51 protein-coding genes and 1 pseudogene (2 of these 52 cut by a window edge) are annotated in these 57,671 nt (G+C 40.0%); 22 read left to right on the plus strand and 30 right to left on the minus strand.

Annotated elements, in window-relative coordinates; translation table 11 throughout:
- The 5 genes from xylA to H5087_RS11970 all read left to right on the plus strand — a co-directional run.
- Nucleotides 1-638 carry the end of a xylose isomerase gene (gene xylA / locus H5087_RS11950; protein WP_182672173.1) on the plus strand. The gene continues 682 nt to the left of window position 1, outside the view, so 638 of the gene's 1,320 nt are visible here — the last part of the coding sequence; its start codon lies beyond the left edge, outside the window; the stop codon is at nt 636-638.
- 39 nt (nt 639-677) lie between these two features.
- The gene (gene tal / locus H5087_RS11955) at nt 678-1,616 is read left to right on the plus strand and encodes a transaldolase (protein ID WP_182672174.1); all 939 of its coding nucleotides are present in this window, start codon (nt 678-680) and stop codon (nt 1,614-1,616) included.
- Nucleotides 1,617-1,674: 58 nt separating this feature from the next.
- Nucleotides 1,675-3,693 carry a transketolase gene (tkt, locus tag H5087_RS11960; RefSeq protein ID WP_182672175.1) on the plus strand — a complete coding sequence of 673 codons (2,019 nt, stop codon included), beginning with the start codon at nt 1,675-1,677 and terminating at the stop codon, nt 3,691-3,693.
- 105 nt (nt 3,694-3,798) lie between these two features.
- A complete protein-coding gene (locus tag H5087_RS11965; protein WP_182672176.1) occupies nt 3,799-4,182 on the plus strand; it encodes a hypothetical protein in 384 nt (127 codons plus the stop codon).
- Between the two features lie 13 nt (nt 4,183-4,195).
- Complete coding sequence (locus H5087_RS11970) at nt 4,196-5,173, plus strand: aldose epimerase family protein (RefSeq protein WP_182672177.1); 978 nt, start codon at nt 4,196-4,198, stop codon at nt 5,171-5,173.
- 68 nt (nt 5,174-5,241) lie between these two features.
- Here H5087_RS11970 and H5087_RS11975 read toward each other — a convergent pair whose 3' ends face one another.
- Nucleotides 5,242-6,381, minus strand: a complete 1,140-nt coding sequence (locus H5087_RS11975; protein WP_182672178.1) for an endo-1,4-beta-xylanase — start codon at nt 6,379-6,381, stop codon at nt 5,242-5,244.
- A gap of 156 nt (nt 6,382-6,537) precedes the next feature.
- Between H5087_RS11975 and H5087_RS11980 the strand changes: the two genes are divergently transcribed.
- The 3 genes from H5087_RS11980 to H5087_RS11990 all read left to right on the plus strand — a co-directional run bounded on the left by H5087_RS11980 (nt 6,538) and on the right by H5087_RS11990 (nt 10,612).
- Complete coding sequence (locus H5087_RS11980) at nt 6,538-8,385, plus strand: DUF5060 domain-containing protein (protein ID WP_182672179.1); 1,848 nt, start codon at nt 6,538-6,540, stop codon at nt 8,383-8,385.
- 14 nt (nt 8,386-8,399) lie between these two features.
- Complete coding sequence (locus H5087_RS11985) at nt 8,400-8,837, plus strand: cupin domain-containing protein (protein WP_182672180.1); 438 nt, start codon at nt 8,400-8,402, stop codon at nt 8,835-8,837.
- 269 nt (nt 8,838-9,106) lie between these two features.
- Entirely contained in the window at nt 9,107-10,612 is a 1,506-nt protein-coding gene (locus tag H5087_RS11990; protein ID WP_182672181.1) for a hypothetical protein, read from the plus strand.
- Nucleotides 10,613-10,704: 92 nt separating this feature from the next.
- On the opposite strand, the gene H5087_RS11995 is transcribed toward H5087_RS11990, so the two are convergent.
- Nucleotides 10,705-11,838, minus strand: a complete 1,134-nt coding sequence (locus H5087_RS11995; protein ID WP_182672182.1) for an endo-1,4-beta-xylanase — start codon at nt 11,836-11,838, stop codon at nt 10,705-10,707.
- Nucleotides 11,839-11,953: 115 nt separating this feature from the next.
- Between H5087_RS11995 and H5087_RS12000 the strand changes: the two genes are divergently transcribed.
- Entirely contained in the window at nt 11,954-12,928 is a 975-nt protein-coding gene (locus H5087_RS12000; RefSeq protein ID WP_182672183.1) for an SMP-30/gluconolactonase/LRE family protein, read from the plus strand.
- Between the two features lie 123 nt (nt 12,929-13,051).
- On the opposite strand, the gene H5087_RS12005 is transcribed toward H5087_RS12000, so the two are convergent.
- The 9 genes from H5087_RS12005 to H5087_RS12045 all read right to left on the minus strand — a co-directional run bounded on the left by H5087_RS12005 (nt 13,052) and on the right by H5087_RS12045 (nt 25,449).
- Nucleotides 13,052-14,332, minus strand: coding sequence for a glycosyl hydrolase family 8 (locus H5087_RS12005; protein ID WP_182672184.1), 1,281 nt, complete (start codon nt 14,330-14,332; stop codon nt 13,052-13,054).
- Nucleotides 14,333-14,551: 219 nt separating this feature from the next.
- Complete coding sequence (locus H5087_RS12010) at nt 14,552-15,373, minus strand: ThuA domain-containing protein (RefSeq protein WP_182672185.1); 822 nt, start codon at nt 15,371-15,373, stop codon at nt 14,552-14,554.
- Nucleotides 15,374-15,380: 7 nt separating this feature from the next.
- Nucleotides 15,381-16,091: a DUF6445 family protein gene (locus H5087_RS12015; protein ID WP_182672186.1), complete on the minus strand. Its 711-nt coding sequence runs from the start codon at nt 16,089-16,091 to the stop codon at nt 15,381-15,383.
- Nucleotides 16,092-16,096: 5 nt separating this feature from the next.
- Nucleotides 16,097-17,581 carry a tryptophan halogenase family protein gene (locus H5087_RS12020; RefSeq protein ID WP_182672187.1) on the minus strand — a complete coding sequence of 495 codons (1,485 nt, stop codon included), beginning with the start codon at nt 17,579-17,581 and terminating at the stop codon, nt 16,097-16,099.
- Nucleotides 17,582-17,603: 22 nt separating this feature from the next.
- Nucleotides 17,604-18,614 carry a cupin-like domain-containing protein gene (locus H5087_RS12025; RefSeq protein ID WP_182672188.1) on the minus strand — a complete coding sequence of 337 codons (1,011 nt, stop codon included), beginning with the start codon at nt 18,612-18,614 and terminating at the stop codon, nt 17,604-17,606.
- A 10-nt stretch (nt 18,615-18,624) separates the two neighbouring features.
- Nucleotides 18,625-19,368: a SapC family protein gene (locus H5087_RS12030; RefSeq protein WP_101163887.1), complete on the minus strand. Its 744-nt coding sequence runs from the start codon at nt 19,366-19,368 to the stop codon at nt 18,625-18,627.
- Between the two features lie 177 nt (nt 19,369-19,545).
- Nucleotides 19,546-22,575 carry a TonB-dependent receptor gene (locus H5087_RS12035; protein ID WP_182672189.1) on the minus strand — a complete coding sequence of 1,010 codons (3,030 nt, stop codon included), beginning with the start codon at nt 22,573-22,575 and terminating at the stop codon, nt 19,546-19,548.
- A gap of 387 nt (nt 22,576-22,962) precedes the next feature.
- On the minus strand, nt 22,963-24,030 hold the full coding sequence (locus H5087_RS12040) for a glycoside hydrolase family 43 protein (protein WP_182672190.1): 1,068 nt from the start codon (nt 24,028-24,030) through the stop codon (nt 22,963-22,965).
- 63 nt (nt 24,031-24,093) lie between these two features.
- The gene (locus tag H5087_RS12045; protein ID WP_182672191.1) at nt 24,094-25,449 is read right to left on the minus strand and encodes an MFS transporter; all 1,356 of its coding nucleotides are present in this window, start codon (nt 25,447-25,449) and stop codon (nt 24,094-24,096) included.
- A 364-nt stretch (nt 25,450-25,813) separates the two neighbouring features.
- On the opposite strand from H5087_RS12045, the gene H5087_RS12050 reads away from it, so the two are divergent.
- The 3 genes from H5087_RS12050 to H5087_RS12060 all read left to right on the plus strand — a co-directional run bounded on the left by H5087_RS12050 (nt 25,814) and on the right by H5087_RS12060 (nt 29,166).
- Nucleotides 25,814-26,542, plus strand: a complete 729-nt coding sequence (locus H5087_RS12050; protein WP_182672192.1) for an NrtR DNA-binding winged helix domain-containing protein — start codon at nt 25,814-25,816, stop codon at nt 26,540-26,542.
- Nucleotides 26,543-26,813: 271 nt separating this feature from the next.
- Nucleotides 26,814-28,304, plus strand: a complete 1,491-nt coding sequence (locus H5087_RS12055) for a SulP family inorganic anion transporter (RefSeq protein ID WP_182672193.1) — start codon at nt 26,814-26,816, stop codon at nt 28,302-28,304.
- A gap of 10 nt (nt 28,305-28,314) precedes the next feature.
- On the plus strand, nt 28,315-29,166 hold the full coding sequence (locus H5087_RS12060; RefSeq protein WP_182672194.1) for a universal stress protein: 852 nt from the start codon (nt 28,315-28,317) through the stop codon (nt 29,164-29,166).
- Nucleotides 29,167-29,210: 44 nt separating this feature from the next.
- Here the strand turns inward: H5087_RS12060 and H5087_RS12065 are convergent, their stop codons facing one another.
- On the minus strand, nt 29,211-29,444 hold the full coding sequence (locus tag H5087_RS12065) for a hypothetical protein (RefSeq protein ID WP_182672224.1): 234 nt from the start codon (nt 29,442-29,444) through the stop codon (nt 29,211-29,213).
- A 394-nt stretch (nt 29,445-29,838) separates the two neighbouring features.
- Here H5087_RS12065 and nirB point away from each other — a divergent pair, with 394 nt between their 5' ends.
- The 5 genes from nirB to H5087_RS12090 all read left to right on the plus strand — a co-directional run bounded on the left by nirB (nt 29,839) and on the right by H5087_RS12090 (nt 35,931).
- Nucleotides 29,839-32,412 (plus strand): nitrite reductase large subunit NirB, encoded by a 2,574-nt coding sequence (gene nirB, locus H5087_RS12070; protein WP_182672195.1) that lies wholly within the window; start codon nt 29,839-29,841, stop codon nt 32,410-32,412.
- Nucleotides 32,399-32,752: a nitrite reductase small subunit NirD gene (nirD, locus tag H5087_RS12075; protein WP_002959861.1), complete on the plus strand. Its 354-nt coding sequence runs from the start codon at nt 32,399-32,401 to the stop codon at nt 32,750-32,752. Before nirB ends, nirD begins: the two co-directional genes overlap by 14 nt.
- A gap of 9 nt (nt 32,753-32,761) precedes the next feature.
- Nucleotides 32,762-33,625, plus strand: a complete 864-nt coding sequence (gene cobA / locus H5087_RS12080; RefSeq protein WP_182672196.1) for a uroporphyrinogen-III C-methyltransferase — start codon at nt 32,762-32,764, stop codon at nt 33,623-33,625.
- A 273-nt stretch (nt 33,626-33,898) separates the two neighbouring features.
- Entirely contained in the window at nt 33,899-35,161 is a 1,263-nt protein-coding gene (locus H5087_RS12085; protein WP_024597977.1) for a nitrate- and nitrite sensing domain-containing protein, read from the plus strand.
- A gap of 275 nt (nt 35,162-35,436) precedes the next feature.
- The gene (locus tag H5087_RS12090) at nt 35,437-35,931 is read left to right on the plus strand and encodes a hypothetical protein (protein ID WP_259397768.1); all 495 of its coding nucleotides are present in this window, start codon (nt 35,437-35,439) and stop codon (nt 35,929-35,931) included.
- Here the strand turns inward: H5087_RS12090 and H5087_RS20330 are convergent.
- The 13 genes and pseudogenes from H5087_RS20330 to H5087_RS12150 form a co-directional block, all read right to left on the minus strand.
- A pseudogene (locus H5087_RS20330) lies at nt 35,868-36,194 on the minus strand (sensor histidine kinase); the annotation flags it as partial. The gene H5087_RS12090 and the pseudogene H5087_RS20330 sit on opposite strands and share 64 nt — an antisense overlap.
- A 129-nt stretch (nt 36,195-36,323) precedes the next feature.
- Nucleotides 36,324-36,983 (minus strand): MOSC domain-containing protein, encoded by a 660-nt coding sequence (locus H5087_RS12095; RefSeq protein ID WP_182672197.1) that lies wholly within the window; start codon nt 36,981-36,983, stop codon nt 36,324-36,326.
- The gene (moaE, locus tag H5087_RS12100) at nt 36,983-37,441 is read right to left on the minus strand and encodes a molybdopterin synthase catalytic subunit MoaE (RefSeq protein ID WP_182672198.1); all 459 of its coding nucleotides are present in this window, start codon (nt 37,439-37,441) and stop codon (nt 36,983-36,985) included. Before moaE ends, H5087_RS12095 begins: the two co-directional genes overlap by 1 nt.
- On the minus strand, nt 37,441-37,740 hold the full coding sequence (locus H5087_RS12105; protein ID WP_182672199.1) for a MoaD/ThiS family protein: 300 nt from the start codon (nt 37,738-37,740) through the stop codon (nt 37,441-37,443). Before H5087_RS12105 ends, moaE begins: the two co-directional genes overlap by 1 nt.
- Nucleotides 37,718-38,188 carry a cyclic pyranopterin monophosphate synthase MoaC gene (gene moaC, locus H5087_RS12110; RefSeq protein WP_149606408.1) on the minus strand — a complete coding sequence of 157 codons (471 nt, stop codon included), beginning with the start codon at nt 38,186-38,188 and terminating at the stop codon, nt 37,718-37,720. The genes H5087_RS12105 and moaC overlap by 23 nt, the downstream gene beginning before the upstream one ends.
- Nucleotide 38,189: 1 nt before the next feature.
- The gene (gene moaB / locus H5087_RS12115) at nt 38,190-38,729 is read right to left on the minus strand and encodes a molybdenum cofactor biosynthesis protein B (RefSeq protein ID WP_182672200.1); all 540 of its coding nucleotides are present in this window, start codon (nt 38,727-38,729) and stop codon (nt 38,190-38,192) included.
- Complete coding sequence (locus H5087_RS12120; protein WP_182672201.1) at nt 38,726-39,406, minus strand: molybdenum cofactor guanylyltransferase; 681 nt, start codon at nt 39,404-39,406, stop codon at nt 38,726-38,728. The genes moaB and H5087_RS12120 overlap by 4 nt, the downstream gene beginning before the upstream one ends.
- Before the next feature lies 1 nt (nt 39,407).
- On the minus strand, nt 39,408-40,379 hold the full coding sequence (moaA, locus tag H5087_RS12125) for a GTP 3',8-cyclase MoaA (protein ID WP_182672202.1): 972 nt from the start codon (nt 40,377-40,379) through the stop codon (nt 39,408-39,410).
- 16 nt (nt 40,380-40,395) lie between these two features.
- Nucleotides 40,396-43,092, minus strand: a complete 2,697-nt coding sequence (locus H5087_RS12130; protein WP_182672203.1) for a nitrate reductase — start codon at nt 43,090-43,092, stop codon at nt 40,396-40,398.
- Nucleotides 43,093-43,132: 40 nt separating this feature from the next.
- On the minus strand, nt 43,133-44,656 hold the full coding sequence (locus H5087_RS12135) for an FAD-dependent oxidoreductase (protein WP_182672204.1): 1,524 nt from the start codon (nt 44,654-44,656) through the stop codon (nt 43,133-43,135).
- Nucleotides 44,657-44,883: 227 nt separating this feature from the next.
- A complete protein-coding gene (locus H5087_RS12140; RefSeq protein ID WP_182672205.1) occupies nt 44,884-46,077 on the minus strand; it encodes an alginate export family protein in 1,194 nt (397 codons plus the stop codon).
- A gap of 9 nt (nt 46,078-46,086) precedes the next feature.
- Complete coding sequence (locus tag H5087_RS12145) at nt 46,087-47,829, minus strand: bifunctional protein-serine/threonine kinase/phosphatase (RefSeq protein WP_182672206.1); 1,743 nt, start codon at nt 47,827-47,829, stop codon at nt 46,087-46,089.
- A 13-nt stretch (nt 47,830-47,842) separates the two neighbouring features.
- Nucleotides 47,843-49,312 (minus strand): NarK family nitrate/nitrite MFS transporter, encoded by a 1,470-nt coding sequence (locus tag H5087_RS12150; protein WP_149592127.1) that lies wholly within the window; start codon nt 49,310-49,312, stop codon nt 47,843-47,845.
- Nucleotides 49,313-49,600: 288 nt separating this feature from the next.
- On the opposite strand from H5087_RS12150, the gene moeB reads away from it, so the two are divergent.
- Nucleotides 49,601-50,359 (plus strand): molybdopterin-synthase adenylyltransferase MoeB, encoded by a 759-nt coding sequence (gene moeB / locus H5087_RS12155; RefSeq protein ID WP_182672207.1) that lies wholly within the window; start codon nt 49,601-49,603, stop codon nt 50,357-50,359.
- Here the strand turns inward: moeB and H5087_RS12160 are convergent, their stop codons facing one another.
- The 3 genes from H5087_RS12160 to modA are packed head-to-tail and all read right to left on the minus strand — an operon-like array spanning nt 50,360 to nt 52,755.
- Nucleotides 50,360-51,388, minus strand: coding sequence for an ATP-binding cassette domain-containing protein (locus H5087_RS12160; protein WP_182672208.1), 1,029 nt, complete (start codon nt 51,386-51,388; stop codon nt 50,360-50,362). It lies immediately after the preceding gene.
- A 1-nt stretch (nt 51,389) separates the two neighbouring features.
- A complete protein-coding gene (gene modB / locus H5087_RS12165) occupies nt 51,390-52,067 on the minus strand; it encodes a molybdate ABC transporter permease subunit (protein WP_007375247.1) in 678 nt (225 codons plus the stop codon).
- A complete protein-coding gene (gene modA / locus H5087_RS12170; RefSeq protein ID WP_259397769.1) occupies nt 52,054-52,755 on the minus strand; it encodes a molybdate ABC transporter substrate-binding protein in 702 nt (233 codons plus the stop codon). Before modA ends, modB begins: the two co-directional genes overlap by 14 nt.
- A 96-nt stretch (nt 52,756-52,851) precedes the next feature.
- Here modA and glp point away from each other — a divergent pair, with 96 nt between their 5' ends.
- Nucleotides 52,852-54,069: a gephyrin-like molybdotransferase Glp gene (gene glp / locus H5087_RS12175; protein ID WP_182672210.1), complete on the plus strand. Its 1,218-nt coding sequence runs from the start codon at nt 52,852-52,854 to the stop codon at nt 54,067-54,069.
- Between the two features lie 51 nt (nt 54,070-54,120).
- Here glp and H5087_RS12180 read toward each other — a convergent pair whose 3' ends face one another.
- A complete protein-coding gene (locus tag H5087_RS12180; protein ID WP_182672211.1) occupies nt 54,121-54,573 on the minus strand; it encodes a hypothetical protein in 453 nt (150 codons plus the stop codon).
- Between the two features lie 112 nt (nt 54,574-54,685).
- The gene (locus H5087_RS12185) at nt 54,686-56,110 is read right to left on the minus strand and encodes a sodium-dependent transporter (protein ID WP_182672212.1); all 1,425 of its coding nucleotides are present in this window, start codon (nt 56,108-56,110) and stop codon (nt 54,686-54,688) included.
- A 189-nt stretch (nt 56,111-56,299) separates the two neighbouring features.
- Here H5087_RS12185 and H5087_RS12190 point away from each other — a divergent pair, with 189 nt between their 5' ends.
- From H5087_RS12190 to H5087_RS12200, 3 genes are all read left to right on the plus strand, one after another.
- Nucleotides 56,300-56,602 carry a YciI family protein gene (locus H5087_RS12190; protein ID WP_039488129.1) on the plus strand — a complete coding sequence of 101 codons (303 nt, stop codon included), beginning with the start codon at nt 56,300-56,302 and terminating at the stop codon, nt 56,600-56,602.
- A 162-nt stretch (nt 56,603-56,764) separates the two neighbouring features.
- Nucleotides 56,765-57,022, plus strand: a complete 258-nt coding sequence (locus tag H5087_RS12195) for a PepSY domain-containing protein (protein WP_002959808.1) — start codon at nt 56,765-56,767, stop codon at nt 57,020-57,022.
- A gap of 3 nt (nt 57,023-57,025) precedes the next feature.
- Nucleotides 57,026-57,671 carry the 5' portion of a response regulator transcription factor gene (locus H5087_RS12200; protein ID WP_002959806.1) on the plus strand. It continues 29 nt past the right edge of the window, so the window shows 646 of its 675 coding nt (coding positions 1-646); the start codon lies at nt 57,026-57,028; its stop codon lies beyond the right edge, outside the window.

Consider the following 57,671-nt stretch of genomic DNA (forward strand, 5'->3'; position numbering starts at 1 on the left):
AAGGCACATTATTAATTGAGCCAAAACCACAAGAGCCAACTAAGCACCAGTACGATTACGATACAGCAACGGTTGCAGGCTTTTTACACAAGCACGGCTTACAAGACGAAATTAAAGTAAACATTGAAGCAAACCACGCAACACTTGCAGGTCATAGCTTCCACCACGAAATTGCCGTTGCTTGCGCTGAAGGTATTATGGGTAGTATTGATGCTAACCGTGGTGATATGCAAAACGGATGGGATACAGATCAATTCCCTAACGATGTAGCTGAGTGCACACTTGTCGTTTACGAAATTTTAAAGAATGGCGGTTTTACAACCGGTGGCTTCAACTTTGATACTAAACTTCGTCGTCAATCGTGTGAGCGTGATGATTTATTCATCGGTCACATTGGTGGTATGGATACGATGGCAAAAGCATTACTCAATGCAGCAGCAATGATTGAAGGCGGCGAGCTGACTGATTTTGTTGAAAAACGTTACGCTGGTTGGAAAGAAGACCTAGGCCAAAGCATTTTAAAAGGTGAACAATCACTTGAGAGCCTTGCTGCGTTAGTACACGAAAACAACATCGATCCTAAGCAAGTTTCGGGCCGACAAGAGCTGCTTGAGAATATTGTTAACCGCTACGTATAAGGACATCGCCTCGGTTTTAAAGCCGAGGCGTACATCATTATGAACTTGTTAGAACAACTCAAAAAAGTAACCACGGTCGTTGCCGACAGTGGCGATGTAGAGTCAATCAAGGCCCTACAACCGGTTGATGCAACAACCAACCCCTCATTAATTTTACAAGCTGCAAAATTACCTCAATATAAACATTTAATTGAAGACGCTATACAAAAAGCAGGAAGCGACGTTGATGCTGTTTGCGACCAACTTATTGTTAACTTTGGCTGTGAAATACTAAAAGTAATACCTGGGCGTATATCGAGCGAAGTAGATGCGCGTTTGTCGTTTGATACCCCAGCAAGTATTGCCAAAGGGCGTAAGCTTATTTCACTTTACGAGCAAGCGGGTATTTCAAAAGACCGCGTACTTATTAAACTCGCTTCTACATGGGAAGGCATTAAAGCCGCCGAACAATTAGAAAAAGAAGGCATTAAGTGTAATCTAACACTGCTTTTTTCGATGGCTCAAGCCATTGCGTGCGCACAAGCTAACGTAACGCTTATATCTCCGTTTGTTGGTCGTATTCTTGATTGGTACAAAGCCCGCGATAATAAAGAATACACCCCAAGCGAAGATCCTGGTGTGCAGTCGGTTACAGGTATTTATCAGTACTATAAAAAGTACGATTATAAAACCGTGGTAATGGGCGCAAGCTTTAGAAACATTCAGGAAATAATCGAACTTGCTGGCTGCGATTTACTGACTATCTCGCCATCATTACTCAATGATTTACAAAGCCAAGAAGGTGAACTGGTTACAAAGCTTAACGCTGCAAACATTGCCAAAGCACCGCAAAGCGACATAACCCCACTCACCCACGAGCAATTTTTATGGCAGCACAACGAAGATCCAATGGCCAGCGAAAAGCTCGGTGAAGGTATTCGTAACTTTGCCAAAGATCAGCGTATTTTGGCTAAATTGGTTGAAGACTTACTAAACTAATTTCCCTCAAGCCTGCCACATAACGTGCGGGCTTTTTTAATTTTATTTGAGGTAATACATGACTCAACTTTCTTCTCGTGCGCCTTTTGCTAATGCCATTCGCGCACTCAGTATGGATGCGGTACAGCAAGCAAACTCAGGGCATCCGGGCGCACCTATGGGTATGGCCGATATAGCCGAAGTACTGTGGAACGATTTTTTAAACCACAATCCAACCGATCCAAATTGGCCAAACCGAGACCGCTTTGTACTTAGTAACGGTCACGGCTCTATGCTTATTTATTCTTTATTGCATTTAAGCGGGTACGAGTTACCACTTAGTGAGCTTAAACAATTTAGGCAAATGCATTCAAAAACCCCAGGTCACCCTGAATACGGCTATACCCCAGGTGTTGAAACAACCACAGGTCCGCTTGGCGCAGGTTTATCAAATGCCGTAGGCATGGCCATTGCCGAAAAAGCCCTAGCAGCACAATTTAACAAAGAGAGTTTTGATATTGTTGATCATTACACTTACTGTTTTATGGGCGATGGCTGTTTAATGGAAGGCATATCGCACGAAGCATGTTCGCTTGCAGGCACATTAGGCCTGGGTAAACTTATTGCTTTTTGGGATGATAACGGCATATCTATCGACGGACACGTTGAGGGCTGGTTTACCGACGACACCGCTAAACGCTTTGAAGCGTACGGTTGGCATGTAATAAAAGATATAGACGGTCACGACCCAGAACAAATTGCCAACGCCATTGCACAAGCAAAACAAGTGAGCGATAAACCTACTCTACTTTGTTGTAAAACCGTGATTGGTTTTGGCTCGCCAAATAAATCAGGCTCGCACGACTGCCATGGCTCGCCATTAGGTAATGACGAAATAACTGCGGCGCGCAAATTTTTAAACCTACCAAATGAAGCATTTAGTATCAGTGATGATATTTACGCCCATTGGGACGCTAAACAAAGCGGTGATAAAAAACAAAAACAATGGCAGCAACTGTTTAGCGACTACACCAAAAGCCACCCAGAGCTTGGCAAAGAATTTGAGCGACGCGTAATTAAACGCACCCTTCCTGACAACTTCGAAGCTATTGCAAACAACTATATTGCACAGTGCAACAATGACGCCGCTAATATTGCCAGCCGAAAAGCCTCGCAAAACACCATTGAAGCCTTTGCCCCGCATTTACCAGAGTTACTGGGTGGCTCTGCCGATTTAGCCGGTTCTAACTTAACGCTGTGGTCTGGCTCTAAAGGCATAAGCGCAGATGACGCCAGCGGTAATTACCTGTTTTATGGCGTGCGCGAGTTTGGTATGAGCGGCATTATGAATGGCATATCACTGCACAGTGGTTTTATTAATTACGGTGCTACATTTTTAATGTTTATGGAATACGCCCGTAACGCAGTAAGAATGTCGGCACTTATGGGTATTCAAAATATATTTGTGTATACCCACGACTCTATTGGCCAAGGTGAAGACGGTCCAACTCACCAACCTATTGAGCAACTAGCCAACCTACGTATGACGCCAAACCTAGTCACATGGCGCCCATGTGACGCAGTAGAAACTGCAGTGTCGTGGAAAAACGCGATACAAAATCAGCAGCAACCTACGGCGCTTATTTTTAGTCGCCAAGGGCTCAACCACCAGCCACGTACCGCTCAGCAAATTAGCGACATAGAAAAAGGCGGCTATATTCTTAGCGAAAGCAATAAAGCGCCTGAGCTTATTTTAATAGCAACGGGGTCTGAAGTTGATTTAGCAATGCAAGCCGCAAAAGAGCTGACAGCACAATGCGTTGCAGTGCGTGTGGTATCAATGCCAAGCACCACATTGTTTGATCTACAATCAGACGATTACAAGCAAAGTGTATTGCCAAACTCGGTAGCAAACCGTATTGCGATTGAAACATCACACCAAGATTACTGGCTTAAATATGTTGGCTTACAAGGCAAAGTAATTGGTATGAGCACTTTTGGTGAGTCGGCGCCAGGTAACGTGTTATTAGAGCATTTTGGCTTTACCACCAAAAATGTAGTGAGCACCGCGCAAGCGTTAATTAAAGCGAACGCTTAATATTTAGTACGCGTAATGCGCTAAATAATCCAAACTTTATCCAATTAATGCGCTAAGCCTTTCAAAGCTCGGCGCATTTTTATAATTAACTAACAAAGGTGAACTATGAAATATTTACTATTAATTATACTTTTTAGTGCAAGTACTAGTTTTAACGCATGGGCAAGTGACGAGCAAAATGATGAACTAATGCTAACGATTTTTTTAAAGCACGACCAATCAAAAAACCTCTCTGAAATAAAAGAAATACTCAACAACGCTAACTTTTACAAACACTTCCCACCAGAGGGCGCAACGATAGAATCTTGGAAAGTAATGATGGGTATAGGGCAAGTAGTTACCTTGCGCTTTCCGGCAGCGTTATTACCAAAAGTAAATTTATCGATTGAACGTTATGGCTGGAAAGCCTACAGCACTGAGTTTTATCCAACATACGATCTGTACCCAATCGTAAAAGAAGAAATTAAAAAAGCCAGAACGAACAATTAAAAGAGTAACCAACATGACAACTTCAATTGTTCAATACACACTAAGTAATGAAGCAAACGACACTATTTCTATTATTAACTACGGTGCCCGGCTTACCAGCTGGATTACCCATGTTGATAATAAAAAACGAAATATTATACTTGGCTATTCTAATATTAATGACTATTTAAACGACACGTTTTACTTAGGCGCTGTAGCCGGCCCTTATGCAAACAGGCTAAATAACGCCCAAATAAACATTGATGATAAAACCTATGTACTTAATAAAAACGAAGGCGTAAACCAACTTCACGGCGGCCAAAAAGCATTAAGCGACTTATTTTGGCAGCTCGATTATCATCAAAAAAATGCATTAAGTTTAAGTATTACCCTGCCTGATGGTTACAACGGCTACCCCGGTAAAACTATATTTAACGTGCTGTATACCTTTACCACTAACAGTAAAAACCAAAGTAATCTTGATATTAAATTTACGATTACCAGTAATAAAAAAACCATTGCAGGGCCAACAGCACACCCATATTTTAATTTAAATGGCATTACTAACAGCGCACAAGGGCATACATTAAAACTGGCCGCCGCGCATTATACCCCCGTAGATACAAACGCCATTCCCACAGGTTTAATAGCCCCTGTAGCAAATACCACTTTTGACTACACAAACGCGCGGGTGCTTAATAAAACCGATAAACTCGATCATAACTTTGTTACCGAGCAAGTACTTAATCTGCAAGCCAATAAGCAACACGCAGAGCTTACTAGCGCCGATGAAAAAGTAATGCTGAGTGTGCTTTCTAACTACCCTGCTATTCAGGTATATACAGGGCAGCATTTAAAAAGCCCGTTTAACCAATTTGACGGTATTTGCCTAGAGCCGCAATTTTGCCCTGACAGCCCTAATAACCCACACTTCCCATTTAGCTATTTAACCCCTCAAGTGCCTTTGCAAACGCATATTAGTTACTGCTTAACTAAAACCAATAAAAAATAGCTATTTTATAAACCAAAAAAGGATCGCTATTAAGCGATCCTTTGCGGGAGGTTAAATGTTTAGTGCGATTATAAATCGCTTACAAAGCTTTTAAGTTTTAGCTCACGGTCAATTAATAATGGGTAATCGGTGCGCCCTTGCATTGGCCAATCGTTGCGCCAAGTGCGTGCATCGCTTATGCCCCAAAAAGTAACGCGGCTTACTTTGTCGTCATGTTTTTTAAGTATGTCGAACACGGCTTTATAGCGCTCGCCTAACTGGGTGTTTACTTCACTAGGCAAACCATTCGGGTATGGGTTAAATCGCTCTTGCAGCGCAATATCTAACGAAATATCAGCCCCTTGTTCTTCACCTTCAGGGAATGGCAATACCGAAATATCAAGCTCGGTTATCATCACATCAATACCTGTGGCAGCGTATGCCACAATAGAGTCTTCCATTAACGAAAGCTCTGGGTTATCAAGGGAATAATGCGCTTGCATACCAATTCCATCAATTTGAATACCTTTATTTTGCAAGTTTTTAATAAGCGCAATTGCACCAGCTCTTTTTTCTGACTTAAACAAGTTATAGTCGTTGTAATATAACTTGGCATTAGGCGCTGCCTGCTTAGCGTATTTAAACGCATATTCTATAAAGTCGTCACCAATAATGGTGCTCCATTTAGATTCACGCAGTGTGCCGTCTTCGTTAAGTGCTTCGTTTACCACGTCCCATGCAAAAATACGGTTTTTATAGCGCCCTGCAACTGCATTAATATGGTTTTGCATACGCTTAAGTAATGCATCGCGGGTTAGCGGCTCGCCTTGTTCGTCTTCAAAAACCCAGTCAGGCGTTTGCGAATGCCACACTAATGTGTGCCCAACTAATTCTTGGTTGTTCTCTTGTGCGTACTGAACTAACGCATCAGCGGCTTCAAAATCGTAGGTTTCAAGCTCTGGGTGTATACGCTCCCACTTCATTGAGTTCTCTGGCGTAAAGGTATTAAATTGCGTTTTAGCCACATTTAAATCTTCAGGCAAAGCCCCTAATATTTGGTCGCGGCTAATCGCTGTGCCAATTTTAAAGTGCTCTTTAAATTGCGCTTTAAGCGTTAATTGCTCCGGCGCTTTTAATGTTGGTTTGCTTTGCTCTGCTGAGCTATTACAGCCAAGTGCAAGGCTCGACATTCCTAATAAAATAGCAATTGTAAGTTTATTTTTATGCATGATGTACCTGTTGTGTGTTTTTAGTGTGCAACGTAAACTTAACACCATATAGTCTTTTTGACAACAACGTTTTATTAAAATAGACTGAACAAAAATAACACAGTACATATTCCTTAATCACACACTTTACTAGCAACAAAATTAGCAAGGATACACATGAAAAAAATAACAATAAAACGGCTTCTGTTAATTAGCGCATTTTTCGCCTCATTTATATTCAGCGCCCTAATTCGAGCAGATCAAACCAGCACTCACGTGCCTATTTGGCATAAATTAAGCTTAACCCTTGAAGGCCCGCACACCAGCGAGCTTGCCACGCCTAACCCTTTTACCGATTACCGCTTAGACGCCACATTTACCAGCCCCACTAATAAGCAATATACAGTACCTGGATATTATGCAGCCGATGCAAACACTGCTCAAACACATGCAACAGCAGGCAACAAATGGCAGGTTTTGTTTTCGCCCAACGAGCTTGGCAAATGGCGCTATACACTCTCATTTGTTAAAGGCCGTAATATCGCAAGCGTGCCATTAAATACTGTTACAAATGAGCAACCAGCCGGATTTTTTGATAAACAAACAGGCGAGTTTAATGTTACCGCCGCCACTAAGTCATCCAGCAGTAAAGACTTTAAAAGCAAAGGTAAGCTTGAATACGTTAATAAACCTTATTTGCAGTTTAATGGCTCAAAAGAGTACTTTTTAAAAGCCGGTGCTAACAGCCCCGAAGTGCTGCTTGGCTTTTCAGGGTTTGATGCCACTCCCACAAAGCGTAACTACCAAGCGCATATAAAGCATTGGCAAAATAGCGACCCTACATGGCAAACAACCAATACAGAGACTGATAACAGTACTCATCAATCCTCTAAAGGCATTATTGGGCTAATAAATTATTTAGCGTCGCTTAACATTAACGCGTATTACTTTTTAACCATGAACGCCTACGGCGATGGCGACCAAGTTTGGCCATGGCTTAGCAAAACCCAAACCACACGCTACGATGTATCTAAATTAGCTCAGTGGGATATTGTATTTAGCCACATGCAGCAAAAAGGCATAATGACTCACTTTGTAATGAGCGAAACCGAAAACGAATCACTGTTTGAATGGAACGAAAGCCAGCTTAAAAACGACTTTGCTGTTAGTCGTAAAATTTACTATCGCGAGTTATTTGCCCGCTTTGGCTATCATTTAGCAACCACGTGGAATATAGGCGAAGAAAACGGCTGGCAAGATCCAAGCGGCGACGATAAACAACAAAAAGCTAATACCACAAAACAAAGAAAGCAATTTGCCGATTACTTCCAATCACTCACCTACTATCCTGAGCATATTGTTGTACACAATGGCCCGTCGCTCGACTACCACATTTACGATAAACCAAACGACAATATTTTGGGTTACCCCGCCTACACAGGCGCAAGCTTACAAGGTGAACTTAAAACAAACACTACTTATAGCGATGTTTTAAAGTACCGCCAGCTTACTCAAAACAATCCTCACCCGTGGGTGATCACCATGGACGAAGCCTATATTTATGAGTATGCAAACAATGTAGATACGTGGCGTAAAAGTAACGTGTGGGCCACATTTATGGCAGGTGGCGCAGGTATTGAGTTTTATTTAGGCGGTGGCGGCGACCTTGTTGAACAAGATTTAACGCCTTACAAAAATTACTATTTAGCGATGACCAACGCTGTTGCGTTTTTTCAAAAATACGTGCCTTTTACAAAGCTTACACCCACCCCAGAGCTTACAAAAACAGGCTGGGCGTTAAGTGATAACTCAGCGTTTTACTTATTTTATTTTAGTAACACAAGCCAAGCTCAGGTCACATTACCAAACGCCTGCTATACACTCGACTGGTTTAATCCACGAACTAACAACTACATAAACGGCAAACGCTTTTGTGTAAATACCGCAACGAGTACACAACTGGCAACACCACCCAACACACCTAATAACGACTGGGTTTATTTAATTAACCTAAGCGCTAAATAATAAGGATAACAACCATGAATCATTTAACAGTTAAACATTGTGTAACCGGCGTATTACTTACAACCGCAGCCACCATTGCATTGCCTGTAAACGCAGCAGATAAACCCACACAACTTACATCAGCTATTGTTAGTCAAAAAGACGCTCACATTACTCATTACGAAGGCGGCGATTTTCATACTTACTTTTATGGCGATACACCACTCACCAAAGGCGCTATTACGGGCGTTGCGGTTATTAAACCTAATAACGAAATACACCCTGCCCACCAGCATCCTGATGAAGAATACCTAATGATTCTTGAAGGTTCTGGCACGTGGACGCTTAATGGCAAAAGTCAGCCAGCGCATACTGGAGATATTTTATTTGCAGCCCCTAATGACGTACACGGCATTTATAACAACGGCGATGTGCCGCTTAAGTTTGTGGTAGTGAGGTATAAAATAAAATAGGAAAATTATATTAAGCCTCTTTAAATTATTCAAAGAGGCTATTAAGAGCTTCTATTTAGAACCGATGTATAAAGTCAAAATCTATTATTTAGCTACTTTAATTACAAGTTTTATAACTTCTAAAACACTCTAAATATTATCACTGTGACATTTTTATAATATTTAAATTTACAACTGCGCTTGAGCCCTTTAAATTTAGAGGGAGGAGTGGAGACACTCTTCTTTTATTGCTAGAATATTTTAACTTGTATATATAGCGCAGTGTGACAATGAGTAATGTAATCCAAAGCTATCTTAATAAACATGGTCCCTCGCTAAGTTCTGAAATAGCAGAATACTTAGTTAATGAGCATAAATTGTCGCCACAAACCGCAAGGCAACGTGTTTCAAGAGCCAGCCAAAACATCATGCGTCTAGAGCTATCCTTTCCAAGGCGCGCGAAATTTCTATTTTTAAAGCAACAAGCTGGAATGGGTATTTATTGGAGTAGATTAGAATCAGCACTGCTAGCAACTAATTCAGCTTACGGTTTCGCAATCACTTCATTAAATGAACGTGGTGGCGTTATGCCTAAAAAACATTTTGAAATAGCGTGTGGCTCTCCAATTAAGCAAAAAAAACACTTATCGGCAGATACCGTTCTCAGTAATCTTAAATCCGCTAATCTTGTTAAAGAAATCCATGTTGAAGGGATTGGGACATGTATATACATTGGACTCCATACAAACCACATAGAAACATTGATCCCAGTGATGAAAGCTAGGCTTTTTGTAGAAGAACTTTTACTTCGCGGAATTAAAAGCTGGATGCGAAAGCTTGGGTTTATTTCATATAACCAGGTAGCTATCCGCAATATGGATAAAAACCCTACAGTAAGTACTACTGCCTGGGATTTAGCTGGTCCCTCATATTTAAGTCCACTTGTTAGCTTTTCACCTAATGCAAGTAAACCAAATCCAGGCTTCGTAATATGTGATATTTTACTTACCCGAGAGGTAAGTGAAATCGGTATACGCCCATTTTTACAAAAGTTAAACGCACTCAAAAGCTTAAAGAATGTAGGAAAGCAGCTCTGTTTCTTTTTTGCCAATTCTTTCAGCGAAGCCGCATTTAATAGATTAAAGTCTTTAGGAATTTCCCCTGCCACTACAAATACAATATTTGATAATGACACAGCCACAGGCATAAAAGAACTCATGGATATTCTTTCTGAGGTTGCTGTACAGACTTTGGATCCTAAAAAAATTGATACTATATTTGATTCTTTAGGAAAAATTGAAGGTGCAGCAAGTAGATTAAGAGGCGCATTATTTGAATATGTTATTGCTGAAGCCATGCGTTCTAAGTTTTTTAACGCCATTGAATTGAATCGACTTTGTCAGACTAAGGAAGGTGTAAAAGAAGCTGACATTATATGCTCAAATCAACAAGAGATAAGGTTCATAGAAGCAAAAGGTTATGGGTTTAATAGACCCGTAGCTGCTTCAGAAGTTAAGTATTGGCTTGCAGAACAAGTTCCTATATTTAGAGCTTATGCCCTTTCCCATACAGATTGGAAAGATAAAAAAATGATCTTTGAGTTCTGGACTTCAAGTCTATTTTCAGACGAAGCAATTGAGAAACTCAATAAAGCTCAAGATAACACCAAAAAATATCAAATCGTATACCGAGACTTTAAAAATGTTTCTAGTGAAATAAATAGCTCTGGGAATAAAGCTCTTATTAAAACTTTTCACGATCACTTTACTAACCACCCTTTAAACAGCAAGATTTAAATTCAAGCTTCATATTCCAAATAACGGATTAATTCCCAAAAACAAAAAAGCCGAGTATTTTTAAATACTCGGCTTTGACTACACAATGCGATTTACTGAACTACTTCAGCAATGGTTTTAATAACTGGCTTAGGGTTTAAATTACGATCCCATAGTAATGGGTAGTTTGTTCTGTTTGGGATTGGGTAGTCGTTTTTCCACGACATACCATCGTGTAATCCCCAAAAGGTTACGCGGTCTATCTTGTCGCGTTTTGCGTAAAACAGTTCAAACAAGGCTTTATAACGGGCGTTTAGTTGCGCCTCTACATAGCTCGGCAAGCCATTTTTATAAGGGTCGAGGTAGGTTTCAAACTCTTCTAGCTGAAACTGCGGTTTCATCATATCGGTGCCGGTAATCTGCCCTTCTTTTGTTAAAGGCAGCACGTCTATATCAAGCTCAGTGATCATCACTTTTATACCCAGCGCGGCGTAGGCGTCAATGGCTTGTTCAATATATTGCATTTTAGGAAAGTTAAGCCCCCAATGCGCTTGTATGCCAATGCCATCGATTCGAATACCTTCTTTTTGCAGCATTTTGATCATACGTATAATGCCGTCTCTTTTTTCTGGTCGCCATGCATTAAAGTCATTGTAGTAAAGCTCGGTATTAGGTGAATACTGCTGGGCGTATTTAAATGCGGCTTTTACCATAGTATCGCCATCGCCTACGCGGTTAACCCACACAGTTGGGCGATAAGAGCCGTCATCAGCAATCACTTCGTTAACTACATCCCAAGCATCTACTTTGTTTTTATAGCGCCCTGCTACAAGCTCTATGTGTTTGCGCATTTGCTCAAGCTGCTGTGCTGGGGTATTTGGCTCATTTTTGCTATATGTAAAAAACCAGTCGGGCGTTTGGTTATGCCACACTAAGGTGTGGGCTACGGTAAACATATTATTTTGCTTGGCAAAATCTATAAACGCATCTGCACCACTAAAATCGACCTTACCTTGCTGTGGGTAAATTACTTCTGCTTTCATGGCGTTTTCTAGGGTGACTGTATTAAATTGCTTAGCAATAATTGACTGCGCGGCTGCGTTTTTGCCTGTCACTATATCTTGATTTACAGCAACCCCCATTTTAAATGAGTCTGCAAAGGTATTTTTAAGGCCTTGGTCTTGTGCAGCGTTTACGCTTAATGATCCTGCAAGTAAAAGCAGGCTGAGTGTGTGTTTTTTATGCATGTGTGTGCTCCGTTGAATCGTTATTATTTTTGATAAATATCATACAACGAAAAAAATAAATGATATAGTCAAAGTGACCATTAATTATAAATTAAACAAACCTGAGTAAACGTCCATGCTAAAAACACACAAAAAAACGCTAAGCTTAGTTGTATTAATGCTCTGTTTTAATAAAGCAGCGCTGGCACAACAACTTCAAAACCCAGCTTTGTTAAACGCTGTAAACAGCCAAAGCAATGAGCAATCACCGCTAATAAAGGGCGTAATACCCACACTTGTTAGTGACGATTTTTTGTTTTTAGAAGGCCCAACGTGGTCAAGCCATGACAATGCGTTTTATTTTTCAGAAATGAACTTTGCAAGCCTGCAAGCACTAGGCCCCGACTCCACCATTTATAAATTGCAATTGCCCAATACCCTCACCACTTATTTAAAACACAGTGGTACAAACGGCTTGTATGCCAAAGAGCAGAGCCTCTATACGCTTAACCATAGTACGCAGTCGCTTTCTAAAATTAATATAAAAAGTAAGACCAATACCGTAATAGTCAATAAGTTTGATGGGTTAAGCTTTAGCTCGCCAAACGATATGACTATGCATAAAAATGGCGATATATTTTTTACCGATCCTAATTGGCAACTAGGCGAACGCACTCAGCAAATGTCTTATACCGGTGTGTATAAGTTAAGCAATACAGGCGTACTTAGTTTAATTGACGCTACTCTTGAAATGCCCAATGGTGTTGCGCTCTCGCCCGATCAACGTACCCTTTATATTGGCGACTTTAGTAACCGCGTCAGCAAATACACTATTGATGAAAACGGTGATATTTTACCGCGCGAAGACTTTATTAAAGTAACCTCACCCGATGGTATAAAAGTAGACTCTGCTGGCAATATTTACGTAAGCAGTCACAAAAAAGGCGTTATTAATATTTACACGCCACACGGCTCACTTATCGATAAAATTGAACTTGGCCCTAATGTAACTAACCTTGCGTTTGGTGGTAAAAATCGCAAAACGTTATTAATAACCACCGCTAAGGGCTTGTTTACGCTTGATGTAAAAGTAGCGGGTTTGGCTAATTAGCTAAATTAGTTAAGCAACGTATTAAAGAGAAAGTTAAGCTCACTCGTTAAGCACAAAAACCGGTGTAACTTAGTTACACCGGTTTTTTATTATCTAAGTTTTTTCTACTTAGGTAGCGTTATTTTAATTAAACGTGTTGTTATAAAACTTAAAATTACCCGATACATGCAGCATAGCTAACATATATAACGAACCATTATAGTAACGGTAGTCACCCGTTGGTTGCGATAAAGACCAAAATTCGTTAAAAAATTCATTTGCTTGCCCAGCGTTTGTTGAAGCAAGTAACGCTACTGCATTCGCGGCTTTTTGACCTTCGCCTGCACAGCCTTTGTTTTGCGCTCCACCGTACGAATACACTTGCTCGTAACAGTTATTACTGTTGTTAGTTTTTGCATAACTTAAAAAGCCCAGTGCTTTATTTACTGCGCTTTTATGCCACGCTTGAGCACCCATTAAATGCGCGTCTAAACCCACATTCATAATTACGCGCCATGCATCAAATTCATACCATTGACCTGGGTTTGCTTGGTCGTTAAAAATGTAGCCAAGAACAGGGCTGCCATCTAAGCGCGATAAAAATGTAGGTAAGTTCCAATGCGGGCTACCACTTACTTTTGTAAAGTGGTTTTTAAGTAAGGTTCTACTTTTTGTGGCTACTTGTCGCCAGTAAGTTTTGTCTGCTTGGTTAGTTACGTTATTTGAAAAGTAGTCATAAAACGCAGGTATGTGATAAGAAGGGTCTGTTAGGTTATCAATGTAAGGTGAAAAGCGGATTATTTGGTTTTCCATCAGCTTATTTTTAATTGTGTTTAACATGGTAATGGCATCGTTGTAGTAGTTAAACTCACCAGAATTCCCCCAACGAGCAGAGGCATTAAGTAGTGCAAACGCAAAGTACTCTTCACCATCGGGAGCGGGGCCCTCATCCACTTTATAAACAAAGCCGTTTTGATTAAGCTTTAGTTTCCACGCGTAAACGCCTTGTTTTTTTACATCAGGGTGATTGTCTGGATTTTTTTGATACGCTTTTGCAAAGCGCCATAGGTTATCAAATTCTTCTTGTTTATTAAGCATGACAGCGGCGGTCATTCCCCACGATTGCCCTTCTGTTCTTATATCGTCGCCTTCGTCTGGGTTAATTGCTTTTATGTAGTGTGCTTTATAAACACCGTTTTCGCTGTACGGGTAGTAAAGTTGTTGTGTGTTGTTATAGCCAAACATATTGTCAAAAGTACTATTCACTTTTTGCTGTATATTTGTTTTACCCATTTCTTGTGCGAGGTTACGGTATGCTCCTGAACTGTCGGCGCCTACACTCGATGGGTTATTATTAAATGCAGCAAGTGATTGATAGCTTATTAGTATTAACAATAAAGTTGTTATTTTAAAAAATATTTTCATGTTTATCCTCTTTATTTGAATTATATCAGCGTGCAAATTTAATATAGTCTTTTTGACCATTTGATCAAGGAGTTCTCAAAACTATTTGTTTATTTTATAAACTAAGTGAGATATGTGAGGTGTTTAAGAAGTGTTTAAAATATAAAAGGCCGCTTAAAAAAGCAGCCTAAATCGACATAAATAGTGTTAAAAGCGTATTTATTGGTTATTTATTAATTGCTACTTTTTTAACCCTTTACCCGTTGCAGCCCAATAAATTCCGCCATAAATATGCTCTGTTAAAAACTCACTTTTATACACAGCATTAGTATGTCCAAGGGCTGTATAAAACGAGCGTCCGCCATCGTAATTGTGATACCACGAAATAGGATGAAACGCCCCCATACCTGAGCCTGTTTTGTTATTACCCCAATCGGCAGTTGGATTGTAACTTTGCTCATCAACTGTGAGTAAGTAGTTTAACTTAGTTAGCTCAGGCCCAAATTCGTACCACTCGTCTGTCCAAAGCATTTCCTGCGGCATATGGTTTAAGCCAATAAAGCGAGTATTAGGTACTTTACTTAGTACGCCAGTTTGAATAACAGGATGAATGTTAAAGGTGCGCCCCACCAGCTTTTGATACCACGCCCAGTCGTATTCGGTATCTGATGCGCTATGAATACCAACAAAGCCTTTACCTGCTTTTACAAATCGCTCAAGCGCGGCTTGCTCTTTTGGGTTTAAAATATCGCCTGTGGTTGATAAAAATACCACTACATCAACATTTTTTAAGTAATCGTCGTTAAAATAATGGCTTTCTTCGTGCCAAATTAAGTTAAAAAAGTGCTTATCGGCTAAGCCTTCTAGTGCTTTAACGCCTTCGGTTTGCGACTTATGGTGCCACCCTGCGGTTTTTGTAAATAGCAGCACATTAAATTGCTTTTTAGGGAGGGTATCAAACCCTGTAGCATTACTTTTTTGCACTGTTGCCATACTCAGTGCCAATACAACAAAGCTTAATAGCCAACCCTTATATGCGAATCTAGATAAAGAAAAAGACATAGTATTCCTATTTAAAATGAACAAACATATTAGCCGTTAGCCGCCCTGTTTGTGGACACGACGAAATATCGGTAGAGGTGTTAAGTAAACTGGTGTGCAGCAAATACCCAGGAAACACAATAAGCCTATTAGGCTTATATTCTATGTGCTTATAGCACTCAAACTCACTGTGCTGCGTGGTGCAGTAACTAGGCTTTGCATTATCTAATTCAAGGTATTGCTGAGCATATGTTAAATACGTGTTTTTGCGCTTTGAGCTGATTGTTTCAAACCCTGTTTTTTTATGCCTAAAAAATCCAGTGCCGCCGTGCTCGCCTTCGCCAAGGTAATGAATAATGGCAATTAAGTTAGGATCGTTGGTATCAAAGTTTGGCAAGGTTTGTATTGGTGATAGCTGCTGCTGCGTTTTAGTAATTAACGATAAGGTATTATCTTTTGGATATGGGGTAAGTGTTTGCCCAATATTAAATACGTTATAAAACCCCTGTATAAGCGGCTTTAGGTAATCAATCACACACTGCTTTGGCAGCGGCATGCGTAAACCAGGGTATTGAGTGAGTTCGTCAGGCTTAAACTCGCCACTGTTGTTCTCAGCACTTTTAGCTAAGTTTATAAGTTTTTGCGGCACACTCAGGTAGTCGTCAATTATAATAATTGGCGTTTGCTCTTGCCCTATCAACTCATACTGCGGCTGTAAATTATTGCCAAGTGTTAGCATAGTGCTTAGTTAGCCTTGCAATAATGATTAATGAAATCAATGTGACTCGGTAAGCTATCTGCTTTTTTAGCAACATGATTTTTTATTGATTCTAAAAATCGCTTTAACTCATCATCGCTCATGCTGTCTACAATGGGGTGATAATTTTGCGGCACTAGCCCTTGCCCTAACATCACTTGTAACCACGAGGCTTCACCAAATAACTCTTGCTCTGCTTTATAAACATGCCCACTTTGCTTAAATAGCTCAATGCGTTTGGCAAGCGACTCTGGAATTGGCATGTTTTTACAGTAACGCCAAAAGTCGCTGTCGGTGCGCTGCGTCACATGGTAATGCAGCACAATAAAGTCGCGAATGTTTTCGGCCTCAAAGCGCATTTTGTTATTAAAGTCATCTTGATAGCACGACTCGATTGCTTTGGTTGGCATGTTTTGCATTAATCTTATAATGCTTTGCTGAATTAAATGAATACTGGTTGATTCCAGCGGCTCAATAAAACCGCTTGCTAAGCCAATAGCAACACAGTTTTTGTTCCAATGTTTACGCCGTGTACCAGTGCGGTATTTAATAACGCGCGGCTCATTAATCGGTTTGCCTTCTACGTTATTTAGTAGCGCTGTTTTGGCCTCATCATCGCTCATGTATTTACTACAAAACACTAAGCCATTACCACGGCGGCTTTGCAGCGGTATTTGCCACTGCCAACCACATTTATGTGCCATTGCACGCGTATATGGCACTATTGGGCTTACTAATTCGGTTTGTACTGCTACTGCGCTGTCGCACGGGAGCCAATGGCTCCAATCTTCGTATCCGGTGTGTAGCGCTTGCTCTATTAATAAACCTTTAAAGCCGGTGCAATCTATAAATAAATCACCCTCAATAATTTGCCCGTCACCTAAAGTAAGCGATTTTATAAAGCCATTGGTGGGCTCTAAATTAACTTTGCTTATCATGCCTTCTATACGTTTAGCGCCGTTTTGCTGTGCAAAATTTCGTAAAAACTTAGCGTACAAACCGGCATCTAACTGATAAGCATGGTTACGGTCTTGATTCGGCACTACGGCAAATTTACCCAAGCGACTTGCTACGTGCTCTGTGCAATAATCACCAATATCGGCAGCTACACCTTGTTGCATACCTTTTAGCCAAAAGTGCTGAAAACCTGCAGCCCAACAACCTTGCCCCACATAACCAAATGAGTGAAAGTAGCTTTGCTGGTTTTGTTTCCAGCCCTCAAACGATATGCCTAATTTAAACGTGGCATTAGTGGCTGCCATAAATTCTGATTCGCTAATTTTTAGTAAATCATGAAATATATGCAGCGTAGGAATAGTTGACTCCCCGACCCCTACGGTAGGTATTAAATCGGATTCAACCAAGCATATTTCAATATTTTTACCTAGTAGCTTTGCCATTGCAGCGCTGCACATCCAACCGGCGGTACCGCCACCTGCTATTACTATTTTTTTAATTGCATTTTGATTCATAATTCAAACCTTACAAGTACGCTTAGCGTCTTAATTTATTTTGTAATTCGGCTCTTAATTTACGCGCTGTTAGCTCATTCATTGGCTTTGTTAAAATAGCCTGTGCGGTCTCTGGTATGTGGGTAAATTCGTTATCAGCAAATACATAGTAATTAAACAAACGTTGCCATGCTGCGCGCTCATGCTTTGGTAAATTACGTATGTTTAAAATAGCAAGGTGCAACGCATTAGTCGGCTGACCATAAACCGCAGGCGTATTTTTAAACCAATAATTAAACAGTATATTTAAACTGCCAAGCCCCTCTACTTGGTGCCACCACATGCTGGGTAATATAAGGGCATCGCCTGCTTCAAGATCAACGGTAATTGCCGCTTTTATTGCCTGCTCAAATTTAGGGTATTGCGTGAAGTTGGGCGCAGTTGTGGTGGTTAAGCTTATTGGCTGACCACCGGGTGCTTTATCAAGCGGACCTATGTATAAATTATCTATTTGATCGGGGGCAAATAAAGTAAAACGCCTTTTACCTGCAACACAACATGCTAAATTTTGCGCTACGTCGTAATGTGCTGGTACGGTAACCTTTCCGCCTGCCCATACATTAAATAAACAGCCTTCGTTTAATGCGTTAACGTGGCAGTGATTAACCAAACCAGGTAAGCACTGTGCAATGCTAGTAGAGCCAATGTATAAAGTGTCGGCTTGTGGATTATTTGCACTTTGCGCTATTTGCTCAAGCGCATTAATAAATGCCGCTTGCTGATTAGTAAAATTAAAACCGCTCATATCGGGGTTATACCCTACAACCCCGCTTTGACTGGCGGGTATTGTGCAAGTATTAACTAAAAAACCTTCGTAAAACGGCGCTAAATAATCAATCGCTGCACTGTCTGACTTTTTAGCAGCAATAACGAGGGGCCAATCGCTCACAAACCCTTTTAGTACAATAGGCACAGACGAGTTTAAAAGCTCTTTGGGCAACGTGCTGGGAGTTAAGCCATTAAGCGTTTGAATTTTATTTGCTAAATTTTCCATAGCTAAGTACTTACACAGCGTGCTTTTGTAGCATAAGTTGCTCGTTTTTAAGCGCCACTAAATCACGCACATGTACTTGCGATGCAATGATCATGTATATACACGCTAAATACCCTTGTGAATGCAGCTCTGCAATTGCATCGCTACTTAGCTGGTTAAGCGAGTCTTCGTTTATGGTATAAAAACCGAGTAAGTTATGTTTAAGCCCGTTTACTAAATCAAGCTCTAGCGATACTGATTCAAGCAAACCATGTTTAATTAAGGTTTTAATAAAGGGCTGGTTTTGTTCTAACCCATGATGCAGGTTGTCGAGCACGTTTATGATGTTTTCGAGGTAATCGCTATTCCCGCCGTGTTCTAAAAATAAGTTAATACCCTGCTTTGTTGACACTTTTGGCGAGTCTAAATCAATACTTAACATGCGCTCTTGCGTTGCCACACCGTTTTGCATTGTATTTTGAGTCGCTATAGCAAAAGGCAGTCGCTGCATACTTAGTGGAATATAGTGTGCTTGCCATTGCTGGTTTACTAAAAATAAGTTTTCGTCTTTATTTATGCCGTACAAACACACCGGCGAAAATGTATTTGTTGTATCGTCTTTGGTAAAAAATATTGGGTAATGTGCTTGAGCGACTCTAAATTCGCTCACAAATGTTTCGCTGTACCAAACCCCGTCACCTAGGTGTGTGCTGCGTGCAGGGTTTATTTTTAAATGCTGATGCTCAACATTATTTAATAATGCATGATTGGCCATGGATTGTGTGCTCCAATTGTTGTTGTGTGCCTTTACCTACTGCTACAAATAAAATGTAACAAATAAGTTAAATTCACATTGACTATAACAGCTGGGTATTATTATTGCTAGGTTAATTTAGGCAAATAAAAAAGCCGCAAAATGCGGCTTTTATAAGGTTGCTACAAGGGTAATTTATTAAAAATTATAACGAACACCTAAACCGTAACGAGAGCCTGTTTGAGTGATGTTATAAATCAACTGTTGCTTACGCCCGTACGATGTTACGTACTCGTCGGTAATGTTTATACCTTCAATAAATACAGTAAGTCCCTCTACTGCGAGTACTTCGTAACTTACGTTAAAGTCTATTTGGTAATACTCATCGGTGTAAATTGGTGCGGTTAAATCGCCATTTACACGACGCTCATTTAAAAACGAGTCGCGCCAGTTATACGCAATACGTGCTTGTAAGCCTTCTTTATCGTAAAAGAACACCACGTTTGCAGTATCACTTAACCCTACAAGTGCTTCTGTATCCTCTAATGAGTCGTTGTCGTATTCAAGGCCTGAGTCAACCATGGTGTAGTTAAAAATACCGCCAAAGCCTGACTCACCAAATAAGTGCTGAATATTAAATTCAAAACCATCAATGGTGTATTCTTGGTCGCCATTTACAGGCACGTTTATTCTAAAGTTAATTGGATCATCTGAGTCTGGGTCACCAACAATTGTGCCGCCGTCTAATTCGCCATCTTCATCAAATTTAGGTTGTACATTTGGATCATCAGCAAAGTTTTCAAATATATAGGTTCTGATATCTTCGTTAGATGCATTAGCGCCAAGTGCCGCTGTAGCAGCCCTAAATTTTTCACCATTTAATGGGTCATATAAGTTAAATATACTTGAGTCGATAGTACCTGTAGTGATCCAATTTGTTACGTCTTTTTTAAAGTAACCAAACGAAATATAGCTACCTTCGCCGTAATACCATTCACTTGATAAGTCGTAGTTAATTGATTCAAGCGGTTTAAGTCCTGGGTTACCAGAGCCACCCGAATAACCACTTAAGCTACCGCCGGTATTAATAGTTGTACCGCCTTGTAGTTGGCCATAACCTGCTCTTGAAATAGTTTTGCTCGCTGCTGCGCGAATCATTACATCTTCAACAACTTCAATATTAAAGTTAATATTTGGCAGGAACTGGCTGTAATCTGCCGACTGGCTTAGCGTTTCAATACCGGTAACACCGGTTACTGATGTAGCTGTATCTTCGTTCCACTCTACGCGGCTGTAACCGGGTGCAGTTGCTTTAGAGAATACATCTGTTTTTTCGTAGCGTAAGCCAATTTGCAGGTCGAAGAACATGCCACTCAATTCACCTTTGTAATTTACTTGTGCAAAAGCAGACTGCGTTTTTTCTTCAGTAAAGCGGTTTGTTGCTGCATCCCAGTTGGTTGAGGCACAAAATTGTCCTTCGCCGTTTGGTCCTGCCGCTGCGCCGTCGGCTGCTTTACAATCACCGTAAAGGTTATCTACGTTAGCAATAGGATCTGCGTACTCTGCTGCATTTACAATCGTGTCAAAGTCGGCAAAAAAGATTGTATTAAATAAATCATATTCGCCTTGTGTTGCAGTGCCTTCAAAATTACCCGCTTTAGCTTGAAACTTATCTAAAATAGTATCTTGGCGCCAATCGATATCAGCGAAGTCGCCCTCAACACCAACACCACCCCAATCTGGGCGCTGTACTTGCGTATGACGATAATGGTTATTTACTTTATTAACCGCAACACCAAAATCAATGCTTAGGTTGTCGTCAATGTAGTAGTCGCCCGAAATTTGCGTTTGAACGATTTCTGAATCGTATTTGTCGTTTGCAAACCAGCTACCCGATAAACGCATGGTTTCTGGCGTGAAATTTTCAATATTACCAATAGCAATACCTGGTAAATCACCGGTTAAATCAAGCCCTGAGCGCGAACGTGTGTACGACGGTAACTGAATATTATTACGTGTACCGTGGCGTGGATCAGTTGCTTTCATTGATGCTTTTGAACTGTGGTGATCAAATTCTAGGTTAAGCTGATCCGATACTGCCCATTCTAGGTTAAAGCCTAATGAATCTGTTTTTTCTTCGCGACCCCAAGAACCCACCGTAAGCGACGTATCGCGGTAATCGGCATCACTTTGAATGTCATAAATTTCTGAGTAAATAAGTGGATACGCGTTAGGCTCGCCCGCCCAAACAGATTCACTTCTATCGCCTGCGTAGTTAAACCAAACTGACGCATCAGTGTGCTGCTCTTCAACGGTTGTTCTAAACGTAGTGTAGTCAAGGGTTGCTGTAATGTTTTCAACAGGTTGATATTGAAAAACTAGCTGGCCATTTACACGTTCACGTTGGCGTTCTTCAAACACATAACGTGGTTGTTGCGGGTTTGAATAAATACCTGATGTAGGTCTGTTTGCTCCGCCCTCTGCGCCTGAAGGTACACCGCCCCACCCTGTATTTGTGTAATCAGATGCTCTGTAGCCTTGATCTTGAATAAACTGTTGCATACCGCTTTCACGGTCTTGGTAGCTACCTGAAATAGATATACCAAATTTATCGTCACCAAATGTTTGCGAATATAAACCACTCACCTCTGGTGTAATGCTACCCTCGTCGGTTGATTGATCGTCTACAGCTTTTACGCCAAACGATGCTTTTATACCTGGGCTATTTAAAGGCCTGTTTGTTGTTAAGTTTATAGTTGCGCCAATGCCACCTGAGGTAACACTTGCGTCTGATGTTTTATAAACTTGCACGCCCGATACGCTTTCAGATGCCACATTTGCAAAATCAAATGTACGGTCACCTGTTGTATTTGGAAGTTGGCGGCCATTAATTGTAATTAAGTTATTAGCAGGTCCAAATCCACGTACTGTTACGCGGCTACCTTCACCGCCCGCTCTATCAATTGATACGCCGGTAATACGTTGTAGCGATTCAGCAAGATTAGTATCAGGAAATTTCCCCATATCCTCAGCAGAAATAGCATCGACAATACCAGAAGAGTCGCGTTTAACATCCATAGAGCGCTGCAATGAACCTCTAATGCCTGTTACTTGTATTATTTCTACATCTTCGTCAACAATGGTTTCTGCAGCGTAGCTTTGGTGAGGAAGCGTAACGGTACCCATTGCAGCGAGTATGGCTGTTGAAATTATCTTTTTCTTAAACATCATGATGCCTTTTTCTTATTTAATTATTATTGACGTACTGCAAGACTTTAAGAATTACTCGAAACATAATTGTAAACTATTTGTTTCATTTTACGGTCAATAAGTAATTATTGTGTGTGTATGTTTTAAACGTTTTACAAAGACCACAACCAGTTTTAAACATGTGCTACTCAACTAAAAACCATTAAGTAACAGGATGTTTATGTTAATTCTTTGTGCTAATTTTTTGCTTTAAAATATTTTCATTTTGTCATATGTCCTCAGCTTCCTCTTATTTAGACCATTAACAAAATAAAATAATGGTCACATTGACTATATCTTTTTTGTGCAAATAAAAGCTTAAGCTTTGCTTACGCAGATAATTTGCATTGTTTATAACTATTTTTGTTAAGCGTGTTCATATGGGCTTATTGTTTGAATTTTTCCGTTTGAGTCGTGTTCGAGCTTAGCCATTTTCATACTGCGTAAATGGGTTTGCCCGCCCGACAACGTACTGTCGTGATAAAATAAAAACCAGTCGCCATTGTGCTTAACAATTGAGTGATGCGTGGTCCAACCAAGTACAGGGTTTAAAATAACACCCTGGTAAGTAAATGGTCCGTAAGGGTTATCGCCCGTAGCGTATACAATTTTGTGTGTATCGCCCGTTGAATACGAAAAGTAATAAACACCGTTGTGTTTGTGTACCCAAGGGCCTTCAAAAAAGCGGCGGTTGTTATCGCATACTGTAATTGGTGAGCCGCTTTCATCTAGTACAACAACCTCTTTTACGTCTTCGCTTAGGCTGATCATATCTTGCGATAATTTTGCAACGCGCGCAGGAATTGCAGGTTCACCATTTTTGGGGTACGTGCTTTGTTCATTAAATTCGCTAGTTTGCCAATTTTGTAATTGGCCGCCCCACAAACCGCCAAAATATAAATAATGGCTTGAGTCGTCATCTTCAAATACAGCAGGGTCAATACTAAATGTCCCTTGAATGTAATCGTCTTCGGCTTTAAATGGACCTGTTGGACTGTCACTTTTTGCAACGCCAATTCTAAAAATACCTTGCTGATCACGCGCCGGAAAATAAAGGTAGTACTGATCAAGCTTATGCGCTGCATCGGGTGCCCACATTTGCTTGCTTGCCCATTTTACGTCGTCTACACAAAGTGCTACGCCATGGTCTATGGCTTTGCCTGATCTTTCGTCAAGCGAAAAAACATGGTAGTCGCGCATTGCAAAGTGGTCGCCGTTATCATTAATTTCATTTTTTGATTCAATGTCGTGCGATGGATAAATATACACTTTGCCGTTAAACACATGCGCAGACGGATCGGCGGTATACATGTGATCAACTAATACATTATGATTTTGTATTAACGAGTTGGCTCGTTGTAAGTCTTTTAACTGTTTAAGTTCAGCGTCACTTAACCCATTAGATGGGGGTGCTGCTTGCGCTGTATTTTGCATTTTTACTCCTAGTATTGCCTGCCCACTTTGCGCTTTTAAAAAGGCGCAAAGTGGGCTGCTAAATTAGTTTATGGTTTTGTTATCAGCCAGCTGCGTTTGAATGCGCTTTACTTCAGGCTCGGTAAGTTTGTAACGTGTTATAAAAATTAAGCATGCCACGGTACAAATTACTGGAATGCCGGCAAAGGCGAGTAAAATGCCTGATAACGTGTGTTCTGATTGTTCTTGATTAGGCACGTATGCATAGCCTGATAATATCCACCCTGCAATAGCACCGCCGATTGCAAAGCCTAGTTTTATTGCTAATAAATGGCCCGAAAACGTAACAGCGGTTAATCTGCGACCAATTTTTAAGGCGCCGTAGTCAACCGTATCTGCCACCATTGAAAACATAATTGGGGTAATTATCATGTGGGCAAAGTTAGCAATAAAGTAGACGATAAAAATGGTAACTATGGCGTCGCTCTCAAGTACGTAGAACATGCTATGAGAAACAATCACCACCACTAACGCGGCGATAAAAAGTGTTTTCTTTTCAATAAATTTGGTTAAAAAGTTAGTAGACACAGCGCCTAGTACTGAGCCAATTGCTGAGAGTGTTAAAAAATTAGAAGTAAGTGAGGCTTCTCCTACGTAGTACTTAATATAATGCGGTGCTACAGAGGCTCTAACGCCAATTAAGATTAATGTTGCTAGGCTTATAACGGCTATAACAACCCATTGATCGTTTTTAAATAAGCTTAAAAACTCAAGAAAGGCATTCTTTTTAGTTTGCGCGGGTTTAACTTGTTTGGTTTCTTTAGTCATTTTAAAACATAGTAAAAAACAAGCCGCAGCAAGTCCGCCTAAAAACACCATTGCTAGCGGGTAACCTACTACATCGTCGCCGTCGCCAAAAAAAGCAACCAGCTTTGGCAGTGCCCATACAATTACAAGCAGAGCTGACATTGCCATTGCAAATCGGTATGACTGAAGCGATGCACGCTCTTTAGGGTCGTTTGTCATTACTGCGCCAAGTGCGCCATAAGGTATATTAATAGCGGTATAACACGTCATTAATAGCCCGTAAGTAAAGTAGGCATATATAAGCTTGCCCGTAGAATCAAAATCTGGGGTTATAAATGCTAAGCAAGCAAACACACCGTAAGGCACGGCTAAAAATAATATATATGGGCGGTAAGAGCCCCAACGGCTGCGCGTTCTATCGGCAATGCTGCCCATTATAGGGTCGGTAATACCATCAAATAAACGAACCGCTAATAATAAGGTACCCGCAGCGGCTGCAGATAAACCGTAAACATCGGTATAAAATATCAACATAAAGTTAGCGACCATTTGAAATACAATATTACTGGCTGTATCACCAAGGCCGTACCCTATTTTTTCTTTAATTGTGAGTGTGTGTTTTGTGTTGTTCATGTGTGCTCAATTTTCAATGCAAATCGATATAGTCAAAAATACTATATGCATTTTTAGCGCATGTAAACATTTATGTTACATTTTTAATCAGCCAGTAATTTATTTAATACATGGCGCTAATTAAGCGCTAAATTTACTAACATACAAAGGTATTATTCGTTCAATAAAGAACCAATACCAAACCAAAGCCGAATATCGGCGTTAACGCGTAAAAACAGGTACAGTGTATAAAGTGATTAATTAAATAGATGTGATTGTTTTAAATAGGAATTATAAAAGCTTTTTATTTGCGCTTTACCCACCTTTTATATACCCTTAATAGTCTTTATAACAATATCTTCGTATAGCTTTGGCTGAGTAATTTATGCACTATAAAACATCAAACATTTCTAACAACATCGACGAAGAATCGATTCCTGATGACTGCATTAGTAATCTAACCGTAGATAATATTGTATTTGCTATTCATGAAGGTAAGTTAAAGGTGTTGCTGGTTAAATATAATCGAGGCCTTGCAACAAGCCAATGGGGTTTAATTGGTCATTGGGTTCGTAAAGATGAAAACTTAGACCTTGCAGCTTTACGTGTTGTTAAAAGTACGACCGGTGTTGAAAACCTTTATTTAGATCAGTTAGGCGCGTTTGGTAACGTTGACCGCTACCCTGCTAGACGTATTATAACCATTGTTTACTATTCGCTCGTACGCTTTGAAGAAACCAATCTTGTGAGCGGCGACAATGCTTTAGAATGTGAATGGTTTGATGTAAATAACGTTCCCCCTTTAATATTTGACCACGCCGACATTTTAAAAAGTGGCTTAGATTACTTACGCTATAAAGTAAGGCACGAGCCGATTGGTTTTAGCCTGCTCCCTGAAAAGTTTACATTGCTTGAGCTACAAGGAATTTACGAGTCAATTTTAAATAAATCACTCGATAAACCTAACTTTAGACGTAAGTTCCAAAAAATGAACTTGCTAATAAACTGCAAAGAAAAACAAACCAACGTAGCTCACCGAGCTGCTACTTTGTACCGTTTTGATATAAACGTATACGAAAAACTAAGAGAGTTTGGTTTTACATTTGAGTTTTAAATAAGCAAATGCATAATTAAATTAATGTTTGGTCTTTAAGGCCAAATAACATATTGCTAATATATATGTGATGCTTATAATTCGTCCGCATTATTAATATAAACTAATCAAAAGGAGCTTTTTTCTTGAAACTTACGCCGCCCTAGGCAACCACTCCCCTTTTTCATCAGCACGTTACGTGCAACCTTAATCGCCGCCTGCGCGAGAATCACTGTTATTTAAATAAAATATTCCCCTATACTTTGGGAAACTAACTAATTAGGTTTATTACATGTTTGATCACGTAAAAAGAGATTGGCTCTCTAATGTTCGTGGTGATGTGCTTGCTGGTATTGTTGTGGCGCTTGCCCTAATACCTGAAGCTATTGCCTTTTCTATTATTGCCGGTGTTGATCCAAAAGTAGGTTTATACGCCTCATTTTGTATTGCGGTTATTATTGCCTTTGTAGGCGGACGTCCAGGTATGATATCGGCGGCCACCGGTGCAATGGCACTGTTAATGGTAACGCTGGTTAAAGATCATGGTCTGGAGTACTTACTGGTTGCTACCTTACTCACTGGTGTACTACAAATATTTGCAGGCTTTTTAAAGCTCGGTGAATTAATGCGCTTTGTATCGCGCTCTGTTGTAACAGGGTTTGTAAACGCGCTGGCGATTTTAATATTTATGGCGCAGTTACCTGAGCTGACTAATGTTACTTGGCATGTTTATGCGATGACCGCAGCGGGCTTAGGTATTATTTACTTATTCCCATATATTCCAACTATTGGCAAAATACTTCCCTCTCCTTTAGTGTGTATTGTTGTTATTACACTGATTTCAATATTTTTGGGTCTTGATATAAGAACCGTTGGCGACATGGGCGAACTGCCAGACACTCTACCTATATTTTTATGGCCCGATGTACCGCTAACACTCGAAACACTGCAAATTGTATTACCGTATTCAATTGGTCTTGCTGTTGTGGGCTTACTTGAGTCAATGATGACCGCCACTATTGTTGATGACTTAACTGATACAACGAGCGATCGTAATAAAGAATGTAAGGGCCAAGGTATTGCTAATATTGGCGCAGGCTTATTTGGTGGTATGGCGGGTTGCGCTATGATTGGGCAATCAATTATTAATGTTAAATCGGGCGGTCGCGGCAGGCTTTCTACCTTTATTGCAGGTTTATTTTTAATCATCATGGTGGTGTTTTTAGATGAATGGCTGCGTTTAATTCCTATGGCAGCATTAGTTGCGGTAATGATTATGGTATCGATTGGTACGTTTTCGTGGACATCTGTTAAGGATTTAAAAAAGAACCCGCTTTCATCAAATGTTGTGATGATTTCCACCGTTATTGTGGTTGTTGCCACGCATAATCTAGCCATTGGCGTTTTAGTAGGCGTGTTGTTAGCTACGCTGTTTTTTGCTAATAAAATTGGTCGCTTCATGGTGGTTAAAGCTAACCATGATGAAAGCAACGATAAAATAACCTATGAAGTCGTTGGCCAAGTGTTTTTTGCCTCAGCTGAGCAATTTATTGCATCGTTCAATTTTAAAAATGCGGTTTCTAACGTGGTCATTGATTTAACCCATGCACATTTTTGGGATATAACCGGTGTATCGTCACTCGACAAGGTGGTTATTAAATTTAGACGCGAAGGCGCAACAGTTAATATTATTGGTATGAATAGCGCAACCGAAACTGTAATTGATAAATTTGGTGTGCATAACAACCCTGAAGAAGTCGAAAAACTACTTGGCGGACATTAAGGAGAATGCAATGACTAAAATAATTACCTATGTAGATGGCTCAGCCATTACAAGAAATGTAACCGACGCTGCTATTTGGGCTTCAAAAAAGCTAAATAAACCAATTAGCTTTGTGCATACAATTGAAAAAACGCAGCAAACTAATATCGGCGACTACTCTGGTAGTATTGGGCTTGGTGCACAGTCAACACTTCTTGATGAAATGACTAAGCTTGACGAACAACGCTGCAAAGTAAGTTTAAAAATGGCTGACGAATTATTAAATTCAGTAAGTGAGCATGCTAAATCGGCAGGTGTTACTAATTTTGAACTAATTAAGCGCCACGGTGATTTGCTCGATACCGTTATAGACTTAAAAGACGATACACGCCTTATTGTTATTGGCCAAAATGGTGCTGGACATAGTAATAGCTTTGCGGTGCTGGGCTCACATATAGAAACCTTAGTGCGCAATGCAACACAACCTATTTTGCTTATTCCTGAAACATTTAAACAACCTAAATCATTTATGATTGCGTACGACGGCCGCGAAACAGCCGACAAAGCGCTACAACAAGTGATTGATGGCGGCTTATTACATGGTTTGCATTGTCATTTAGTGAGTATTAAAAACAACGAAAAAGACCTTCAAGAAAAATTTGTTAACGCACAGCACAAGCTTATCAGTATGGACTTTGAAGTGTCGGCAAGCTTTTTAGAGGGCAATATTTTTGACTCGTTAATGCAATATAAAGAGCAAAATAATGTAGAACTAATTGTAATGGGTGCATTTGGGCACTCTAAACTAAGGCAGTTTTTTGTGGGCAGTAACACCATTAAAATGCTCGAGAACAGCGATGTGCCTGTGGTTATTTTAAAGTAAGTAGCTATTTTAAATAAGTTTAAACCAGTATCAAAAGCCTAAAATCACTTAACTGATTTTAGGCTTTTTGTTTTTGGCCTAGCTTCAAACTTTTCAAATAAAAACTGAATAAACGACGTAACCTTTTGAGCCACAAACTTTCTATGCTGCTCTGGCATAAATGAGCGCACGCCACGTTTGCTAAATGTTGTCATTATTTCTCGTTTACCGAGTTTGTCTTGTATTGCCAGCTCGCCTTCATGAAAAGGTGAAGCATCTATTGAGTTTGTGTTAATCATTTTGCTCGTAATTCGTGTGCGTATTTCATGGGTTAAATTTAACGCAATACACACTCAATGATAATGAGTGTTTTATTGACTGATAGTGCACAAAACAATGACAATACTTGCACCCTCTTAGTGCCAAGCGCGCACCAACATATAACAAAACGGGTTTTATCCTCACTCTAAAAATACATTAAATACTATTTAAACAATAACTTAAAAAACTGGCTGTATTTTTGCAAACATTCTATTAACAAGCCCGTTTTACTTACGGCAAAAATTTAGGTTGTGAGCACAATAGCTATTAGCAACCACCGGCAAAGAAGCCCGCACACAGTTATGCATAATGCGTATTTGTGGCGGGCTTTTTTGTTAATTGTATTTAAACCGTCACTTTAAGGAATGCCCTATGCAAACCTCGCAAAAAATACTCATTATTGGTAATGGTATGGTCGGACACCACTTTGTTGAGCAAATGCGCCAAAGCGATGCCAACGCAGACATTACTGTACTTTGCGGAGAAGCAAATCTTGCATACGATCGCGTGTATTTATCAAGTGTATTTGATGGCAAAACCGCCGCCGATTTAGCACTTACCACTCACGACAACTATAAACAACTTAATATTAATGTGCATACCAGCCAGTGGGTTGAAGACATTGATAGATCAGCAAAAATAGTGACCACATTAACAGGTGAGCAATACCCGTACGACAAACTTATACTTGCAACAGGTTCATTTCCGTTTGTGCCGCCTATAAAAGGTAACGACCAACCCCATTGTTTGGTGTATCGCACATTAGAAGATTTAGAACAAATAAAAGCCAGTGCCGCTGTAAGTAAAAGCGGTGTTGTTATTGGTGGTGGTTTGTTGGGGCTTGAAGCCGCAAACGCCATTAAGCAACTAGGGCTTGATACCCACGTAGTTGAATTTGCGCCACAACTTATGGCTGTTCAACTTGATGGACAAGGCGGTACGCTACTAAAAAATAAAATAGAAAAACTTGGCGTAACGGTACACACATCAAAAGCAACCAGCGAAATAGTAAAAGGCGAAACCAGTCGCTTTAGATTAAATTTTTCGGATGAGTCATTTTTAGAAACAGACCTAATTTTGTTCTCTGCCGGTATTCGCCCGTATGATCAGCTAGGTAAAATTGCTGATTTAGAACTCGGTGAGCGCGGCGGTATTATTATTAATAACCAATGCCAAACGTCAGATCCTGATATTTTAGCCATTGGTGAATGTGCCCTGTGGGACAAAAAACTATTTGGTTTAGTAGCACCGGGTTACAACATGGCGCGCGTTGCAGCGAGTCAATTAAGTGGTGGCGAGCTTGAGTTTTTAGGTGCCGATATGAGCACCAAACTTAAGCTATTAGGCGTGGAAGTAGGCTCAATTGGCGACGCTCATGCAAAAACGCCAGACTGTAAAGAGCTTATATATCAAGACGCTATTCGCGGCTGTTATAAAAAAATAATACTAAGTGAAAAAGGCGATAAATTACTGGGCGCTGTACTTGTTGGCGATACCAGCGATTACGATACTTTATTACAGTACATGCTTAACGACATGGACTTACCAGAAAACCCTGAGTGTTTAATTTTACCAGACAGCAGCGGCGCGCCGTCGTTATCTGGCAGTGCCCTACCCGACACCGCCACTATTTGTTCGTGTCACAATGTGAGTAAAGGCGACATTGTAGGCGCGATTGATGGCGGCTCATGCGATTTAGCATCGGTAAAATCATGCACTAAAGCAGCAAGCGGCTGTGGCGGTTGTGCTGCGTTATTAAAATCTGTTGTTGATAACGAATTAGCAAGTCGCGGTGTTGAAGTAAATAACCATGTATGTGAGCACTTTGCGTATTCACGCCAAGAACTACTGCACATGGTGAAAGTAGAAAGCATTAAAAGCTTTGATGACTTACTAACTAAACACGGCAGCGGTCATGGCTGTGAAATATGTAAACCTGCCATTGGCTCTATTTTAGCCTCAACATGGAACGACTTTATTTTAGAACCCGCCCATGTTGGCTTACAAGACACTAACGATACGTACCTAGCAAATATGCAAAAAGATGGTTCGTACTCTGTAGTACCGCGTATTGCTGGCGGCGAAATAACACCCGACAAACTCATTGTAATTGGACAAGTAGCCAAAGATTTTAACCTGTACTGCAAAGTCACTGGCGGTCAACGTATCGATTTATTTGGTGCGCGCTTAGAAGAGCTTCCTATTATATGGGAGCGACTTATCGAAGCTGGATTTGAGACCGGTCATGCCTATGGTAAGTCTCTTAGAACGGTTAAATCGTGTGTGGGTAGTACATGGTGTCGTTATGGTGTGCAAGACAGCGTTGGACACGCAATAGAAATAGAAAACCGCTACAAAGGATTACGTGCGCCGCATAAATTTAAAATGGCAGTATCGGGTTGTACTCGCGAATGCGCCGAAGCACAAAGTAAAGATATTGGCATTATAGCCACTGAAAACGGCTGGAACTTATATGTGTGTGGTAATGGCGGTATGCGCCCTCGCCATGCTGATTTATTTGCGACCGATTTAGACACACCTACTCTTATTAAATACATTGACCGCGTAATTATGTTTTACATTAAAACGGCTGACAAATTGCAGCGTACGTCGGTATGGATGGAAAACCTTGAAGGCGGTTTAGACTACCTTAAAAGCGTAGTCATTGACGACAGCTTAGGCATTTGCGACGAACTAGAAGCGCAAATGGAGTTAATTACACAAACCTATGCGTGTGAGTGGAAAAAAGCGATTGAAAGCCCAGATGCTGCCAAACGATTCCGCCAGTTTGTTAATAGCCCCGAAACCGATGAGAACATTTTATTTGTGCAAGAGCGTAACCAAATTCGCCCTGCTACAGAAGCCGAAAAACGTGAGCAACGTAATACACAAAACCGTATTCCAGTAATGGAAGTTGAAGAGGAGCAAGCTGATGTCTTGGCATAATATTGGAACAATCGACAACCTAGTGGCTAATAGCGGCGTATGCGCATTAGTTAATAATCAGCAAGTAGCTATTTTTTACATTCCGCAAAACCCAACGGCTGTGTTTGCCATTAGCAACTACGACCCGATTGGCAAAGCCAATGTATTATCGCGTGGCATTATTGGCTCAATCGACAATAAATTAGTTGTCGCATCGCCTTTATATAAGCAACACTTTTGCCTAGAAACAGGCGAATGTTTAGAAGCAGAAGCAATACACTTACCGGTTTTTAATGCAAAAATTGAAGACGGCAGTGTATTTATAAGCTCTGAACCAAAAGTTACAACAGCTGTGGCTTAGGGGAATAGTATGAGTGTACTGTCTTATTTTTCGGGTATTGAAAACGTGTGGCTAAATAAGCTTGTTACTAAGCTAACAAGCTCAAATGATCGCAGTGCTAAAAGCGGCAACGTTTATATAATTGGTGCGGGCCCAGGAGACGCAGAGCTAATTACGGTAAAAGCGCAGCGTTTAATTAATACCGCCGATGTTGTTTTATACGATTGGTTAGTAAGCGATGATTTATTAAAAACGCTTCCTAAAAAAGCACAGCGAGTATTTGTAGGTAAACGTGCGGGTAAACACTCAATGACCCAAGCTAACATTTGCGAACTACTGGTTAAATACGCGCAACAAGGCTTAAACGTAGTGCGTTTAAAAGGCGGTGATCCGAGTATATTTGCACGTATTAACGAAGAAGCCGATGCACTTACCAAGCATAATATTAATTTTGCTATTATTCCGGGTGTTACAACGGCTTGTGCTACTTCTGCTTATACGGGTATTCCGCTCACTGCACGCGATGTAGCGCGTAGTGTTACATTTCTAACGGCGCAGTTTGCCGATCCTAACAAGCAACCTCATTGGCAAAATTACGCGTTTATGCCTGCAAACAACAACCCCACTTTAGTGGTTTATATGGGGCTTTCGCGCTTACAAACGCTAAGCTGCGGTTTGCAATCAGTGGGCTGGCCAAGTAATACACCCATTGCACTAATAGAGAATGCCACTACCACTAAGCAAAAAGTAATTACTAGTACGCTTGAACTGATAGTAAATGAGCATGCTAAACACAACCTTCAAGGTCCTACCCTAATTATGATTGGTGAAGTAATAAATCATAAAATGGCAATTAGCCCTGAGTTATTAAACAGTATAAATGTTAACGCATGATACAAAATGAATAATGCACTTTTCGCGCTTACTACCTCCCCAGGAGTAGGCGCTTTTTTTGTTTTAATTTGGGTTCAAGTTGTGTGCAATAACATGTTTAAATGCACCAAATAAGTTAAAAGTAATGGTAATTTAAATTATAGAAAAACAGTGGCAAACAAAAACAACACTTTAAGCAATTGTATTAGCTTGATTTTAAATTCAATGATGAAATTTATTAATGATTGGAACAGTGGTTGCACTTTAAAAACAAAAAAGTGTGGAATAATACCAATGGCGACAAGCAATCCTCTCACAAAACAGTTTTTATTAGCAGCAAAGTATCAAGAAATACACGCGCTAAAGCAATTACAAAACAGTTGTGCCTCGCTTACTAAATTAGGCGATTTTGTACATCAGTTACAAAAAGAACGCGCAATGAGTAATATATTTTTGGCCTCAAATCGCGAGCGATTTAAAACCCAATTACAAGAACAAATCCCTTTAAGCGACAGCGCACAAACTGCATTTTATGATTCTCTTAAACAAACATTTATAAACGACAACGCCGATACTGGCCATACTCGGTTATTTAATTTAATTACCTATAGCTTACAAGCACTCGATGCATTACCGGTATTGCGCAAGCAAATAGCACAACAAAACATTAGTGCAGTGCATGCTACGCAGTCTTTCACGCAGTTAATTGCTAGTTTACTCAATATTATTTTAGAGGCAGCAGATGGCGCAAGCGATCCTAAAATAACGCGTTTATTAGTTGCCTTTTTTAACTTTATGCAAGGTAAAGAATACGCAGGACAAGAACGTGCCTGTGGTGCACAAGCATTTGCAGCGAGTAAATTTACCACTGAGCAAAAACAACAACTCGCGCATTTCGTACAAGAGCAAAACCACAGTTTTGACTTTTTTAATGGGTACGCCGATGCGCACCTTTTAAAATGCTTTGCCACGTTAACAACACATCAGGTGAATAATCAGGTAGACCAACTTAGAAGTTTACTGCAAAAACTCGATGACGAGAATGCTCAACCGCTCTCGCAACTAAGCGAAGTATGGTACGAAGTAACCACTACGCGCATAGATATAATGCACAAAATTGAACAAAATATAGCAGATCAGTTAATTGATACCGCAGCAATGCAAATAGCCTGTGCTCAACGTAGCTTAAATACAAATAAGCAGGTACTTAACAATATGGTAGAGCAACACATAGCCCCTACTTTTGGCCAATTAGCCATTAAGCAACCAGAGCCAGAAGTAAACCAAAATATAGCGGCCGATAAGCTCAACAGTAATAAAACTATGTATGATTTAATTATCGAGCAAAGCCAGCATATAAAACAAATAAACCAAGCGTTACTTGACGCTAAAAAAGTTATTAGTGAGCAAAAGGTCATTCACCAAGCCAAGTACATACTTATTGAGCAGTTAAAGCTCACCGAAGAGCAAGCCCATAAACAGCTACAAAAACAAGCAATGGATACGCATAAAACCTTATTTAGCGTAGCGCAAACAATTGTACAAATGAGCGATTAAATATGCTGTTTTTACTTGGGCATGTTGATCTTTAGTAATACCACTACCCTAAATAATAGTTATTTATTAAGTTACAAATTTCACACCCAGATTGAGTTTTGCCTTATTTTAAAATTGATTCATAACCTGCTGACTATAATAAGGTAAAACCCTAATTTGAAGTCTATTTATAATGCAAATTATTCAACGCATTCAAAATAATCAACTACAATAAGTTAATCATTTGTTGCATCTCATTTTAATGAGGCATATTTAATACTGTTGTAGGAGTTTGAATGCCCAATGTAGAGAGTGATATAGAAGGTGTATCATTTATAGATGAGCAGCAATTAACAACTTCTCTTGATAATGACATTCAAACAAACATAGAAAACATTGCTGAGCTAATTTTAAACATTTTTGATGCGAGCTCATTTTCTATTGTTGCTAATCTGCCTCAACGTGCTGTCGAGCTATATAAATCAGGTTCAGAAATAGCAGTAGCTAAAGAGCAACTATCTGATGATATTTTTAATGAATCGATTATTGAGCATGATCCTAAAATATTTAGAGTTATATCGCTTATTATTTTGCCCTCAGGTCTTAAGTTTGGATGGTTGATATTCGAGCGAGCAAGTGATTCACTACTTACAGAAAAAGAAAAATCAATTTTAAATAGTTTACAAAAAAACTTTGTAAATCAGTTAGTCCAACGTAAAAATTCATTTTCTATATCTTTTTCACAAATTGTTAAAGTTTGCTCTGTGTTAATAAATTTCATAACAGCATAATTTAATGGATTTATTTCTTCAATACAGTCAATTGGTTGCTGCCTAATTAACAATATATCTGACTCAATGGTATTTATATCTATGGGGAGATCATTTTCTATTTTTTTAACTGACTTAGTAAGTTGATGAGTATATTTTAAGTGAAGAAAATTAAGTTGGTGAAACTTGGCCCCTTTAGCTATTTCAAAAGCTGAGTAAACAGTAATACTTACCTCTGCAGCTGTTAAAATCACAATAAGCATCAGTTTTCTGGAGATATTCATATACGACACCTATTTTAGCTACTAACCCAACAGTTTTTTAATAACACTATAATAATTATAGTATTTATCACATTAGGTATAGCAGGTTTTATCTTTTTTACTAGCTCCTCTATAAATAACAATTTACGCTTAACTTAGTTCATTTTTAATACAAAGCTTCTTTTTAATTTTAGTTTGCCACTCAAGAGCAAGCTCCGGCAATTCGAGTGCTGCTAATAATACACTTTCATAATCTGGATATTTTTTATCAAAAAAAGCCTGGAACAGTTTTTTTACTGATATGTCGTGCGAGGCTTTCTTCTCGATAACAACACTATCACCCGTTTTTGCAACGCCCTGCTCTAGTACCCTAAAATACACGCCAGTGCAGTAATGCTGCGTAAACAGTTTAAGGCTGTTTTTATTATTAAGGGCGATAGCTAATTTAAAACAAGGCACACGAGGCTGGCTTACTTCAAGTAATGCAGTACCAATTCGAATATGGTCACCTATGTGTATATTCGCTTCATCAAGGTCAGAAATCGTGAAGTTTTCGCCAAAGGCACCTACTGCCAAATCATCATTCTCGAGGGTTTGTTTCCAATAATCATAATGATTGTGCGAAAACGCGTAAACCGCTTTATCAACCCCGCCGTGATTAACTAAATCAGCTTGCTCATCCCCTATAATATTTAGCTTTTCAATAACAACAGGTTCGTTAGTTGCCGTTTTAAAAATACCGGTTTTAACCTCTTTGCCGTTATACACTACCGTTTTTATTTTAGAGATATTAGTAGAGATTATTTTCATTAAGACTCCCACCTACCCATCGCTTGTTTGTCACTTTGTTTAAACTCAACCCAGTTTGATGAGTCTTTAAAGTGCTCTTTTTTCCAAAACGTGGCGTGGTTTTTTAAATAATCCATTATAAATTGTGCGCCTTCGAACGCGGCTTGGCGATGGCGGCAAGTTACGCCTACAAATACAATTTGCTCGCCAAGTGCTAAGTAACCTACGCGGTGAATAATGCATATTCTCGCCAGTTGCCAGCGAGTTTGTGCTTGCTCTGCAATAGATTGAAGCAGTTGCTCGGTCATACCAGGGTAGTGTTCAAGCTCAAGTGCAATAACGTTATCGCCACTGCTGAACTCTCTTACCAAACCTGTAAAGGTAACAACAGCGCCATCGCTTTTATTATTACTACAAAGCGTATTGTGCTCGTCACCTACATTAAAATCATCGGTTTGTACTTGAATATGTATGCTCATTAGCCACCTGTAACCGGCGGGAAAAAGGCAAGCTCATCCCCTGCTTTCACTATTTCATCGCTTGATGACATAGTTTGGTTAAGCGCTGCAAGTAGCTCACGCTCCTCAAGCCACGGTTGCCAATGCGGGTATTGGCTCACTAATTTTAATTTAAGCTCTGAAATAGTAAGCGGCTGCGTAATCTCAAGGCTTAATTTACTGCACTTTAACCGCTCTTTTAGTTGCCCAAAAAACAATAACTCTACTTTTCCGGCGCTATATATGACATTGTTTGGATTAATCGCGCTGCCAACTACCATTTTTGCCCCCTGCTTTTTGAGTAACGCGCATGCCGCTAATTTCCATTAATGGGTCGGCTGCTTTACACATATCAAACAAAGTAAGGCTAGCCACAGATACCGCCGTTAAAGCTTCCATTTCTACGCCAGTTTTACCGGCAAGTTTGCAGTAGCTGGTTATTTTAATTTGGCTGTTAGCTTCATCAAGTTCAAAATCAACAGCGACTTTACTAAGTGCAAGCGGATGACAAAGCGGAATTAAATCAGCGCACTTTTTTGCGCCTTGAATACCTGCAATACGTGCCACGCCTAACACATCACCCTTTTTGTTTTGATTAAGCATTACTTGTTCAAAGGCAAGCTTGCTCATGCTAATAAATGCTTCAGCTGAGGCATCGCGCAAGGTTACTTCTTTGAGCGATACATCAACCATATTCGCTTGGCCGTTTTCGTCTACGTGGCTTAACATACTATTGCTCACGCGATTCACACTTTTTACCAATGGTAATGTGCGGTACAAAGTTACACGGTTTATGCATTGAGTTAAGTTGATCTTTTATAATGCCTGTCCATGCTGTTTTGCATGCGCCTGTAGAGCCTGGCATACAAAAAATAACGGTGTTGTTAGCAAGTCCTGCCAATGCACGAGATTGAATAGTTGAGTTACCAATTTCACCGTACGATATATGTCTAAATAGCTCACCAAAACCGTCTACGCTTTTATCAAACAGCGGCGCAAATGCCTCAGGTGTTGAATCACGTTCGGTAAATCCTGTACCACCAGTCACTAAAATAGCATGAATGGTGTCATCGGCTATCCACTGCGATGCCACTGCACGCATTTGGTAAACATCATCTTTAACAATTTCTTTATCAGCTAAGTGATGACCCGCCTCAATTAGCGCTTTAATTAAGTAATGACCAGAAGTATCGGTAATTTCATCGCGTGTATCGCTTACCGTCATTACGGCAATGTTTAATGCTATTTGTGACTCAGTTGTGTGGCTCATAATGTTCTTCTTAATTGATTAATGCTTTGGTCAAAATGCTCATTTACAGCTTTAAATTGCGCCGGCGTATTGGTGTTTATTAATGCATGCGTTTTATTACATAAAAGCGTTTGCACACCAATGCTTTGGGTAAACTGTTTTATTGATTTATGACTGTTAGCGTTTGTGAGTATGTGTTTTAAATGATTTTTTACACTGCTTGTATTACGAATATACAGCGGTAGTGGTTCATTTTCAAAGTGCCAAGCATGTATTTGTGACTGATTTAATTGATTGCTCACACTTTGTACGTTATTTGACTGAGAAGCCAGCGCAATTGTGCTTAACAAACTACTCGTAAGTAGAGGCATATCTACCGCAGTAATAAGTAAGTCATGCTCAGTGGCTATTAATGTGGAATAAATTCCGCCAAGGGGTCCACTATTTGGGTATATATCTTTAACGTACTTTTCTGAAGGATAATCGCTCGGTGAATATTGGCTCGATGATTTAACTGGATTTGTAACGTTGCGGCTTATTAGTATGTTTTTAGCGCCTGCGTCTTTTAATAAATCACACGCATTGTACAATAGCGTTTTATTTTTTAAAACTAAATCGGCTTTGTCTGTGCCCATTCTTGATGACTTACCACCAGCAAGCACAACGCCTGTAAAATCTCGCTTAGCTTTTACTTCCATATTAACCACCTAACATGGCTAAGTGAGTTGTAGCACCTGTTAAGCGTTTATCCAGCTCATGGCTTATTTCTTTATTGCCCATAGCGGCTTGAATTGCCTTTACGGTCGCTGCAGTATCGTCCTCGTTTAGTAGTTCGCGTAAATCTATACCTTGCTCGGCAAACAAGCATAAGTGTAATTTACCCAGCGCAGACACCCTCAAGCGATTACAGCTTTTACAAAAGTCTTTACTGTACGGCATTATTAAACCAATACGACCATCGTAATCAGGATGACAAAACTCTTCTGCGGGTCCGTTTAATTTCCCCCTAACGACTTTTAGCCAACCTTGAGATAAAAGCTGTGCTTTAACCGTTTGCCCACTTAAGTGGTTTTCTTCAAAAAAGGTTGCGCCGTCACCGGTTTCCATTAATTCTATAAAGCGAACTGTAACTTTGTGGTGCTTTACCCACGCTAAAAAATCTTTCAACTGATTTTGATTAAACTGCTTGGCAAGTACCGCATTTATTTTTATATCTTTTATGCCCAGCTCTACCGCACGTTCAATCCCTTTTAAAATAAGGGTAAGTTTGTCGTGCCCTGTTATGAGTTTAAACATACTCGGGTTTAAACTATCAATACTGACATTAAGCGCATCAAGGCCTGCTTCTGCAAATTCATCAATTTTATTTAATAAATTAAATCCGTTGGTAGTAATGGCTACTTTTTCTATGCCAGGCGTATTTTTACAGAGTTTTATAATATCGGTTACGTCGTTTCGCAAGCATGGTTCGCCACCTGTAATACGCACTTTTTTAGTACCTAGCTCTGCAAACGCATTTACCAGCGTGCTAATTTCATTTTTATTTAAAAAATTACGCGGCGTATCGCACTGATACCCGTTTGGTAAACAATAACTACAACTAAAATTACATACATCGGTTATTGAGAGGCGCAAATAGTTAAACTGCCGACCAGATTGATCATTAAGCATATGCTTCCTTTTTTCTTTACATTACAACCGCAACATCAATACTGTTCGCTTTTTGCGTAGCATGTTGCTTAATTAATTGGCTTAATTGCGTTTTACACGAACCACAGTTAGTCCCACATTTAAGTTCAGAACCCAATTGCTCGACTGTGTTTGCACCGTTTTTAATGGCGTTTATAATTGGCTGCTCTCTTACTTTAAAGCAGCTACACACTTGCATGCCTTGGGTAAATTCTTCATCTGGGGTTGCATAAAGCAAAGACTGTAACTGTGTAAAGGTCAGTAATGGCTCTGCAAATAAATGGTTTATCCACTCAAGTGATATTTCTTTTTGCTCATTAGAAATAACACCAACAAACGCTAATTGATCGTTTTGAATACACTGCACATGCATGGCTTTTGCCGTATTCATAGCCGACCACTGCCCTTGTAAACCGGTTAAGGTTTGGCAGAAATACAGTAAATCACTTTGTGCCTCATTAAGCGCCAATTGGTAATTGAAGCAATTACTTGCATTAACTTTGAGCCAAAAATCACTGTTTATAACAAGTTCGTTTTTAGTAAACAGCTGCATATATTGCTCAAAGGGTGCTTTAACTATATTAACAGCGCCGTGTTTACACTCAGCCTGACCAGATAGAGGGTCAACTACCGACTGATACAACCCACTTACGGTAGCGGATGATGCAAATTGCTTATTCCAATGAATAGGCATAAAGCATTCACCTTTTCGCACAGCATCGGTTACTTTTGCATGCGCGGTAACCTGCCCTGTTTGGGCAATCGCGCTTATTAAATCGTTTTGTTTAATTGCTAATTTACTGGCATCAAGCGGATTAATTTCAATATACGGGCGTGTAATATGCGATGAAAGCGCAGTGCTTTTACCCGTGCGGCTCATGGTATGCCATTGGTCGCGTATACGTCCTGAGTTCATTACAAACGGATAATCACTTGATGTTTGTTGAACAGGTAGTTGCGGCGTTATAGGTATAAAACGCGCCTTTTTATCAGCGGTGCTAAATTGGTTATTTGTAAAAACCTGACCGTTTTTATAAGGCTGATTTTTAACAACAGGCCACATAATGGGTTTTAAGTTATCGTACTGGCTTTTTGTGAGCCCAACTAAACCAGAGAGGTTTAATAATCGACTACCGTTATTTTCAAAGTCGGTTAATTGTGCCCATTCTTCAAAAATGCCACTTGGATCTGTAAAGTCAAAACCTTCAAAGCCCATTTTTTTAGCGACTTCGCACATAATTTGCCAATCATTTTTAGCTCCCGAATAAGGCGCTACTAACGGGCGCTGCCTTGATATCCTTCGCTCTGAGTTAGTTACTGTGCCGTTTTTTTCGCCCCATCCGGTTGATGGAAAAGCAACATTGGCAAACTTTAACGTATCACTTTTTGCAATACAGTCAGATACAACCACCAGCTCGCAGGTCTCTAATGCTTTTTTAATTGCGGCGTTGTTGGGCAAGCTCACCATTGGGTTTGTTGCCATTATCCACACTGCTTTTATTTTGCCCGCGGCTATGTCATCAAACATATCAATGGCATTACTGCCTGCTTTGTTAGCCACAGTTGGCGAGAGCCAAAAGCGTTGCACAAGTGATTGATGTGCTTCGTTTTCAATATCTAAATGCGCCGCCAACTGATTAGCCAAACCACCTACTTCGCGCCCGCCCATCGCATTGGGCTGCCCAGTAATAGAAAACGGACCGCTGCCTGGTTTAAGTAATTTACCAGAGGCTAAATGTGCATTAATAATGGCGTTGCATTTATCTACACCCGAGCTTGACTGATTTATACCCATTGAATAAAAGCTAATCGCACTTGGGCTGTTAGCAAATAGAGCGTAAAACTCAGTGACTTCCTCAATTGCTATATCGCAAAAGTCGCTAACTGCCTCACAGCTCCACTTTTGTGCCTCTTGCAATGCGCTTTCAAAGCCGTTTGTGTGCTGAGCAATAAATTGCGTATCGAGGTGGCTATGCTCATTTAAATAATTAAGTAAGCCGTTATAAAGTGCGGCGTCACTGCCTGGTTTTATATTTAAAAATGTGTCGGCAAGCTCAGCGGTGTCGGTTTTTCGCGGGTCAATAACCACTACTTTCATATTTGGGTTAAGCTGCTTTGCACGCTCCATTCGCTGATACAAAACCGGATGCGTCCACGCTGCATTTGAGCCAATTAAAATAAGTAACTCAGTTTGCTCTAAATCTTCGTAGGTACACGGCACTACGTCTTCACCAAAAGCGCGTTTGTAACCTGCCACAGCAGATGACATACACAGGCGCGAATTTGTATCAATATTGCCTGAGCCTATGTAGCCTTTCATTAATTTATTAGCAATGTAGTAATCTTCAGTAAGTAACTGCCCTGATACATAAAAAGCCACCGCATCGGGTCCGTGCTTTTGTATTATGTCGTTAAATTTATTGGCAACGTGGTCGGTTGCTTCATCCCACGTAACAGCTTGGTTATTAATGAGGGGCGACGTTAAGCGATTATCACTGCCTGTTGTGTCGAGCAAATGCGTGCCTTTTACACATAAACGACCAAAGTTTGCGGGATGCTCTCGCATGCCTTCAAGCTTGGTTGGCACATTATTAAAAAGTGCAATATCAACACCGCACCCTACACCACAGTAAGCACATGTTGTTTGTTTTAAACTCGTTTTATTTATAGTTGGTGACATATTTACGGTTGCCATACTGCTCTCTTTTAATGTGCTTTAATTAGTGTGCTTTAATTTATGCGGGCTGTTTTACAGGCTCATTAAGAGTAACTACATTAATAGTGTTACTTGCTTTAGCGAGCGCGCTGTTTATTACATTTTGAACGAGCTTTTCACACCCTCCACAACCTGTACTGGCTTTGGTGCTTTGCTGCACACTTGCCAAATCTATGCAGCCGTTAGAAACTGATTGTTCAATGGTGTGTTTAGTTACTTTATGACAAGCGCAAATAATGGCGTCATCAGGCAAGTCATCGGCGCTTAGCTCTGCTATGTCGCCGGCAAGGGGCATAATGAGCGCTTCGGGAGCGGTGGTAAGTTCAATGTCGTTTAAATGATATTGCAGCAAATTGTCGTAATCGCTGGTATCGCCAACAAGTACCGCGCCAATTAGCTTATTGCTTTGTGAATTAGTAACTACTTTTTTATAAATGCCATTGGGTTGGTCTTCAAAATAATAGCTTATTGCACCTTCGCTGCGTGCATGTGCATCGCCAATAGAGCCTACTTCAACACCCATTAATTTGAGCTTAGTGCTCATATCGGCACCGCTAAATTCATCGGCTTTATTGTCTAAGCCAGTACTTTGCAAAGTACCTTGCTGGGTCTGTTGCAAAATATGCCCAACTGCTATTTTAGCCATGGCGTAACCAGGTGCCACTAAGCCAAAAATAAAATTATTCCACAGTGCACATTCACCAATAGCGTATATGTTTTTATCACTCGTTTGGCAGTGGTTATTAATTACAATACCGCCGCGCTCACCTATCTCTAAATTAAACTCGCGGGCTAAATTATCATAAGGGCGAATACCCGCCGAAAATACAATCATGTCGGTTTCAAGGGTTTTGCCGCCTTTAAAACACATTTTATAACGGCAACTTTCACCTTCTACTATTTCCTCAGTTGCTACCGATGTATGTACAGTAACGCCCAAATCTGTAATTTTGTTTTTTAGTAACCGACCGCCCCCCGCATCAACTTGTACACCCATAAGTTGCGGTGCAAATTCTATTACGTGAGTCTGTAAACCCAATTGCTTTAATGCGTTTGCAGCTTCAAGCCCCAGTAAACCGCCACCAATTACCACGCCTACTTTGCTGCCGTGGGCTGAATTTTTTATTGCGTGTAAATCGTTAATGGTGCGATAAACAAGGCAATGCTCGCGATCTTTACCCGGTATAGGCGGTACAAATGGGAATGAACCTGTAGCAAGCACAAGTTTGTCGTATTCAAACAACTCCCCTTTAGCGGTCGTTACAGTTTGCGTATCACGATTTATATCAACCACTTTAGAATGAGTATGAAAGCGTACTTGCCAATCGTCATAGGTTTTATTGCATGTAAGTGCGAGGTCGTCTGCGGTTTTGCCTTTAAAAAAAGAGGATAGTTGTACGCGGTCATACGCTAAACGGTCTTCACCGCTAAGTACCGTAATTTCAAATTGCTCATCAGCTTGATTTTGAGAAACTAGCTGCTGCACAAAATGGTGCCCCACCATTCCGTTTCCTACCACTACAACACGCTGCTTGCTTAGCATTTACTCACCTTAAAATGATATCTACTTTAGTGATTGACTAAAGCTAACATCGAATAATTTGTTATAGGATTGTTATAGCAATATGTAAGCCAAATATATAAGCATTTAAAATCAGTAATTTGCCTACATTGGTGCAGAGGTGAAAAGCATAAAGCCCCACAAGATGGTGCAACTGCACCATCTTGTGTCGCTATAAATTACAAGAGGATTTTAGAAGATAGTGAGGGTTAAAATTTAGCGCTCATCCATACCCACAATTTTTGAGTATCGACTTTATTAGCAGCAGTATCGCCCGCTGAGTAATCAGCGTATTTAACACCTACTGCATATTGTTTATTAATAGGTTTAACGTATTGTACGTTTAGTTCACTGCCCAAATCGTCAACCCCATTTGATTGCTCATTAGCATCAAAACTGTGATAAGCCACCAGCCATTTTCCGTCAAACGCTTTACCGTTTAAGCTTATGTAAGTGTCGTCCAAGCCTTGTGCGGGTGTATTTAAAAATGTATCTGCCCAACCATTAAATTTATGTAACGTGGCAAGCGGTGTTGCAAACCCGTAATCGCCATTATCAGAGCCAAGTGACTCTATGCCAACTTTTAATGTTACTGTTTTTATACCCAAACCATTTAAATCAACAGCGCCTTCAAGTGCATAGTAATCAGCATCAAAATCACTCACGCTTGTTGACGCAGACTGCGTTGCATACTCCGCTTTGTAATAAAATTTTATGTCGTTTAGGGTTTTATTACCTTTAAAAGAAACGCCATAAGTGTCTAAACTGTCGTCTTGTAGTGCATCGTCACTTAATAAGTAACTGTATAAAACCACTTTACCGTAGTCTGTTTTAAAGCTTGCATTAATTAGATGATCGGACGATTTAATGTCTTTATCGTCAGCAAATATGCGGTTACGCTTATTTAAATAACTGTACTGTAAATCTATGCTATTAAGTGCGTAATTAATGGTTGCTGCATCAAAGGTTTGCCTGTCTTGGCGCCAACCTACGTGCCCAACAAAACGCTGCCCATCAAGGGCTATTACTTGGCGCCCTATTTTTAGCGATAGACCATCGCGGGCATATTTAACAAAACCTTGGTCTATCTCGGTGTTTTCTGGGTCGGCAATAACAGAGTAATTAGTATTTTTCCCCACCGTATTGTTGTAATCATCTACGCCCAATAGGCTGCGGGTGTCTTCTACTTCAATAAGGGCTGAAAAACCATTCACCTCATCTGTTTGATGCGTTAAGCGGGTTCTAAGTGTTAAGCCGCTTGCATCTTTTAAGGCATTGTTTTGATCAACGCTTTCAAAACGCAGTCTAAAATCAAGATCAGTTTGCGAAGCTTGGCTTATTGAAGGCGCAGTGAAGCAACCCAGTATAAAAATAATAGGTAAGTTGTTCTTATAGTTAAGCATTTTAGTTCTCTAAGTTTTAATTATTAATACACATACCAAAGCAATAAATAAACACAGCGAAATACATTTCCACACCATAACTGGATCGCGTTTCATTATTGAACTTTTATTAGCGGTACTTTCTAAATAAGGATTAGGTTTGTTGATATCGTTTATAAACTCAGAAAAAGCTTGGTATCTGAGCTCTGGTTTAGGGGCAAGCGCCTTCATTAGGGCTTGATCTAACCAAAACGGAATATCGGCTCTGTATTTACGAATACTTGTGTAGTGCCAATGGCTGTAATCTTTTGGCGCTACGTGGTTAAGTGGCAGTGGTTTATAAGGCAATTTTGAGCACAATAACTCATATGCAATCACGCCAAGTGAAAACAAATCACTTTTAAAATCGGCGTGCATAGTAATAAGTGTCTCGGGTGCGGTGTAGTCGGCAGTGCCTTGCGGGCAATCATCCGCAATTTGTTTAACCGACTCGTCCATAGCCGCAACACTTACTGTGCCGTAATCAATGAGCGTTACTTTACCGTGCGCATCTATCATTACATTATCGAGTTTTAAATCGCGATGCACCATATCGAGTCGCTGAAACGCCCTTAGTGCATGTACTATTTGTTCAATAATACTGCGTACTTGGGTTATTTCTGGGTGCGGCACGTCGTGCTTCCAATCACTGAGTGTTTGCCCGTCCATGTACTCACAAATATGATACAAAAAACGACTCTGCGATTGCGTGCTTAGTACTTTCATCACGTTAAGGTGGTTTATGCGTTGCCCTACCCAGCCTTCTCTTATAAAGCCTTGAAGGTAGTGCACATCGTCTTCAAAATTAACCGAAGGTGCTTTTAAAACCACTGGCGGTATATCGGGCGCTTGTTGCACTAGGTAAATGTGCGAGCGACTACTGGCATGTAATTTACGAATAACCGTGTAATCATCAATTTTTTGCCCAACATTAAGCGCAGGTGGAATTTTTCGTCGTGTTAGCGAATGGTAAAGTTCATCTAACTTTTGCTCGGCAATATTTTCTACTTTTACCAGTAAACAACTTACGTTGTCGTCACTGCCTCGCACTAATGCAAGTTCGGTAATTGCTTTAGCTGCATTTTCTAAATTAGTGTGCTCGTTAATTAATTTAGCTATATCACTACTTGGGAGCACATCGTGTACGCCATCGCAGGTTAATATATAAATATCGTCTGCTTTTAGGTCAACTTCGTATACATCTATTTCTTGATGAAGTTGTGCGCCAAGTGCACGCGTTAGGGTATCGTTTACTTTGTGATCCCGTGTTATTGCCTCTATTTTATTTCCTCGCAAGCGAGTAATACGCGTATCACCTAAGTGAAATATATAACCCGTTGCCGACTTTAAAATAAGTGCTGTAAAAGTCGTCATCCAATCGGCTTGGCGCTGACCTAAGTGATTGTAATTAACTGATTGCGAATAAAGCCACTGATTTAAACTTGCTAACACCTTCGACACTGACTTTTTAACCGCCCAACTTTCGGGGGTATTTAAATACTCATTTATAAAATGAGTAACCGAAAGTTGAGACGCTTGTTTAGCATTTTTTGCTGATGAACACCCATCGGCTAAGCAGGCAATAACGCCTTTAGACTCTTTTTCTTGTGCTTTAGTATTGAGAGCTGCAAACGCATCTTGGTTTTCTGCTTTTAACCCTTTTGCGCTGTGTCCGCCAAATGAAACGTTGAGTTCATTTTCAAGCGCTTTAGCGTGGTGTGTTTCATCAAACATAGTCAATAATGCCTTAAGTCACTGAAATAAGTTCAACGGTGCCGTCTTCATTTACTTCGGTAATGTGTCCGTCTGGTTCTTTCATAAAAAACAGTGCAGCTAGGCCAAGTAATGCACTACCCGCAATAATGAAAAAGAAGGTTTGATAATCAACAAGTGACAATGCCGTTAAGTAAACTACTGCACCAACATTACCGTAAGCGCCAGTCATACCTGCAATTTGCCCAGTTAAACGACGCTTAATTAGCGGTACTGCAGCAAATACAGCGCCTTCACCTGCTTGCACAAAGAACGAACATGCCATAGCCGCAACAACAGCAAGCCATAAAGGCCACGATGCATCAACCAAGCCCATAACAAAATAACCAACAGCAAGACCCGTTGTAAGTACAATAAGTGTTATACGACGACCTAATTTATCTGAAATCCAACCGCCACCAGGGCGAGAAGCTAAGTTCATAAATGCGTAAGCAGAGGCTAAAATACCCGCGTACACCATATCAAGGCCAAACACATCCATAAAAAACAGCGGTAACATAGATACAACCGCAAGCTCAGAACCAAAGGTTGTAAAATATAAAATATTTAAAACAGCTACTTGCTTAAATTCATAACGATGCGACTCGGGTACTGGCTCTTTAAAAATATGACCATTTACGTCAAAGGTTTTATACACTTCGTAAATATAAAGCAGAACTAAAAAAGCATACACGGCAAGTACAAAATTAGCCGAAATTAGGTTAGCACCGGTTGGTGAAAGCTTCCAAGTAAGTAATGCTAATGCACCATACATAGGGATTTTCATAATAAGCAGTAATACAAAGTCGCCTTTACTGGTTACTTCCATTGCGCCTACTTTTTTAGGCTTAAAGTATGTACCGCCTTTTGGTGTATCGGTTACATTTAAGTACCAAATAATACCAAATATAACGCTTAATACACCCGTTAAACCTACTGCGTAACGCCAACCATCTTCGCCACCAAACATAAGTGCAATAATTGGCAATAACATAGCCGCTGCTGCTGAACCAAAGTTACCCCAGCCGCCATAAATACCTTCTGCTATGCCCAGCTCGTTAGCAGGAAACCATTCACTCACCATACGAATGCCCACAACAAAGCCAGCACCAATAAAGCCTAGCGCAAAACGCGCTATAGCGGCTTGTTCAAATGTGGTTGCCATAGCAAACATAAAACACGGAATACTACAGGTAATAAGTAGCGCGGCATAAACAATCCGGGGACCAAATTTATCGGTCAGCATACCCACCACAACACGGGCAGGAATAGTTAATGCTACATTTAAAATTAGTAATGTTTTAACTTGTGCCATGGTAATACCAAGCGAGCCCGCAATTGCACCTAATAAAGGAGCATGGTTAAACCATACAAAAAATGACACAAAAAAGACCATCCAACTCAGATGTAATACTTTCATTTTTCCTTTAAAGGATATTAAGTTAAATCCAGAACTCGGTTGCATGTTTATTTCCTCGTAAACGTATTATTGTTTTACTAATGCCCCACTCTTTTAGATGAGTAGCAGCCCAATGTTTGTTAAATTTTAGTTAACCTACTACAGCAATTACTGAGCCACTAATTAAAAGCCATCAATTTCAGTTGGTTATATGTATTTATTATTTTAATGCGTTATAGTTGCACTATATGAGTGAAGGGCTATGGACTGTTACAGTGCAAATAAAAAGCGTTACTACTTGCTCTAGGATTTAACAAATTGGTATTGTTCAAAAAAAGTATGAGATGTTTAAAAATGCAAAAAGCACCGTTAACGTACCAACAGCAACTACGCTATTCTCGGCATATTATGCTGCCGCAGCTTGATATAGACGGACAAGAGAAACTATGGCAATCGCATGCTTTAGTTGTTGGTGTGGGTGGGCTTGGGTGTGCGGTAGGTCAATACTTAGCGGCATCTGGCGTTGGCACGCTTACCCTAGTTGATAACGATGAAATAGACGTGACCAACCTGCAAAGGCAAATACTGTATAAAGAAAGTGATATTGGTAGCTCAAAATGCAGTGCTGCTAAAAAACAGCTCAGCGAACTTAATAGTGAAATAGATATAAACACCATTGAGGCATTTTTTGATGTAAATACCTTTACAGAACAATTATTTAATAACATTGATATAGTGATTGATTGCTCAGATAACCTAGCAACGCGCAATGCACTTAATAGCGCCTGTTTTAAAGCTAAAGTTCCACTGGTGTCAGGCTCTGCAATACGTATGGAAGGACAAGTCGCGTGTTTTACTATGGATGAAAACAGCCACTGTTATGGTTGTTTATCACAATTTTTTAGTGAACAAACACAAAGCTGCTCAGAATCCGGTGTGCTTTCACCTATTGTAGGGCTAATAGGCAGTATTCAGGCTACTGAAGCGCTAAAAATGCTTGCTGGTTTGCCAAGTGGCTTAAGCGAACACTTATTACTGGTGGATGGTTTAAGCATGGAGTTTAATCGTTTTAAAATAGCTAAAAACAGTCAATGTGCGGTGTGCAGCATTTAGTTATTCTAGATTACTGATTGTTGTATAAAGCACATCGCCCACTTTAAAGTCGTTTTTGTCCCACACTCGTCTTGATGCCAAGCAATACAATGTTTGCCCATCTACATTAAGCGTTAGCTGCCACTTATTATTAATAAGCTCAGCCTGAGTTAATACCGACTTTAAAACATTACTGTGCGTTGTTTGCTCAGGCTTTAACGCACTAAACGACATTTGCTCACTTTCTATGATTAGCTTATTACTGCTATCTACAAGTGCAGGAAGCACAAAAAGCGGCTGCTCACTTTGCTGTAATTGCAGTTGATATAGCCCGTAGTCTTCATCAAATTTAACCACATTGTAATTAATTAAGCTCAGCGGTGTTTGCCTGTCGTTTGCGTAAATAGCTTTTGCAACGTGCGCACTTGTACCTTGGTTTATCACCTTTCCTTTATCAAGCTGAATAAGGATATCGCAGCAAAATAGCAGCTCTTTTAATGAGTGGCTTACTATTATAAATTTAATATTAAACTTAACTGCAAACTCGCTAAGTTTAGTGAGCGTTTTAAAACGCAATGACCAATCAAGCGCACTAAAAGGCTCATCAAGCATTATAAATTTTTGACCGGCAAGCAAAGTGCGCGCAAATACTACACGTTGGCGCTCGCCACCCGATAAGCTTTGTACATCACGATTTAGTAAATCTTGTAATTCAAGCGCTTTAACAACGTATTGAAGCATTAAGCTGGTTTGTTTGTTCCCGCAGTGTTGTTGTGTAAACGCTAAATTACCTGCCACATCTAAATGAGGAAACAACGGGCACGATTGCAACTGAAGCGTTATACCGCGTTTATCGCTTGGCAACTCATGCACTGGCTGATTATTAATATGAACACTTTTTGCAGGCTCTAAACCACTAATACAACGCAGTAATGTTGACTTACCAGAGCCTGAAGGCCCGTAAACACCCAATACATTAAACGACTCAAGCTCAAGGTTTATATCTAAATCAAAATTATTGAGTGCTTTAAAAAGGCTTAACTTAATCATTTTATTGCTTAACCCCTACAATGCTTTTATTAAACTTAAATAACAGCACTAAACAGGCAAACGAAATTGCCAGTAAAATAAGTGAAAGCTGATGCGCCGCCGTATAATTTAACGATTCAACATGGTCATAAAGCGCAATAGACACCACCTGTGTTTGCCCCTGAATATTACCGCCAATCATTAATACCAAACCAAATTCACCCAATGTATGCGCAAAACCTAAAGCAAATGCGCTACCAATACTGGGTTTTAAAAGCGGAATGATTAAATGCACAAAGCGTTTAAATGGGCTTAATCCAAGCGCAATGGCAGCTTCGTTATAGGTTTGATTAATATGCTTAAACCCAGCCACAAGCGGCTGCATTACAAAAGGCAGCGAATAAAAAAGCGAGCCAATAACCACGCCCTGAAAACTAAACGCAAGCTGCGTACCCGTTAGCCAAAACCAAAACTGCCCAAAAGCGTGATCAGGCGAAAACAAAACAAGTAAATAAAACCCTAACAACGTAGGCGGTAGCACTAAAGGCATTGCAATTAATGCCTCTAAAAATGGTTTAAATTTACCGTTATAGCCAGCGAGCTTGTAAGCCAGTGGAATACAAAAAATAAGAAGAAGTACTGCGGTTATAAAGGCAAGTTTTATAGTTAACCACAGCGCGGTTAAATCACTTTGAAGCATTGTTGTCCTTTATTCTGTAACCTAATTCAATTAACTGCTGCTGCGTAGCGTCCATCATTAAAAATTGCATAAGTTGCTTAGCGCTAGCATGTTTTTTAGTCGAGCTAATAATAACGCCTTGTTGAATTATATCGGGATATTGATTGGTAGGCAGCACGGTATAATCTAAATATTTTTGATCTTGCGTGTTACGGTAAGCCGCCTTTAGGGATGAAACAGCCACCAGCCCTACTCCTACATTACCACTTTGCACAAACTGAAACGCATGCGTAATGTTATTCCCGTACACATAATTTATTGGTTTTTTAAAATGGTTATTCGCGAAGTGCTCTGAGGCACGTCCGTATGGTGAAAAACGCGGATTAGCAATGGCTACTTTATCATTTACTTTTTCAGCTTTGGGTTGCCACAAAGCAAGTTCGCCTAACGCGTAAGTGATCAAACTACTCTGCTCGGCATAGCCTTCTTTAATAAGCGATTGCGGTCGAAAATCATCAGCCGATAAAAACACATCAAATGGCGCGCCATGCACTATTTGCGAATATAAAACACCGCTAGAAGCTGCTGATATTTTCACGTCAACATTAGGTAATGGGGATTTTTTTAGTAGGGTTTCCAATACAGTTTTAAAATTACTCGCTACGGCTACATGCAGCGTTTCTTTTGCGTTTACGCTGCATGAAAGCATGCATATCACACACAAAAAATAACCCAACCATGTATTGTAAAGCTTTGACATTATAAGTATTGTTTCAAAATAAAATGATTTAAGTAAGCAATATATATGAACGATGTTTGCAATGCACCCGGTTTATTACCAATTGAAACTGCAATACAAAATATACTTGGCACAATAACGCCTGTTAAAGACGTTGAAACCATTTCTATAATGCAAAGTGTTGATCGCGTTTTAGCAAGCGATGTTAAGTCAACTATAAACGTACCCGCTCATAACAACTCCGCAATGGATGGCTATGCGCTGTGTATTTCAGATAAAAGCTTAACCTACACACAAGTAGGCAGCGTGTTTGCAGGTCAAGTTTTTGAAGGAACACTTACGCCAGGGCAATGCGTAAGAATAATGACCGGCGCCGCCATTGCACCTGGCGCTAACGGCGTTGTAATGCAAGAAAACGCCTCGGTTGATGGCGATAAAATTACGTTTACTGCGCAACCTGAGCTAAATGAAAACGTGCGTTTTGCTGGCGAAGATATTGCTATAGACGACGTTATTTTAAAAGCAGGCGATAAATTAAAAGCCGTTGATGTGGGATTACTGGCATCTTTAGGAATTGCGAATATAGATGTGGTAAGAACCCTAAAAATAGCCGTGCTTTCTACAGGCGATGAGCTAATAGAACCTGGTCAGCCTCTTAAGCAAGGCGCTATTTTTGAAAGCAACCGCGCTGTTATTATTAGTGCGCTGCAACAAAAAAATATAGACGTGCTTGATTTAGGAATAATCCCTGATGACAAAGAACTCATCACTAATGCATTTTTAAAAGCGAACGAACTTGCCGATGCCGTAATAAGCTCAGGCGGTGTATCGGTTGGTGAAGCCGACTTTACCAAAGAAGTGCTCAACGAAATTGGCAATATCCACTTTTGGAAAATAGCCATGAAACCAGGCAAACCTTTTGCCTTTGGTAAATTAAGTAACAGTTACTTTTTTGGCTTGCCAGGTAACCCTGTGTCGGCTGCTGTTACGTTTAATCAGTTAGTAGAGCCTGCACTGCAAAAGCTGTCGGGTCTTGGTGACGTAAACCCTAAAATGCGCTTTAACGCTGTTACTACATCCGTCATTAAAAAGCGCCCTGGCAGAGCTGACTTTCAGCGCGGTACTGCAACAATTAACGAACAAGGTGACTTGGTAGTTGCCCCGTTTAATAAACAGGGCTCGGGTGTACTTTCGTCGCTTAGTAAAGCTAACTGTTTAATTGTAGTTCCGGCGCAAAGCGGCAATATCGAAAAAGGCGCAACAGTAAGTATTGAGTTGCTATAAAGCCTAAAATGCTACAGCTAACTGTATAATTTAGCTGTAGCGCTGCAAACCTTAAAATATTTTTATATTTAATGTTTGAATTAAACAATTTAACTTTTCGCTACGCCCTTCAAACTCTTCCTTACTTAATCTATTAACGCACTTCAGCGCGTTTTTAGTCGCAAAGTATCTATCATAACTTAGGCTTCTTTCGCATTTAACACTATACGTTGAGGGCCAAGAGCCACCTGCCCCCGTTGCTATGCCAACAACGTTACATGTAGCGTCTATATACTGCTCCCATGCTTTTATTTGTGCTTTAACTGCATCAACTTGGTAATCATCAGTTAGTTGCGGGTAAATTTCATCCATCATTTTACTGATTTTAGTTTTGTATCTATTGCCCTCTAAATTATAAATATTGCCAGTATGCATTGCACCGCCTTCTGGCCAACCATCAGCGCTTTGTGCAAATGCGCCAAATGATGAAATAGCAAAAGCAAACCCAATAATAATTTTATTCATTTTAAATCCTTTTAATAGTTACCAGATACCTGTAAAAAAACGCTCATAAAAAATGCCGCAGAGCTTAGCTGAGCGGCATTATATTATTCAATAAGCTTTTAAAGAGGTCTATTTAAAAGCCAAATATTTTTAAGTGGAAAAACTTAGTCGCCACTGTATTAATAAATATCACAGCTAAAATAACAGGAATAAACGTTGAAAGTGAAAAGTTAACGTACTTTTCCATAAAGCTTCCCGCATAATTAGGCGAACCTAAGCTTAGCTCTTGTGTTAAGCGTGCTTTTTTCCAGCGGTACATTACAAACAAACACACCATTAACCCATTAAGCGGTAAAATTGTGTCGTAAAATACATCAACAATAATATCAAAAAAGCTCTTATTAACGCCGCCATAACTGGTGAACGAAGTAAGGCTGTCAATCATACCAAACGACATTGTACATAAAATAGTAAGTACGCCGGTTGAAAGTGTAAGGATGCCCAATGCTTTTTTACGGCTAATACCTTTGCGGTCACTTAGGGTTGCAGTCGGGACTTCTACTATTGAAACAAGTGAGGTAATTGCTGCAAAAAAGACTAATAAGAAGAACGAGAATGCAACAATAGATGCACCTACATAGCCAATATCATTTTGCAGTGCTAATAAGATTTTAGGTAGGTATACAAAAATCATCGATACAGACGAGTCAGAAAGTGCTGTAGGGTCTGTATTTGGATCAAAACTAAATATAGCGGGTAGCACCATTAAACCAGCTACAAACGCAACGAGTGAGTCAGTAATAGCAACCATTTTAGCGCTACTGACAATGTCATCCTTTTTAGAAATATACGATGCGTAAGTCATTAAGATACCCATGCCCAAAGATAGCGAGAAAAACGCTTGGCTTAATGCGCCATTTAAGACACTTGCATTCATTTTAGAAAAATCAGGAATAATATAGTATTTAACACCGGCCATTGCGTTATCAAGCGTTAATACATAAATAACGAGGGCAAGCAGCATAACCAATAAGGCGGGCATTAAAAACTTAGCGGCTTTTTCTATGCCCTGCTTAACACCGCCTAATAAAATTAAGTTCACCATAATAACCACAACGGCCATATAACCAAACACAGTGTAACTATTGATAAAAACACCAAAGTGGCCAGGATCTGCAAGTAAATCTAAATTACCTAGGCCTGTTTGCGTTAAATAGCCAAAAATCCACACCGTAATTACCATATAAAATACAGCAATCATAAATGGCGTAAGCACGGCTAAAAAACCTGCAAACTTCCATTTTTTATCGTTATTAGATAATAGCTTATACGAGCCAAGTGGATCTTTTTGAGCGTTACGACCCATTGCCATTTCAGCCATCATGACTGGTAAACAAATGAATACGACAAATAAAGCGTAAATTAATAAAAATGCGCCGCCGCCATTTTTAGTAGCAGAAACCGGAAAGCCAACTAAATTACCAATACCAACAGCCGAACCTGCCGCCGCTAATATGAATCCGAGACGGGAACTAAATCGTTCTCTATTTTCGCTCATGCTTGAAACCTTTTTATTATTTTGTATATTTCAGCGACTCTACCAGTGTTACACAGAGATTTTCAAGCAATTACAGTGTAAAAATAAAATCGATGTGTAAAGCTGTGTAAATACGCTTTTAATTCACCAATTTTCAACGCTGTGGTAGTATTGCGTTAATCAAATTTAACAATTTTTATGAGATTACTTATGTTGTACATGATTCATTCAACAGACGTTGAAAATAGCTTAGAGCTCAGAAAAGCAGCACGCCCTGCACATTTAGCGCGCCTTAGTGAGCTTGATTCTCAAAATCGTTTACTTACCGCAGGTCCGTTTCCGGCAGTCGATAGTGAAGATCCTCAAGAAGCAGGTTTTACCGGTTCATTAGTTGTTGCTGAGTTTGAGTCAATTGAAGCCGCTCGAGAATGGGCAGCAGCTGACCCTTACGTTGCCGCTGGCATCTATGAAAATACAGTTGTTAAACCTTTCAAAAAAGTGTTCCCTGCTTAAAAGTGTATTAAACCCTAAGAGCGTGCGTTGCACTGTAATTCAGGGTTTGTTCACAAGATTTTAATTAAAATTACTGAGATAAAAACGAATTTAGCGTTTTTACTTGAATTTTAGTAACTTAGTTAATTAAACTAAGTGGGTCTGGTCTAGGAGTTTTCCATTATGCGCGTATTATTAAGCCTCGGTTTTATTGCTTGTGTTAGCTTAGCTAACTTTGCTCAAGCAGCGACGGCCACCCAAGCATCTCATGCTGAGGTGGACAAAAAGAAAGCCGTAATACTTGCAAAGAAAACAATAGGCGGTAAGACCTTAAAAATTACCGAAAAAACAGATTTTTATACCGTACGAATACTGAAATCTGACGGCCACGTCGTTGATTTACATATAAATAAAAAAACCGGCGAAGTGAAAAAGGATTAACAAATGCGAATTTTAGTTATTGAAGACGATTTACATTTAGCAGATAACCTACGTAATGCTTTAGAAAAAGAACGTTACAGCGTGGATTTATGTCACGATGGTGAAGCAGGTCTTTTCCACATTACAGAATACCCGCTTGATATGGCCGTAGTTGATTTAGGTTTACCTAAAATAGACGGTATTGAGCTAATCAATAAAGCACGAGCACAAGGCATTACTATTCCTATTTTAATCTTAACAGCGCGCGATCGCTGGCAGGACAAAGTAGAAGGTTTAGATGCAGGTGCTGATGACTACCTTACCAAACCATTTCATGTTGAAGAACTTATTGCACGTTGTAATGCATTAATTCGTCGCAGTGCTGGTAAAGCAAATCCAGAAATGACTGCGGGCCCAATTAAAATTCATACACGTTCTCAACAAGTATGGGTTGATGATAAAGAGCTTAGCCTTACAGCTTACGAGTATAAAGTACTTGAATACTTAATGGTAAATCCGCAAAAAGTAATTTCTAAATCAGAACTTACTGAGCATATTTACGACCAAGATTTCGATCTTGATTCAAACGTAATTGAAGTATTTGTACTACGTTTGCGTAAAAAGCTTGACCCTGATGGTGTGCTAAACCCAGTAGAGACACTACGTGGGC

It is taken from the genome of Pseudoalteromonas sp. SR43-7, from assembly GCF_014163785.1.
Taxonomy (GTDB): Bacteria; Pseudomonadota; Gammaproteobacteria; order Enterobacterales; family Alteromonadaceae; genus Pseudoalteromonas; species Pseudoalteromonas distincta.

What these genes read in the sequence shown, in the direction of transcription:
- tal (WP_182672174.1), top strand. Translation starts at nt 678, where the DNA reads ATGAACTTGTTAGAACAACTCAAAAAAGTAACCACGGTCGTTGCCGAC.
- tkt (WP_182672175.1), top strand. Translation starts at nt 1,675, where the DNA reads ATGACTCAACTTTCTTCTCGTGCGCCTTTTGCTAATGCCATTCGCGCA.
- H5087_RS11965 (WP_182672176.1), top strand. Translation starts at nt 3,799, where the DNA reads ATGAAATATTTACTATTAATTATACTTTTTAGTGCAAGTACTAGTTTT.
- H5087_RS11970 (WP_182672177.1), top strand. Translation starts at nt 4,196, where the DNA reads ATGACAACTTCAATTGTTCAATACACACTAAGTAATGAAGCAAACGAC.
- H5087_RS11975 (WP_182672178.1), bottom strand. Translation starts at nt 6,381, where the DNA reads ATGCATAAAAATAAACTTACAATTGCTATTTTATTAGGAATGTCGAGC.
- H5087_RS11980 (WP_182672179.1), top strand. Translation starts at nt 6,538, where the DNA reads ATGAAAAAAATAACAATAAAACGGCTTCTGTTAATTAGCGCATTTTTC.
- H5087_RS11985 (WP_182672180.1), top strand. Translation starts at nt 8,400, where the DNA reads ATGAATCATTTAACAGTTAAACATTGTGTAACCGGCGTATTACTTACA.
- H5087_RS11990 (WP_182672181.1), top strand. Translation starts at nt 9,107, where the DNA reads ATGAGTAATGTAATCCAAAGCTATCTTAATAAACATGGTCCCTCGCTA.
- H5087_RS11995 (WP_182672182.1), bottom strand. Translation starts at nt 11,838, where the DNA reads ATGCATAAAAAACACACACTCAGCCTGCTTTTACTTGCAGGATCATTA.
- H5087_RS12000 (WP_182672183.1), top strand. Translation starts at nt 11,954, where the DNA reads ATGCTAAAAACACACAAAAAAACGCTAAGCTTAGTTGTATTAATGCTC.
- H5087_RS12005 (WP_182672184.1), bottom strand. Translation starts at nt 14,332, where the DNA reads ATGAAAATATTTTTTAAAATAACAACTTTATTGTTAATACTAATAAGC.
- H5087_RS12010 (WP_182672185.1), bottom strand. Translation starts at nt 15,373, where the DNA reads ATGTCTTTTTCTTTATCTAGATTCGCATATAAGGGTTGGCTATTAAGC.
- H5087_RS12015 (WP_182672186.1), bottom strand. Translation starts at nt 16,091, where the DNA reads ATGCTAACACTTGGCAATAATTTACAGCCGCAGTATGAGTTGATAGGG.
- H5087_RS12020 (WP_182672187.1), bottom strand. Translation starts at nt 17,581, where the DNA reads ATGAATCAAAATGCAATTAAAAAAATAGTAATAGCAGGTGGCGGTACC.
- H5087_RS12025 (WP_182672188.1), bottom strand. Translation starts at nt 18,614, where the DNA reads ATGGAAAATTTAGCAAATAAAATTCAAACGCTTAATGGCTTAACTCCC.
- H5087_RS12030 (WP_101163887.1), bottom strand. Translation starts at nt 19,368, where the DNA reads ATGGCCAATCATGCATTATTAAATAATGTTGAGCATCAGCATTTAAAA.
- H5087_RS12035 (WP_182672189.1), bottom strand. Translation starts at nt 22,575, where the DNA reads ATGTTTAAGAAAAAGATAATTTCAACAGCCATACTCGCTGCAATGGGT.
- H5087_RS12040 (WP_182672190.1), bottom strand. Translation starts at nt 24,030, where the DNA reads ATGCAAAATACAGCGCAAGCAGCACCCCCATCTAATGGGTTAAGTGAC.
- H5087_RS12045 (WP_182672191.1), bottom strand. Translation starts at nt 25,449, where the DNA reads ATGAACAACACAAAACACACACTCACAATTAAAGAAAAAATAGGGTAC.
- H5087_RS12050 (WP_182672192.1), top strand. Translation starts at nt 25,814, where the DNA reads ATGCACTATAAAACATCAAACATTTCTAACAACATCGACGAAGAATCG.
- H5087_RS12055 (WP_182672193.1), top strand. Translation starts at nt 26,814, where the DNA reads ATGTTTGATCACGTAAAAAGAGATTGGCTCTCTAATGTTCGTGGTGAT.
- H5087_RS12060 (WP_182672194.1), top strand. Translation starts at nt 28,315, where the DNA reads ATGACTAAAATAATTACCTATGTAGATGGCTCAGCCATTACAAGAAAT.
- H5087_RS12065 (WP_182672224.1), bottom strand. Translation starts at nt 29,444, where the DNA reads ATGATTAACACAAACTCAATAGATGCTTCACCTTTTCATGAAGGCGAG.
- nirB (WP_182672195.1), top strand. Translation starts at nt 29,839, where the DNA reads ATGCAAACCTCGCAAAAAATACTCATTATTGGTAATGGTATGGTCGGA.
- nirD (WP_002959861.1), top strand. Translation starts at nt 32,399, where the DNA reads ATGTCTTGGCATAATATTGGAACAATCGACAACCTAGTGGCTAATAGC.
- cobA (WP_182672196.1), top strand. Translation starts at nt 32,762, where the DNA reads ATGAGTGTACTGTCTTATTTTTCGGGTATTGAAAACGTGTGGCTAAAT.
- H5087_RS12085 (WP_024597977.1), top strand. Translation starts at nt 33,899, where the DNA reads ATGGCGACAAGCAATCCTCTCACAAAACAGTTTTTATTAGCAGCAAAG.
- H5087_RS12090 (WP_259397768.1), top strand. Translation starts at nt 35,437, where the DNA reads ATGCCCAATGTAGAGAGTGATATAGAAGGTGTATCATTTATAGATGAG.
- H5087_RS12095 (WP_182672197.1), bottom strand. Translation starts at nt 36,983, where the DNA reads ATGAAAATAATCTCTACTAATATCTCTAAAATAAAAACGGTAGTGTAT.
- moaE (WP_182672198.1), bottom strand. Translation starts at nt 37,441, where the DNA reads ATGAGCATACATATTCAAGTACAAACCGATGATTTTAATGTAGGTGAC.
- H5087_RS12105 (WP_182672199.1), bottom strand. Translation starts at nt 37,740, where the DNA reads ATGGTAGTTGGCAGCGCGATTAATCCAAACAATGTCATATATAGCGCC.
- moaC (WP_149606408.1), bottom strand. Translation starts at nt 38,188, where the DNA reads ATGTTAAGCCACGTAGACGAAAACGGCCAAGCGAATATGGTTGATGTA.
- moaB (WP_182672200.1), bottom strand. Translation starts at nt 38,729, where the DNA reads ATGAGCCACACAACTGAGTCACAAATAGCATTAAACATTGCCGTAATG.
- H5087_RS12120 (WP_182672201.1), bottom strand. Translation starts at nt 39,406, where the DNA reads ATGGAAGTAAAAGCTAAGCGAGATTTTACAGGCGTTGTGCTTGCTGGT.
- moaA (WP_182672202.1), bottom strand. Translation starts at nt 40,379, where the DNA reads ATGCTTAATGATCAATCTGGTCGGCAGTTTAACTATTTGCGCCTCTCA.
- H5087_RS12130 (WP_182672203.1), bottom strand. Translation starts at nt 43,092, where the DNA reads ATGGCAACCGTAAATATGTCACCAACTATAAATAAAACGAGTTTAAAA.
- H5087_RS12135 (WP_182672204.1), bottom strand. Translation starts at nt 44,656, where the DNA reads ATGCTAAGCAAGCAGCGTGTTGTAGTGGTAGGAAACGGAATGGTGGGG.
- H5087_RS12140 (WP_182672205.1), bottom strand. Translation starts at nt 46,077, where the DNA reads ATGCTTAACTATAAGAACAACTTACCTATTATTTTTATACTGGGTTGC.
- H5087_RS12145 (WP_182672206.1), bottom strand. Translation starts at nt 47,829, where the DNA reads ATGTTTGATGAAACACACCACGCTAAAGCGCTTGAAAATGAACTCAAC.
- H5087_RS12150 (WP_149592127.1), bottom strand. Translation starts at nt 49,312, where the DNA reads ATGCAACCGAGTTCTGGATTTAACTTAATATCCTTTAAAGGAAAAATG.
- moeB (WP_182672207.1), top strand. Translation starts at nt 49,601, where the DNA reads ATGCAAAAAGCACCGTTAACGTACCAACAGCAACTACGCTATTCTCGG.
- H5087_RS12160 (WP_182672208.1), bottom strand. Translation starts at nt 51,388, where the DNA reads ATGATTAAGTTAAGCCTTTTTAAAGCACTCAATAATTTTGATTTAGAT.
- modB (WP_007375247.1), bottom strand. Translation starts at nt 52,067, where the DNA reads ATGCTTCAAAGTGATTTAACCGCGCTGTGGTTAACTATAAAACTTGCC.
- modA (WP_259397769.1), bottom strand. Translation starts at nt 52,755, where the DNA reads ATGCTTTCATGCAGCGTAAACGCAAAAGAAACGCTGCATGTAGCCGTA.
- glp (WP_182672210.1), top strand. Translation starts at nt 52,852, where the DNA reads ATGAACGATGTTTGCAATGCACCCGGTTTATTACCAATTGAAACTGCA.
- H5087_RS12180 (WP_182672211.1), bottom strand. Translation starts at nt 54,573, where the DNA reads ATGAATAAAATTATTATTGGGTTTGCTTTTGCTATTTCATCATTTGGC.
- H5087_RS12185 (WP_182672212.1), bottom strand. Translation starts at nt 56,110, where the DNA reads ATGAGCGAAAATAGAGAACGATTTAGTTCCCGTCTCGGATTCATATTA.
- H5087_RS12190 (WP_039488129.1), top strand. Translation starts at nt 56,300, where the DNA reads ATGTTGTACATGATTCATTCAACAGACGTTGAAAATAGCTTAGAGCTC.
- H5087_RS12195 (WP_002959808.1), top strand. Translation starts at nt 56,765, where the DNA reads ATGCGCGTATTATTAAGCCTCGGTTTTATTGCTTGTGTTAGCTTAGCT.